Origin of the sequence: Gordonia sp. CPCC 205515 (assembly GCF_048537925.1) — a bacterium.
Classification (GTDB): Bacteria; Actinomycetota; Actinomycetes; order Mycobacteriales; family Mycobacteriaceae; genus Gordonia.
Genome location: NZ_JBCLVJ010000003.1, coordinates 1 through 57,671 on the forward strand (window position 1 = coordinate 1; position 57,671 = coordinate 57,671).

The window sequence follows — 57,671 nt, forward strand, 5'->3', positions numbered from 1 at the left end:
CACCAGGGATGACGCTGTAGCCGTCGCGCACCCGCACGAACGTGTCCAGGGCGGTCGACGGGCGGTAGGGGTTCGACGGCTGGGTCGCCGGCAGCGTGTAGCTGCCGTCCGGGTTCATCGGCGTCCCTCTGGGAACGATCGGTCGGATCACCGCATCCGACCGGGCGACCAGATCCCGCACCTGCTCATCGGAGATCACACCCTGCCCGGCGATGAACCCCGCATTCTGTGCGGTGCCCTTCACGGTGCCTTCATCGGCCACCACATGAATGACCACCGTGCTGGCCGGGGCGGTACCCGGTTCGGGGATGACGGCGTCGCAGTCCTCCCGACCGCACAGGCACTCGAAGACGTTGCCGGTCAACAGGGTGAAGGTGGCATCCGAGCGTCGTTGATCCAGGGTCCGCGGATCCTGCTCACACGTCGCGGTGGCCAGCGCGTTGACCGCGGCTTTGGCAATGAGCGCGTTCTCGGTGGTCATCGTCGCCGATACTTGGGCCATCCCGTCGCCGGTGGGTCGCGTCCAGAACCGGCGCGCGTCCTTCGCCCGACGCCGCGCTTCACGCACCGCGTCCGGGTCGTGGCGGAACACGATCCGATCGCACATCGCCTGCAGGCGGTGCATCGACCACGCCCCATCATGCAGATCCAACTCCGCCACAATGTCGCGATCGACATCCGGGGCACAGGGTTGGCCGTCGACCAGATCGGTCCGCGCGACGATCTTCCGCACCGCCTCGTCGGTGATGCGGCCGATCTTCAACCGTTCGGCGACCTGCGGGAGGCGGTCGCGCAGGGCGAGGGCGCGGTGCAGCAGTTTCTCGGCCTCCCCCTGACCCACGCACAACGACAGGGAGATGCGGGCGGCGCAGTCAGCGAACCCGTCCTTCAACAAGAGGTCGTCGGGGCGCTCAGAGTCGCCGACCAAACGGGCGTGCAGTTCCGCGGCGATCTGATAGTCATGCCACGCCAGATACGACTGGCCACGCACGCTGGAGATCAGTCCGCCGACCAGATCGTTGATCTCGGCGTCGGTGGGATCACCGACACGATCGGCGCGTACGCCTCCGGTGTAGAAGCCGGGCAGGTCCGGCCAGGGTGAGGGCACTCTCCACCACGCCGACAACGGATCCACGACCAACGACCTTCCAAACACACGAACAGGACAGGGAGGATCGATCTGCCCACATCATGTTGTCTGAAAGACCAAGGCCCACAAGGCCTTAGCTCGCGTCGTTCATTCTTGTTCGATCCGGTGACACCACTCTAGAACACTCCACCGACAAGAACCGCCAACACTCGTGCCGGTCCTCCCGTGCCGCCCGCGAACTTCGGCGCGCCCACCATTACCGTCGCGCCGGCGGCCGGGACGGCTGCCAGATTGGCCAGGGCCTCCACGGCATAGCGACCGGCGCCGAGGATGGCGGTGTGCGCGCCGACGTCGCCGTACCGGTCGATGCTGAGAGTGTCGGTGCCGATGCCGACCACGCCGCGTTCGGCCACCAGCATCGTGACCGCCGAGGGCGCGAAAGCGGGCGCCTGGACACCACCGGTCCGCGGCTGCCACCCGGTGTGCAGGGCGACCAAGGCGCGCTGAGGAATTCGGCCGTGCCGCTGCTCGTAGGCCGCGATGTCCCGTTCGGTGAGCAAGTCTCGGGGACTGCGCGCCCGCCCCGCGATGCTGATGACCGCCAATGGCGCGACGAGGTCCCCGGGTGGGATTCGGTCGACGGTGATGCCGGAGCCGATCTTGTGGGCGGGCGCGTCGACATGCGTCCCGGAGTGTTCCGAGAACGACATCCAGCGCGTCGCGAACCCACTGTCACCCGGCCCGATCTGCGACGTCGGCACCGCGACGACCGGCGCACTGCCCCGCCACAGGGGGAAGTCCGGCGTCAGTGTGTGCGTGAGATCGACGACTCGCCGAGGCAAGCCCGGTGCCGCACCCGCCCGCGACGTACCAGCAAAGACGGCACCCGCCACAGCTGCGCCGCCGGTCACCGCGAGCGCTGTGCGACGCGAGAACCTGCGTGCCTCGTCATGCGCGTGCTGTACGACCTCGTCGTCGCACATGGTCAGCGCGTCGGGCGGACGCGGAGAATGCGGTCCTGTCCCGACCCGTTACTGGTGGTCACCAGCAGGGAGCCGTCGCGGTCGACGGCCAGGCCGCGTAGTCGTCCGTAGCGGTCCGGCAGTGCGGTGGAGGTTCGCAGCACCCGATCACCAGAACCATTGAGCGCCACGAACACCAGCCGCTTGCCCTTCAGTGCGGAGATCACCAGACCGTTGCTGTATTCGCCCCAACCGGCGGGCAGGGTGGCGATGCCGGTGGTCGCGATCGTGGGGTATCCCGATGTCCACAGTGCGCCGACGGCACCCGGCACCCGCTGCGGATCGGTCATCGGCACGGATTCGTCGTAGATGAACGGCGCGCGGTCGGGCCGGTACCCGTAATTCGCGCCGGCACGAAGGAGATTCAATTCGTCGTCGCGGTCGGTGCCCTGCTCGGACACGTAGACGCGTCCACCGCGCAGGGCCACGCCCTGCACGTTGCGGTGCCCGAGGGTGTAGATCGGGCTCCCGGCGATCGGGTTGCCTGCGGCCGGTGTTCCGTTGGCATTGATGTGGAGGACCTTGCCGCCCAGCGAGTTCCGATCCTGCGGATTGCCGGGAATCGCGTTGTCGCCGGTGCCCACCCACAGGGTGCCGTTGGGCGCCGCGGTCAGCGCGCACCCGGCGTGCCGACCGGACGAGTTGACCGGGATACCGGTGAGCACGGTGCCCTCACGATTCATCCGCGACCAGTCGCCGGCGACCCGCCACGCGACGACGTTGATCACCTGGCCGGTATTCGGCCACGGCAGCGGCAGATTCGCCACGTCGGGCGGAATGGCCGGCGCGGGACCGCCAGTGGTCTCCGCCTGACACGTGTACACCCGTCGGGTCTGCGCGAATCTCGGATCGAGGGCCAGACCCATCAGTCCGGCTTCCTTGGTCGCGAAGATGCGTGACTGGTCGGCGCGCACCGTCGTCGCGGCGCCTGAGGGCCGCACGGCAACGAACCGCCCGGTGCGTTCGCCGGTCAGGATCGTGCCGTCGGGAGCCACGGCCAGGTCCCACGGGATACTCAGCCCGGTGGCGACGGTACTCACCGACAGCGGTGGTGCCGCGCCGGCCGACCCCGTCCCCACGATGGTGCTGAACCCGGCCGCCACACAGGCGATCAGCGCAGCAAGACGGACGGACGATGCGAGCGATCGGTTCGCGGCCACGCGCTCACCGTAACGCCGGAATCACCCGATCTCAACGCTTCCGGCGAGACTTACCGCCCCGGCAGGTATTTCAACGCCCGCACGGCGTACGGCGTGACGGCTCGATAGACGCCCTGCGGGATGCCCGGCGCCTTGTCGATGCCGATGAAGCGCTGCTCGGCAACGGTTTGCGGCTCGGTGTACTTGAGCAGGCCCTCGTCGCCGTGCCGACGCCCGACACCGGAAATGCCCATGCCGCCCATCGGCGCGGCCGTCGATGCCCACGCCGCGGCATAGCCCTCGTTGATATTCACCGTGCCGGCCCGCAACTGGTCGGCGATGGTGTTGGCCTCGGTGCTGCTGCCGGCGAAGACGCTGGCGTTGAGGCCGTAGCGGGTCGCGTTGGCGAGCTTGATGGCCTCGTCGGTGGAGTCGACGGGGTAGATCGACACGACGGGCCCGAAGGTTTCGTCGGCGTAGCAATTCATTTGCTCGGTGACGTCGGTCAGGACGGTCGGTTCGTAGAAGTACGGCCCGAGGTCGGCGCGTCGTCGTCCACCGGCAACAACCTTGGCGCCCTTGGCAACTGCGTCGTCGACGTGGGCCTCGGTGTTGTCGATCTGCGCGGCTGATGCGAGCGATCCCATGTCGGCGGAGAAGTCGTAGGCCGCGTTCAGCGTCATCGACGAGACGAAAGCGCCGAACTTGCTGATGAACTCGTCGGCGATGGCCTTGTCGACGTAGAGCCGCTCGATGGAGATGCAGAGCTGCCCGGAGTTCGAGAAGCAGGCGCGCGCAGCACCTTCCACCGCTCGATCGACATTAGCCTTGGCGGTCACGATCATCGGGTTCTTGCCGCCGAGTTCGGCGGAGAAGCCGATCAGCCGACGACCGGCCTGCTCGGCCAGCGACGCCCCGGTCTCCGACGAACCGGTGAACATCACGTAGTCGGTGGTGGCGATGATCGCCTGCCCGACAACACTTCCCGGCCCGGGCACCACGGCAAACAACTCGACGGGCAGCCCGGCCTCGTACAGCAGTTCGGCCAACGCCAGTGCACAGTATGGGGTTTGGCTGTCCGGCTTGATCACCACGGCGTTGCCTGCCAGCAACGCGGCGACCGCGTCGGACACCGCGAGCGTCAGCGGATAGTTCCACGGACTGATCACGCCGACAACACCTTTGGGCTGGTAACGCACTCGGACGCTGGTGGCGCCGGGCAGCATGCCCTTGACCTTGCGCTCGGCGAGCACCTTCGGTCCGTTGGCCGCGTAGTACCGGGCGGTCAGCGCGACGTCGAGCACTTCCTCCTGCGCATAGATCCGGGCCTTGCCGGTCTCGGCCTGTGCGATGTCCATCAGTTCCGCGGCGTGCCCGTGCACCAGTTCGGCGAACCGGTCGAGCACCTCGGCGCGCTGCGCGGGGGTGCGTTGCCCCCACCCCTCCTGCGCGGTGCGTGCACGCGCGACCGCGGCTTCGAGATCCTCGGCGGTGCCGACCGGAATCGTGGCCATCTCGACGCCGCTGAACGCCTCGAGCACCGAACGGGTGGGACGAGCGGCCGCGTCGTCGATGGCGACCAGGCCGCCGAGCCGGCGGAAATACTCTGCGGTGGGGGTGGGCACGGTGCTTACCTCAGCTTTCGTCGGTGTCGGATTCCGGGGCGAGCAGGACGATGCCGTCGTCGTCGGAGTAGACGATGTCGCCCGGGGTGAAGGTCTCGCCGCCGATGGTCACCGGGATGTCGCGGTCACCGACCCCGCTCTTGCTGGACTTGCGTGGATTGGTGCCGAGCGCCTTGACGCCGATCTCCATGCCGCCGATGGTCTTGGCGTCGCGGATGGCGCCGTTGACGATGATCCCGACCCAGCCGTTGGCACGGCCGAGTTCGGCGATCAGGTCGCCCACCAGGGCGGTGTGGACCGACGCCGCGCCGTCGATCACCAGCACGCCACCCGGGTTGGACTCCGAGAGAATCGACTTGAGCAGCGCATTGTCCTGGAAGCAGGACACGGTGCTCACGCGCCCGACGAACTCGCGATTGCCGCCGTACTGGGTGAACTGGGTGTCGCAGCTACGGACACCGTCGCCGATCTCATCGACGAGATCGGCGGTCGGGGTGAAGGTCGGCTCGGTCATGCAGACCAGCATAAGCGGTGACGGCGCCTAAGGTTACTCACGGGTAAGAAGCGCTTCAGTTCTCCTGGGGCTTGGCGAGCGGGAACGCGAGGGACTCCCGAATCGACTGCCCGGTGATCAGCATGACGACGCGGTCCACGCCGACGCCGAGCCCGCCGGTCGGCGGCATCGCGTACTCGAGTGCCTGCAGGAAGTCCTCGTCGAGTTCCATCGCCTCCGGGTCGCCGCCGGCGGCGAGCACCGACTGCGCGGTCAGCCGGGCGCGTTGTTCGACCGGATCGGTGAGCTCGGTGTAGGCGGTCCCCAACTCCACGCCCCACGCCACCAGATCCCATCGCTCGGCCACGCCGGGGATCGAGCGGTGCGCGCGGGTCAGGGGCGACGTCGACGTCGGGAAATTGGTGTAGAACGTCGGGAAGGTGGTCTTGTCCTCGCCGAGGTGCTCGTAGAGTTCGAGCACCACCTGTCCCGCGTCCCAGTCGGGCCGGTGCGCGATGTCGAGTCGATCGCAGATCGCGCGCAAGGTCTCGACCGGCGTATCCGGGGTGACCTCTTCACCAGCCCCCTCCGACACCACCTCGTGCACCGTCTTGACCGGCCACTCCCCCGAAATATCCACGCGCTCTTCGTTACCCGCGTCGTCGGTGCGAATGATGACCGGCTCCCCGTACGCGGCGGTCGCGGCGAACTGGATCATCTCCCGGGTGAGATCGAGCATCTTGAGGTAATCACTGTGTGCCTCATAGGCTTCCAGGCTGGTGAACTCCGGGTTGTGGCTGAAGTCGACGCCCTCGTTGCGGAAGTTTCGGCCGATCTCGAACACCTTCTCGACGCCACCTACACACAATCGCTTCAGATACAGCTCCGGCGCGATCCGCAGGTAGAGGTCGAGATCGTAGGCGTTGATGTGGGTCTGGAATGGCGTGGCGTTGGCGCCACCGTGGATCTGCTGCAGGATCGGGGTCTCGACCTCCAGGAAGCCACGTGCGGACAGGAAGTCGCGCAACGACTTGACGACGACGGAGCGTGTCGCGAGCAGTTCCCGGCTACGTGGGTTGATCGCGAGGTCGACGTAGCGTTGCCGCACCCGCGCCTCGGGATCGGTGAGCCCACTCCACTTGTCCGGCAACGGCCGTAAGCATTTGCCGTTGAATCGCCAGGCGTCGACCAGGATCGACAACTCACCAGAGCGGCTACGGCCGACAGTCCCGCGTGCCTCGACCAGGTCGCCGAGATCCACGTCGGCCCCGAAATCCGGTGTGCCCGGAATCAACCGGGACTCCTCGACGAGCATCTGTACCTGCCCCGACCAGTCATGCAGGTCGGCGAAGCTCACCTTGCCGAAGTCGCGCAGCCGGGTGACCCGCCCGGCGATGGTCACCACGCTGCCTTCGGGTTCCGCGATCGCCTCGGCGACGGTGTGGGTGGGGGCATCGGCCGGCGGATACGGGTCGAAGCCACGCTCGGTCAGCCGCGCCATCTTGTCCAGGCGCACCCGAACCTGTTCCGGTCGATGGACTTCGACGACGGACCGGTCGGTCTCGGCCTCGAGTTCGGCGACCAGCGCATCGACGTCGACGCCGGCCGGGATCGCGGATTCCCCTTGCGTGTAGTGCTCGGCCCGCCCGAATCGCGGCAACCGGACGAAGCCTTCGGTGACGATCGAGGCCAGCCCGACCCGCGGCAGCACCCGGTGATCCTCGAAGCACAGGTAGCGGGGCTGCCAGTCCGGCCGATACTTGGCGTTGGACTTGTACAGCGATTCCATCTGAAAGAACTTGGAGCCGAACATGAGGACGGAGTAGGTGGCCCGCATGACCGGGCCTGCGCCGATCTCCGCGCCGTGCTCGAAGAACGCGCGAAAGGTGGCGAAGTTCAACGAGATCTCGGTGATGCCGTAGTACTCGGAGTTCTTCGCGAGTTCGGTCACCATGGTCTCAACGATGCCGTTGATCGCCGCCCGGTCGCGGCGCATGACGTCGAGCGACACCCCGGTCCGACCCCACGGCACGAACGACAGCATCCCGACGACCTTCTCCTCCGGCGTACCCTCGCCTTCGAGTGCCTCGACGAGCAGACAGTTGCCGTCGTTGGGATCCCCGAGTCGGCCGAGCGCCATGGCGAATCCGCGTTCCTCGTCGGTGTCGCGCCACGCGTCGGCCAGCGCGACCATCTCCGCGAGTTCGGTGTCCGACAGTTCGGAATGCCGCCGGATCCGCACCGTGATGCCGGCGCGTCGGGTCCGGGTGACCGCCTGGCGCACGCCCTTCATCGCCGCTCCGGACAGGCTGTAGTCGCGGGTGTAGAGGATGGCCTCGTCACCGATGTTCAGCGAGCCGAATCCGGCGGCGTCGAAGGCCGCCGCACCCCGCGCGCTCGACCCGCTGGCCGCGGCGTGCCAGCCGTATCGTTCGCACAGCGTGAGGAATTCGGCGATCGCGTCATCCCACGAGTCCGGATCGCCGATCGGGTCGCCGCCCACCAAACCGACCCCGACCTCGACGCGGTAGGTGAGCGCCGCCCGACCGTCGCGGGAGAACACCACTGCCTTGTCGCGGCGGGTGGAGAAGTACGCGAGTGAATCGTCGTCGTTGAATCGCGCGATCAGCGCGCGGATGAGGCGCTCATCCTCGGCGGTCATCAGCGACCGCAGCCGGACCGACCGGAACAGCACGACGGCCGCGGCGATCAAGGCGAGTGCCCCGAACAGCCCGAGCAAGCCGTTGACCGGGGCGTAGGCGTGCCGGCCGTCGAACGCGGCGTCGGAGTCGATGGAGCCGAACGCGACGACCCGGTTGAACGCGTACGGCAACCGTTCGCCGCGAATCAGGGTGTGCGGGAACAACCAGACCAGTCCCCATCCGAGCAGCGTCGCGATGAGCAGACCGAGCAGCAGCACGCCGAACGCCTTACGAATCGCGCCCCGACGTACCCGGGTGTAGAACTGCCGCCGGGTGACCAGCAGGAAGATGAGGGCACCGAGGTCGACGACGATGCCGATCGCCAGGTTGATGCGGTCGGTGTCGGTGACGTCGAGTTCGTCGGCGAGCGCCGGGATCAGGTAGAGCGCGTTGCCGAGCAGGTACAGCACCAGGTAGATGACGCAGATCCACCAGGCGATCCGTTTCCGCGAGGACAACGACAGCGCCAATAGGGCCAGGACGAACGCCCACGCAAAGCTGGTGTCGGGCAACGTGATGATGAAGGTGTCGACGTAGTCGCGCGGCACGTGGATCAGGTGCCGGAACCACGGGAACACACTCGACAGCAACGCGATCGCCGCCAACACACCAACGACCGTGCCCGCGATACGGGGCGCGTTGCCGCGGAAGCCGCGGGGTGCGCGGATGTGCTCGAGAAGATCCCGGGAGCGCCGCTCGGCGTCGGTGGATGGAACCGACGGCGGTCGCTGGGTTTCCAACGTCATGGGGCAAACAGTATCGACGTTGGGCAAGATGGGGTACGTGGACGCGATACCAATCCGGGACGGCTCGATTCGTCTGGGTCAGTTCCTCAAGCTCGCCAATCTCATCGAGTCGGGCGCGGAGGCCAAAGGCGTGCTCGCCGACGGCCTGGTGGCCGTGAACGGTGAGGTGGAGGTGCGACGTGGGCGCCAGCTGGTCGCCGGCGACGTCGTGGAGATCGGCGGTCAGACCGTCCGCGTCACGGATGAAGGCGTCTGAGTTCGGCCGGAGTGGCCAGGCGCTCGGCCTCCGCGGGGAACATACGTGCGGAGCGTGTCCGGCCCAGTCGACCTCCGGTGATCGAACCTAACAACGAGGTACGACGTGGGCTCGAGAATGTATTGGACAACCTCATGGCCAATCACTTCCCTGTTTGCTGCTGCGGACTCGACGTTCAACTTACTGCAGTTCGGCACGGGGTGCAGCTGTATTGACCGGCGTGTGCGACCAAACACACATTTCTCCCGGTACATCGATGGTCGCACGGTCGGTGTTACGGATCCTGGAATGACGCGGGGTCAGGCGAGTCCGGCGAGGAAGCGGTGCGCCCACTCGACGGCGGTCACGCCCGGCTGCACCTGGAACGACGCGTAGTTGCCGTGCGCGCCGGACTGCAGGAACCGATTGAACTGGACGATCTGGTCACGTACCCGCGCGTTGCTCAGCTCCTCGACGATCTTGCCCGGCCCACCGCGGGTCAGTAGTTCGGACAGGATCGCACCCGCCTCGGCCTGGTACTGCCCGACCTGGCTGGGCGTGGGGTCGCTGGTCTCCGCCAGATACCCGACGATGCGGGTCACGTAGTAGTCGCGCGGCACATTGCAGTAGAGATCGGCCGGCTCGCAGATGGTGAACGCCCGGGGCAGCACCCAGCCCATACCGTCGATGCGTGGTCCGCCGCTGCCCTCTCCGGACAGCGGGGGCCCGATCAGGTTGTCCCGCTTGGACCGACGCGGGTCGGAGAGCAGCACGACGCCGGCTACCTGACCGGGTCGGATGGCCGCGCGGCCGGTACCGATCTCGGAGGCGACATCACCGGCCGCGTCGGCGCCCTGGCTGTAGCCGGTGAGCGCGATGCGGGTGCCGGGGCAGCGTCGGAGCATGGTCAGTGCGAGGCCCTTGGTGTTGGCGACCGCCTGCGCCTTGGACTTGCCGTAGATCGCCTTCTCCCACGGAAACGCGGTGGCGTCGTAGCCGACGAACCGCACCGCGGTCTCCGGCCCGAGCCCGGCGGTGACCTGCGCCATGATGCCCGGACTGGCCCCGTTGGCCCAGGTTCCGGGTACCGCGAGGACGTAGATCTTGGGGCAGCCCGGCGGCGCCGCAGCGGCCCGCGGGGCGAGACCGACCAGGGTCCCCACCGCCGTCAACCCGGCAAGCATGGCAATCAGCAACGCTCGCAACCGAATCCGCATCCTGGCCCACTCCCTCGTCGCATCCGACCCCGCGGTTCTGGTCCGAGTGTAGCCATCTACACGGCAATCGGCTCCGAAGAACATGCATGGTCGAAGTCTCCAGAACATTCACCGTCGCCCGCCCACTCGACGATGTCGTCGCCTACCTGCGCGACTTCGCCAACGCGCGGGAGTGGGATCCCGGCACGCAACGCTGCGAGCAGATCGGTGTCGATCCGATCGCCCTCGGCACCCAATGGCGCAACACGTCCAAGCTCTACGGCATCTCCACCGAACTGACCTACGAATTGACCCGCGACGACCCGGCGCACGTGACATTCACCGGTCGCAACAAGACCGCCACCACGGTCGACGACCTGACCTTCACCGCCGACGGCAACGACACCCGGATCACCTATCGTGCGCAGGTGGACTTCCACGGCCTGGCCCGGTTGGCCGACCCGGTGGCGCAACTGGCGTTCAACCGGCTCGCCGACACCGTGCCGAAGCAGATGACCGAGGTTCTCAACGCGCCGACGTCAGCGGGGTGAACAGAACAGCCCGGGCGAGCTGACCCGAGTAGTGCGGCAGGGTGTCGTCGCGGATCCCCGGAACCCGCACCAGACCGGTGTTCACCGCCAGGGCGAGATCCACCAGGGATTGCGCTTGATCCGGGCGTAACTCCGGGCGACAGGACATCAGCAGCCGCCGGTACTCGGCGACGTACTCGATGTAGCTGCGACCGAGCACCTGCTGCGCCTGCTCGTCGAGGAGCGTGAAGTGCGACAGGCACACCGTCGCCAGATCCCAGTGGTCGAACGCGAATCGGGCGTGCCGGACGATGAGGGCGTCGAGTGCCTCCGCCGGGTCAGTGGTCTGCCGCAGCGCTTGGCCGACGTCGAGCCACAGCACCTCGAAGGCACGGGTGAGCCCGGTGACGAGGATCTCCCGTTTGCTGCCGAAGTGGTTGTAGACGCTGGGTCCGGCGATACCGACGACCTCACCGATGTCGTCGAGACTGACGTTCGGGTAGCCCCGCGTCGCGAACAGCGTGATGGCCGTGTTGAGCAGGGCCTCGCGGCGCGACGCCGGCAGCAGGCCGGCGTCGGGCTCCAGTGGCGTGGGAGCGGTGGCGGAGCCCGACGGCGGTGGCGGCTGGTCGGGCGCGCATCCTTGGCGGACGATCGAGTCGGCCACCGCGGACAGCAGCGGCACCTGCTCCCCGGTGATGACCTCGAGCTCGCGGTGGCTCGGCCATTCCATCACCGACATCACCGCCCAGGCGATGGTGTCCGACGGCATGCCGCCGTCCGCGCACTTCATCGAGATGAGTTCCGATACTCGAGCCGCGAGGACGCGAACCCGCTGCACCAGGGCGTTGTACTCGGCGCACGACAGATGTCCCCGGTCGCGGGTCCAGATCAGGTCGAAGGCCCGCGACTCCAGCGTCGCCCCGGCGAGGCGTTCCCCCACCTCTGCGGGGTCGGCGACGTCGGCCAACGCCCGCGCATAGCTGTCGAGGGCATCGTCGAGGACCGCGGCGAGCAGATCCTGCTTGCTGCGGTAGTGGCGGTACAACGCGCTCGGCACGATGCCGACGGTGGCCGCGATGTCGCTCATGCCGACCTCGGCGTACCCGTGGGTCCGAAACATGTCCGCAGCGGTGGCCAGAATCTGCCACTTGCGGTCCTTCGGACGGGTACGCCGCGGCGTGGCATCGATCTCGGCCGTCACCATGGCATCCTGTCGAATCGGTCGCTGAAGAGTCCTCCGAACGGAGGACACTACCTCCACTGTGCCCTATTCCGCGGCCAGAACGCCCACTCTTCTCGGCAAAACCGGCGAACGTCGCAATTTGAGACTGCGCACGTCAGCGCTGTGCGACCTGCGTCGGGTAGATCGGTGCCGGCAGATCGGAGTCGCCCGCGAGGTAGCGGTCGGCGGCGGCTGCCGCCGAGCGTCCTTCGGCGATCGCCCACACGATCAGCGACTGGCCACGTCCGGCGTCGCCGGCGACAAACACGCCCGGCTGCCCGACGGCGCCGAAGTTGTCGTCGCGGGCGATGTTGCCGCGCTGGTCATACTCGACGCCGAGCTTGTCCAGGAAGTCGCCACGTTCGGGACCGACGAAGCCCATGGCCAGCAGCACCAGGTCGCATTCGAGGACGTAGTCGGAACCCTCGACCTTCTCGAACCGGCCCTCGCGCATCACGACCTCGTGCGCGTGCAGCGCGGTGACCTTGCCGTCCTCGCCGGTGAACTTCTCGGTGTTGACCGAGAACACCCGCTCGCCGCCCTCTTCATGGGCCGACGACACGCGGTACATGAGCGGGTAGGTCGGCCACGGGGTCGACTCGGCACGCTGATGCGGTGGCTTGGGCATGATCTCGAACTGATGCACGATCTCCGCACCCTGGCGCAGCGAGGTGCCCAGGCAGTCGGCGCCGGTGTCGCCACCACCGATGATGACGACCTTCTTGCCCTTGGCGGTGATCTGTCCGTCGACGGTGTCGCCGAGCTGGATGCGGTTGGCCTGCGGCAGGAACTCCATCGCCTGATGGATGCCGTCGAGTTCGCGGCCCTCGATCGGCAGGTCGCGCCCGATGGTGGAGCCGTTGGCCAGCACGACGGCGTCGAAGTCGCCCCGTAGCTGCTCGACGGTCACATCCACGCCGACGTTGACCCCGGTCTTGAAGACGGTGCCCTCGGCCTCCATCTGCGAGAGACGGCGGTCGATGTGACGCTTCTCCATCTTGAACTCGGGGATGCCGTAGCGCAGCAGACCACCGATGCGGTCGGCCCGCTCGAACAGCGTGACGTCGTGTCCGGCACGGGTCAGCTGCTGCGCCGCCGCGAGGCCGGCCGGTCCGGAGCCGACGACGGCGACCTTCTTGCCGGTCTTCTCCGTCGGCAGCACCGGGGTGACCCAGCCCTTGTCGAAGGCGTTGTCGATGAGCTCGACCTCGACCTGCTTGATGGTCACCGCGGGCTGGTTGATGCCGAGCACGCACGACGCCTCACACGGCGCCGGGCACAGCCGCCCGGTGAACTCCGGGAAGTTGTTGGTCGCGTGCAGGCGTTCGATCCCGTCGCGCCACTGGTCCCGGTAGACCAGGTCGTTCCACTCGGGAATCAGGTTGCCTAGTGGACAACCGTTGTGGCAGAACGGAATACCGCAGTCCATGCAGCGACTGGCCTGGGTCTTGAGCTCGGACTTGTCGAAGTCGGTGTAGACCTCTTTCCAGTCCATCAGGCGCAGATCGACCGGACGACGGTCCGGCAGTTCACGTTCGGTGTGCTTGAGGAATCCTCTGGGGTCAGCCACGTGCGGCCTCCATGATCGCTTCGTTCACGTCTCGTCCACTGCGCTCGGCATTCTCGATTGCGGCCAGCACGCGCTTGAAATCACGTGGCATGACCTTGGCGAAGTGCTCGCGCGTGGTGTCCCAGTCGGCCATGATGGCCGCTGCGACAGGGGAATCGGTCTCAGCCCGGTGCTCGTTGATGATCGCGGCGAGGAAGTCGATGTCGTCGGCTTCGAGTTCCTCGATCTCCACGAGTTCGGTGTTGAGGTTGTCGGCGAGTTTGCCGTCCGGGTCGTACACATAGGAGATGCCACCGGACATACCAGCCGCGAAGTTGCGTCCGGTGTCACCGAGCACCACCACCCGACCACCGGTCATGTACTCGCAGCCGTGGTCGCCCACGCCCTCGACCACCGCGGTCGCGCCCGAGTTGCGAACGCAGAACCGCTCGCCAACGACACCGCGCAGGAAGATCTTGCCCGCGGTGGCACCGAAGCCGATGACGTTGCCGGCGATGATGTTGTCCTCGGCGACAAAGCCTTCCGGCGCATTGCGCGCCGGGCGGACCACGATGCGACCACCCGAGAGACCCTTGCCGACGAAGTCGTTGGCGTCACCCTCGAGTCGCAACGTGATGCCCTTGGGCACGAACGCCCCGAAGCTGTTGCCGGCCGAACCGGTGAAGTCGATCATGATCGTGCCGTCCGGAAGGCCGTGCGCACCATAGGTCTTGGTGACCTCGTGGCCGAGCATGGTGCCGACGGTGCGGTTCACGTTGGTGATCTTGGAACTGAAGGACACCCGCGTGCCGTGATCGATGGCCTCGCGGCTCTGCGCGATCAACTGCTGATCGAGCGCCTTGTCGAGCCCGTGATCCTGCGTACCGGAGCAGTACAGGTCCTGGTTCATGAACGGCGAGTCCGGCATGGTCAGCACCGACGACAGATCCAGGTTGCCGGCCTTCGACGAGCGCCAATGCGCGAGCGCCTTGGTGGTGTCCAATGCCTCGACGTGCCCGACCGCCTCCTGCAGGGTGCGGAAGCCCAGGCGCGCCAACAATTCTCGCACCTCTTCGGCGATGAACAGGAAGAAGTTCTCGACGAACTCCGGCTTACCCGAAAAGCGTTCGCGCAGCAGCGGATTCTGCGTCGCCACACCCACCGGGCAGGTATCGAGGTGGCAGACGCGCATCATGATGCAGCCCGACACCACCAGCGGCGCGGTGGCGAACCCGAACTCCTCGCCGCCGAGCAGCGCGGCGACCAGGACGTCGCGACCGGTCTTGAGCTGGCCGTCGACCTGTACCACGATGCGGTCGCGAAGTCCGTTGAGCAGCAACGTCTGCTGGGTCTCGGCGAGGCCGATCTCCCACGGCGCACCCGCATGCTTGAGCGAGGTGAGCGGAGCCGCACCGGTACCGCCGTCGTGACCCGAGATGAGTACGACGTCGGCGTGCGCCTTGGAGACGCCGGCCGCGACGGTGCCCACGCCGAGCTCGGAGACGAGCTTGACGTGAATCCGCGCCTGCGGGTTGGCGTTCTTCAGGTCGTGGATCAGCTGGGCGAGATCCTCGATCGAGTAGATGTCGTGGTGCGGCGGGGGCGAGATGAGTCCCACACCCGGCGTCGAGCCACGCACCTCGGCCACCCACGGATACACCTTGTGCGCCGGAAGCTGGCCACCCTCACCGGGTTTCGCACCCTGGGCCATCTTGATCTGGATGTCGGTGCAGTTGGTCAGATAGTGCGAGGTGACACCGAAGCGGCCGGACGCGACCTGCTTGATCGCACTGCGCCGCCAGTCACCGTTCTCGTCGTGATGGAAACGACGCGGATCCTCGCCGCCCTCACCGGAATTCGACCGGCCGCCGAGACGGTTCATGGCGATCGCCAGGGTCTCGTGGGCCTCGGCCGAGATGGAGCCGAAGCTCATCGCGCCGGTGGAGAACCGCTTGACGATGTCGCGAGCCGACTCGACCTTGTCGATCGGGATGGGGTCGCGGTCACCGAAGTTGAAGTCGAACAGGCCGCGCAGCGTACCGAGCCGGCGGGTCTGATCATCGACGAGTTTCGTGTACTCCTTGAACACCTTGTACTGCCCGGTGCGCGTGGAGTGTTGCAGCTTGAACACCGTGTCCGGGTTGAACAGGTGGTATTCACCCTCACGGCGCCACTGGTACTCGCCGCCCACCTCGAGCTCGCGGTGCGCGCGTTCGGTCGGCCGCTCGCTGAACGCCATTTCGTGCCGGGTGGCGACGTCGGCGGCGATCTCGTCGAGGCCGATGCCGTCGAGCTGGCTGCGCAGGCCGGTGAAGAACTCGTCGACGGTCTCCTGACCGATGCCGATGACCTGGAACAGCTGCGCACCGGTGTAGGAGGCGAGCGTGGAGATGCCCATCTTGGACATCACCTTGAGGACACCCTTGCCGGCAGCCTTGATGTAGTTCTTGCGGGCGGTCGGGAAGTCGATGTCGCCGAGCAGTCCGCGCTCGACCATGTCCTCGATCGACTCGAACGCCATGTACGGATTGACCGCTGCCGCACCGAATCCGACCAGCGCGGCCACATGGTGCACCTCGCGGCAGTCGCCGGATTCGACGATCAGGCCGACCCGGGTGCGCTTGCGTTCCCGCACCAGGTGATGGTGCACGGCGGCGGTGAGCAGCAGCGACGGGATGGGCGCCAGCGTCTCGTCGGACTCCCGGTCCGACAACACGATCAGATTGACGCCCTCGTCGATCGCCGCGGACACCGTCGCGCGGATGTCGTCGAGCGCCTTGCGCAGTCCGGCACCACCGTCGGCCACCGGGTAGAGGCCGTGGATGTGGCGGCTGCGGAAGTCCGGCAGCTGCTCGTCGTCGCTGATGTTGACCAGCTTGGCCAGCGTGTCGTTGTCGAGCACCGGTTCCGGCAGCACGATCTGACGGCACGATTCCTGACCCGGATGCAGCAGGTCCGCCTCGCCGCCGATGGTGCCACCAAGGCTGGTGACGACCTCCTCGCGGATGGCGTCCAGCGGCGGGTTGGTCACCTGGGCGAAGAGTTGTTGGAAGTAGTCGAACAGCATCCGCGGGCGAGCCGAGAGCACCGCGATCGGGGTGTCGGTACCCATCGATCCGATGGCCTCGGCACCGGTCTTCGCCATCGGCGAGACCAGCAGGTTGAGCTCTTCGGTGGTGTATCCGAACACCTGCTGGCGCAACGCAACCCGATGGTGGGCCATGTGCTCGTGCGGCCGTCCGGCGACGTGGTCGATGTGCACGAGACCCGCATCGAGCCACTCCTGGTAGGGATGCTCGGCGGCGAGTTCGTCCTTGATCTCCTCGTCGTCGACGATGCGGCCGGCGGCGGTGTCCACCAGGAACATCCGGCCCGGCTGCAGACGCATCTTCTGCACCACGTCGGCGTGGTCGATGTCGAGGACACCCACCTCCGACGCCATCACCACGAGGCCGTCCTTGGTGACCCAGATACGGCTGGGACGCAAGCCGTTTCGGTCGAGAACCGCGCCGACGACGGTGCCGTCGGTGAAGCAGACCGAGGCCGGTCCGTCCCACGGCTCCATGAGCGCCGAGTGGTACTGGTAGAACGCGCGGTGCTCGGGCTTCATCGCCTCGTGGCGTTCCCACGCCTCGGGGATCATCATCAGCACCGCGTGCGGCAGGCTGCGCCCACCGAGATGCAGCAGCTCGAGGACCTCGTCGAACCGTGCCGTGTCCGAAGCGCCCGGCGTGCAGGTCGGGAAGATCTTCGCCGCCGAGTCCGCACCGAACGCGGCTGTGTCGATGAGGGATTCGCGAGCGCGCATCCAGTTCTCGTTGCCGGTGACGGTGTTGATCTCACCGTTGTGCGCGATCCGCCGGAACGGATGCGCGAGCGGCCACGACGGGAAGGTGTTGGTGGAGAAGCGCGAGTGCACCAGGCCCAGTGCGCTCTCCATCCGCGAATCCTGCAGATCGAGGTAGAACTCCCGCAGCTGCGGGGTGGTCAGCATGCCCTTGTAGACGAAGGTCGCACCGGACAGGCTCGGGAAGTACACGGTCTCGCGGCCCGGGCCGTCGGCACCGGCACCCTTGGTACCGAGTTCGGCCTGCACCCGCTTACGCACCACGAACGCCTTGCGCTCGAGATCCATCCCCTCACTGCCGGAGATGAACACCTGCCGGAACGTGGGCATCGCGTCGCGCGCCAACGCGCCCAGCGAGCTCTCGTTGGTGGGCACCTCGCGCCAGCCGAGCAGTGTCAGTCCCTCGGCCTCGACGATCTTCTGGACACCTTCGCAGGCCAGCCGTGCGTCTTCGGAGCCCTGGGGCAGGAACGCGATGCCGGTGGCGTAGGCACCCTCGGCGGGCAGCTCGAAGTCAACGACCTCACGCAGAAAGCGGTCCGGAACCTGAATCATGATGCCCGCGCCGTCACCGGTGTTCGGTTCGGCACCTGCGGCACCACGGTGCTCCAGATTCACCAGCGCGGTGATGGCCTTGTCCACGATGTCGCGACTGCGGCGACCATGCATGTCGACGACGAAGGCGACACCGCAGGCGTCGTGTTCGTTGACCGGGTCATAGAGCCCAATGGGGCCCGGAGCATGCTTCATAAGTTGCCTCACTTTGTGCGCGACGCTGCGCACGGATATCCGTTACCAGTCCTGGGGACACATCGGAGCGAGTGTCCTCATCGACACCGCCACTCAAGCGTCGCGAACTACCCGAATCCATGGGCTGACCTGGGCAGTTACGTCGGCCGCTCGGCGGTGTCCATGCCAGCGTCGTTGCTGACGGCGCGCCCGGGCTCCACTGTTGCGCCCGGCACCACCCTGCTTACGGAAGCATTGTCGGTCATTTTCTCACGACGGGTACCCGGTATCGAAATCCGGCTACCACACTCTGCCCCTGTCGGCATCGGATTGATATCAGAGTTCGACGATCGGCTCCGGGTGGTCTCCCCCGTCATCTAGCGTCGAGCCCGTGTCCACTCCGGTGCAGCAGTGGCGACCTGCGGGCCGTGGTTCGGTGCGCTCGCGCACCATCAACGGCTACTTCGCGCGCGTGTCGCATCCGTTCATGGCCGCGGCAAGTCTGCGGGGTACCCCGTCGGCGCAGTTCCTGGCCGCGATGCGGCCGGGGCTCAACCGATCGTTGACCGCGTTGTCGCCGGTACCGGCCGAAACCCGCGTCGAACCAATCCGGGAATGGCTCGACGGTGTGCGGGTGCGGGGTGAATGGGTCAGCGCCCACCCCGGACCGCCGCGACCCGAGTCGCCGACGCGCATCATCTACTACCTGCATGGCAGCGGTTACGTGATCTGCTCACCGCGGACCCACCGCGGACTGGTCGGCCGATTGTCCAAGCGCACCGGGTGGTCGGCGTTCAGCCTCGACTACCGACTCGGCCCGGAGTATCCGTTCCCGACCGCGGGCGACGACGCCATCCGCGGCTATCACTGGCTGCTGGACCAGGGTTTCCGGCCGGACCAGATCGTCGTCGCCGGTGATTCGGCCGGCGGGCACCTGGCCCTGGATCTGATCGCCGACAATCATCGCCGGGGCATCGGCCAGCCGGCCGGTCTGGTGCTGTTCTCCCCGCTCTACGACCCGACCTTCGAGTTGGCCGTCGCCAGTCAGCGTCGTGGGGTGCGCGATCCATTGATCGACGCGGTCGCCGGCCAACGGTTCCTGCGCCTCTACACCGGCGGTACCGCCGCCGACCATCCGCGCATGCGGGTGGCGCTGCATCCCGAGATGTCCCTGCCCCCGACGCTCATCCAGGTGGGCGCACTGGAGGTGATGGGCGACGACGCGCGGGCCATGCACCGCGCGTTGACTGCCGCCGGCGCCGACGCCGCGCTGCAGGAGTGGCCCGGTCAGGGCCATGTGTTCCAGATGTTTCCGTTGTTCTCTCCGGAATCCCGGCAAGCGTTGCATGAGGCCGCCGGCTTCATGTCGACGCTCGCCACCAATTGAGAAAGAAAGCAGGTATCCCCCATGCCCGGACTCGACGACCTGATGGGTTCACTGCCGCTCGGCGACATCGCCGGGAAACTCGGCGTGAACGAGGCTCAGGCAGCGGCCGCGGCCAAGGTGGCCACCCCCGCCTTGCTCGGCGGCATGCAGGAACAGGCCAAGGACCCGACCGAGGCCAAGAACCTGGCGTCCTCGCTCGGCCAGGGCAAACCCGACGGCGGCAACTTCGTCAGCAACATGTTCGGCGGCCAGTCCGACCAACTGGCCGGCACCCTGTCCAAGCAGGCCAACGTGCCCGGCGTCAACGCCGGGATGATCTCCAAGATGTTGCCGATGCTGGCGCCGATCGTGATGGGCTTCGTCGCGAAGAAGGCGATGGGCGGCGGCGGTGGTGGCGCGGGTGGGCTCACGAGCGCCCTCGGCGGTAACCCGGGCGGCGGACTGGGCAACGTGCTCGGCGGGTTGCTCGGCGGCAAGTAACCCGGGCTCAGTCGCCGGCCCGGTGGTGCGGACCGCGCACGTCGGTGTTGATGCTGAGCCGACGACCCAGCGCCCGCCCCTCCTCGGACCCCAACCCCTGGACATCCGAGCCGCGGGCGAGGCGTTGGTCGAGGTCGGTGGTCCACACGGTGGGCACCGCCTCGTCGAGCGCCTGCAACCGGGCGACCAGCGGAGGGTCCTGTTCGTCCGGACACTGCTCGATCAGATTCTCGAACAGCGCCCGTAACCGGCGTCCCACCTGCACCGAACCCGAGCCGTAGTGGCGGATCTGGTCGGTGCCGATGGCGACATAATCGGCCCAACTGCGTCGATAGCCGCGGATCATCGACAGTGACTCCGACCGCTCGTCGGCGAGCAGTCGCGGGGAGAGCATCAAGAGCAGGTCCTCGATGTGATTGAGGGCCTGCACTGCACGGCTCGGGTCGTTGATGGCCGGCGACAGCGCCTTGAGCGCGACGTCGCTGATCGCCTGCAATGCCGCCGCCGGGCTGACCTCGGGGCGGTGGGTGTCGCCGAACAGCACGCAGGCCAACAGTTGGCGGGGATGAATCCGGTCGGCATCACCGATCACCTCGAACATGCCGACGTTGTGCGGGACGAAGTCGCCGGTCCCGACCAGCAGGTCGATGCGCACGCCCCACTTGACCGCCAGCCGCTGCACCCGGGCCAGGTCGATCGCGAGGATCACCCGCCCGTCGGGCGGCACATCGCGGAATTGCACGATGGTCCGCTCGGCGTCGGGGTCGGCCGGGACGTCGGCGGCGATGTGATCGCTCAGACCCGTCGGGATCTCGTCGGGATACAGGCGGTTGATCGCGCCCCGTCCTTCGGCCTCGATCCAACGCAGCAGCTGCGACGAGTTCAGGATGCTGCCGACCTTGGCGGTCAGCCGGATGAACAGGTAGACGCTCAGCAACGTCAGGACGAGTGCGATTCCGGTCGAGATGCCGGGCACACTGCCGGACTTCGACGTCGTCGCCAGGTCCAGCGCGATGATCAGCGTGAACGCGAAGGTGGCCAAGAAGATCCCCGTCGACCAGCGCATCACCGGATCCTGCTGGAACATCGGGATCACCCGCACCGAGATCTGGGCGGCACCGAACTGCATGGCCAGCGTGACAGCGGTGAACACCAGACCGGTCAAGGTGGCCATCGCCCCGGCGATCACCCCGAGCAGGGTCGCGGTCTCGCCGGCGTCTAACGAGGTGATGTCCACACTGGCGTCGGCCACCGACGCAATGAGGCCGGCGATGATCGCGACCGTCACGCACGTCATCGGCAGCCGCCACGGCGGTTTGGTGCCCAGCAGATGGCGGGTCCGTCGCCAGCGCACCCAGGACGCGAGCCGCGCCGGCGCCCGATGGGGCGCCACCACGACCTCGGGGGTCACCGGCAGGCTCGCGGGTGCTGCGGGCAGCCCGAATCGCCCGGCGACCACCTCCTGCACAACGACCTTCCAGCGGGTGAGCGGCTGGCGAAAGCGTCGTTCCCGGTCGATCGCCTTGGCCTGTTTGCGCGGGTTCTCGATGTAGCGCCACCGCGCCCACGGAGACCGTGGACGTGCGACGCGGATCGACCCGATCAGCAGCAATGGCGGGATGAAGAGGCCGACCAGCCCCGTCCACAGCTTGCCCTTGAGGACCGTGATGGCCGCGAGCAGCACATTCGCCACCAGCGCGATGATCAAACCGATGCGGGTGCCGACATCGGAGGACTCCTCGAAGCCGGTGATCGTCTCGGTCACGCCGAGTGGGCGGAACCCCAGGAGGAAGAGCACACCGATGGCGATCGCGACGAAGACGGCGTCGATCGACGCGCGCCCCTCCTCTTCCCAGTACACGTCGCGCAGGTGCAGCAGCAGTGCGAATTCGTCGAGGACGAGCGCACATCCGATGCCGAACACGGCCGCCAGAATGACGTTCGCGATCGGTGTCTCGAAACTCGAGAGCGCAACGAAGCAGAATCCCGATCCCAGCATCAGCAGCACGCCGAAGAACTCGTGGTGCATGTGGACGCCACCCGGAGTGACGTTGCCCGGCCACCAGCTGACCTCGGCGCGAATCATCCGCACGCTGAGCCGGATGAACAGAAAGGTGAGGATGAACGCGACGAGCATGATGAACAGCGGCAACCGACCCGTCTCGACGATCGATTGATCGAACCACCGGGTCATGTCCCGACTCTACTGTGGTCATCCGGGCTTTCCGCGCCGAAATATGCAGGCGCGTCCCCTATTCTGAGCCGATGGAAGCCCTCGTGACGGTCGTCGTCGTCGATGACCATCCGTTCTTTCGCGATGGGGTGGCGCGCGGCCTCACCCAGAGCGGTCGTATTCGGGTGCTCGGCGAGGCCGGCGACGGCACCGCAGGCCTCGAGCTCATCCGCCGCGAAGACCCCGATGTCGCCGTCGTCGACTACCAGATGCCCGGCCTGACCGGCGTCGACGTCGCGCATGCGGTGACGCGGGATGGCCTGCGCACCCGGGTGTTGCTGCTGTCTGCGGTCACCGACGGGCCGATCGTGTTCGCCGCGTTGGAGAAAGGCGCCGCGGGTTATCTCGCCAAGGACGCCGACCGCGACGAGATCGTGGGTGCGGTGACCCGGGTGGCCAAGGGTGAGACGGTCGTGCCGCCCGAGTTGGCGGCGGGGCTCGTCGGGGAGATCCGGACGCGGTCGCAGTCCGACGCTCCGGCGCTGAGTGAACGAGAGCGGCAGGTGCTCAACGGGTTTGCGCGTGGGTTGTCGATCCCGCAGGTGGCCGCCGAGCTGTACATCGGCGCGTCGACGGTCAAGACCCACACGCAGCGGCTCTACGAGAAGCTCGGGGTGTCCGACCGCGCGGCCGCGGTCGCCGAGGCGATGCGCCGTGGCCTCCTCGAATAACCCACCGCCGCTGGGCCTCGACGCGCTGGCCGGCGAACCGGGTATCTCACCGATCCTGCTCGATCACGCCCTGCGCGGCGTTCGCGTCCAGGTGTTGCTGCGCCTGCTCCTCGGTGTCTTCACCGTGGCCACCGTGCTGCTCGACCCGCCCGCGCACGGTGCCGTGTTCTGTACGGTCGTCGCCCTCGCGTACCTCGTGTGGTGCGTCGTCGGACTCGTGCTGGGACCACGTGGCGGACTGTGGACGATCCTCTATGCCTGGCTCGCGGTGTTCATCGATCTCCTGGTGCTGACCGTGCTGGCCATCGTGGCCAGCGAGTCCGACAACATCAGCTGGACCTCCGACGTCCTGGTCAACGGATTCGCCATCGTGCCGATGATCGCGGCCACCCAACTGCGGCCGCGGATCTGCGCGGCCGTCGTCGTCCCCACCGTGATCGTCTACTTCGTCAGCAGCGCGGTGGCGCGGGCCCCGAACGGGGAACCGTGGTCGCTGATCGCCTTGCGCACGCTGGTGATCGCGACACTCGCGCTCGGTGCGGTGCTGCTCTCGGCAGTGCAACGGTCACGGGTGGCGACCATTGGTTCGCTTGCCGCGCAACGGAGTCGGCTCCTCGACGAAGCGGCGCAGATCGAGGAGCGCGAACGCCGCGATCTCGCCGAACACCTGCACGACGGCGCGCTGCAATACGTGCTGGGTGCCCGGCAGGAACTCGCCGTGGTGCGCGACGGCAGCGACCCCGACGCCCTGGACCGCGTCGACGAGGCACTGCACGAGGCCGGACGGTTGCTGCGCTCCACTCTGGGTGAACTGCATCCCGCGGTCCTCGAACAGGCCGGGCTCCCGGTTGCCCTCACCGACCTGGCGTGGTCGGTGGAACGGCGCACCAACCTGACGATCGCGGTGGACACCGTCGGCTGGCCGGAAGGGCTACGTACACCGGTGGATCCGTTGCTCTACGCCACCGCCCGCGAACTGCTGACCAACGTCGTCAAGCATGCGCAGGCCCGGCGTGTGGAACTCACCGCCGAGGCCGACGACGATGCCGCCCGGGTCATCGTCGTCGACGACGGTGTCGGGGTCGACGAGGCAGAGCTTGATCGCAAGGTGGCCGAGGGGCATATCGGGTTGGCGTCACGGCGCGTCCGGCTCGAACAGCAGGGCGGCTCGCTGCGGATCGCCCAACGGTCCGGCGGCGGCACGGTGGCCGTGGCAGAGGTGCCGGTTACCTGAGCCGGCTCAGGAGAAGGACGGAAGCTCGACCGATCCGTTGCCTCCGCTGCCACCCTTCGCGGCGAAATTCGTGGTGCACCCGTTGAACGAGACGTTGTCGACATTCACCTTGCCGGACTTCTCGTTCGGCTGGCTCGAGATGCCGTAGTCGTCGATCACCGTCGTGTGGCCGGAACTGTTGGCAGCGGCGACGAGTTTGTCGAGCGAGGCATTGGTGCCCTGCGGAACGCCCGGGAGATCACGGGTCGCCCACCACTGGTTCGACTTGGTGGCGTCGGGCTGCTTGCCGTCCTGCGGCGCAGTCCACACCAGCGTCGTGAAACCGCTACTCTCGCCGGTATTGGCGCCGGTCACCCGGATTTGCCAATTGGCATTCCCCCCCTTTTTCTCGAACGTCAGCGGTTCCTTGGCCAGCTCGGTCAGCGGTAGTTTTCCGGCGGTGTGATACGACGCGTTCCGTGGCGTCTGAGCCGTCGTGGTGAACTCCAGCGAACCGTCCGAATCGGAAACGTTCGTCGCGGAGTACTTACCCGCCTGACCCTGTTCGTCCGGGAACGTGTTCCCCCAGCCGTTCTTGCTGGTGGGAGTGGAAATCTTTGCGCAATTGGCCTCCGAGACCGGCGCCGCCGAGGCTCCGGCGGGTACGGCAAATGCGGCTGCTCCCACTGCGGTTCCCAAAACTGCTGCACGAATCATCTTGTGGCGCATACGACTATTTCCTCCCCATCTTTTGTCGATAATGACGTTGCCGAGGCTAACAAAGTTGGTATCGGGTATCCACCCCCGCCCGCTATTCTTTCTATTTCGATAAATCGGGGCATGATTTCCGAGAATTGTTCGCAGATGTCTTGAACTGGCAATTCTTGGGCGTGATCGCCCGATCACCGGCCGCGGCGACAACCGCCACCGGATGACATGATCGACCGATGAGCACCATCGTCTTCGTTCACGCCCACCCCGACGACGAAGGCACGGGTACCGCGGGCACGATGATCCGCGCCGCCCGTGAGGGTCACCGGGTGGTGGTCGTGTACTGCACCGACGGGGACCCGGGAGACGTGCCCGACGATCTGGCGCCAGGCGAGACGGTGGCGAGTCGGCGCCGCGGCGAGGCGGAGGCATCGGCCGCCATCACCGGCACCGCCCGCGTCGCGTGGCTGGGATACGCCGACTCCGGCATGACCGGCTGGGCACAGAACCACGCCGACGGCGTGTTCGCCCGCGCGGAGGTCGGCGAGGCCGCACGCCGCTTGGCGGATCTGTTCGACGAGGAGCGCGCCGACGTCGTCGTCGGCTACGACTCGCACGGCGGCTACGGCCACCCCGATCACGTCATGCTGCACCGGGCGACGCTCGCCGCAGTGGACCTCGCCGCGACCCGACCGCGCTACCTCGAGGTCACGATGAACCGAGACCTCATGCGGCAGTTGTTCATTGCCGCCACCGAGATGGGGATGGAGGGATTCGACCCCGACCTACGCGGCGACGACGGCACGCCGATGGGGACGCCCGAGGCCGAATTGCACTGGGCCGTCGACCTCGGCGACGACGTGATGGCCAAACGCGAGGCGCTCGCATGCCACGCCAGTCAGAGCGACGTCAAAGAGATGCTGTCCATGCCAGTGGAAATCTTTCCGCTCGCCTTCGGCACCGAGCACTACATCGAACCCGGCCGGCCGGCAGGCATGGTGCGGGGCTGGTGGTTGGACCACGGGGTGGGTCAGTCCGCCTGACCACCCCCGAGCACGAAATCCCGAAATCGCCCCGCCGCATCCGGCAGCGGGCGCGGACGAAACCAGGTGAGTCCGATCTCCCGGGTCTCGCCGGCCAGCGGGACCAGCGCGACATCGGTATGCGGGTCGGCGTCCTCGACCGGCACCACGCCGACACCGAGGCCGGCGCCGGCGAGCCCGGTGATGGTGGTCAGCTCGCCGGACTCGAAGGCGATGGTCGGGGTGAGATCGGCGGCAGCACAGAGCTCGTCGAAGATGCGTCGCATACCGAAGCCCCGCTGCATGACGATGAACTCCTCGTCGGCGGCCTCGGCCAGCCCGATCGAGTCGCGGCCGGCAAAGCGGTGATCGCGGGGCACGGCGAGCGCCAGGCGCTGCTCCGCGATGGATCCCCAGGCCATGTCGGTGCGCATCGGGCGCGGTGACACGATCGCGAGATCCGCGTCGCCGGCGACCACATGTCGCACCACTGTCGCCGCCGCATCCTGGGTGAGCACGAATCGCGCGCTCGGATTGTCCTGGCGGAAGCGGCGGATGAGATCCGGTACCAAGCGCACGCCGAACGAGTGTAGGAACGCCAGGTGCACCGCACCCTGGGCGGGCATGCGGAGTTCGTCGATTTCGCGGCGACCGGCCTCGAGTTGCGCGGCGGCCCGGCGCGCGCGTTCCAAGTAGACCTGGCCGTACCGGTTCAGCACAATGGCGCGGCCCTGCCGATCGAACAGCGCGACACCGAGGTGTTGTTCGAGTCGGACGAGGAATCGGGACAGCGTCGGTTGTGACACATGTGCCCGCGCGGCCGCCACGGTGAGGTTCTCCGTCTCCGCGATCGCTATGAACCATTTCACGTCGTCGTGCACGGCACTCACGCTACCTGCGGTCATACAGAAATGAATGACTGTGACCACAATGCTTCATTTCTCAATCGAAGCGTGGGTGAGCACTCTGGACTGTGATGACCGCACACACCGTCGACCGCGCAGCACCCGTCCGGCATGCCCTGGGTTCGCCGGGCTACCGACGTACCACCGTCGCACTCTTCGCCGCCGGCATGACGACGTTCATGGCGCTGTATTACGTGCAGGCGCTGCTGCCGCAGCTGTCGGATCATTTCGGGATCTCCCCCACCACGTCGGCCCTCGCCGTGTCGCTGACCACCGGCTTCCTCGCACTCGCGATCATCCCGGCGAGCGTGCTGTCGGAGCGCTTCGGGCGCGTGCGAGTGATGGTCGGCTCGGCGGTCGCGGCGTCGGTGATCGGGGTTGTGCTGCCGTGGTCGCCGACGGTGGAGATACTGCTCGCGGGCCGCGCGCTCCAAGGCCTGCTGTGCGCGGGAGTGCCGGCGGTCGCGATGGCCTATCTCGCCGAGGAGGTCGAAGGCCGGTCACTGGGGACGGCGATGGGCCGGTATGTCGCGGGCACGACGATCGGCGGCCTGACCGGTCGACTGATCCCCGGGTTCGCCGTCGACGTGATGTCCTGGCAGTGGGCGTTGGAGATCGCCAGTCTGGTGTCGTTGGCGTTCGCGGTGGTCTTCTGGCGTTCGGTGCCGTCGTCGCGGTTCTTTGCAGCGCAACGCGTCTCCCCACGGATCACGATGCGGAATCTGGTTACGCATCTCCGGGATCCGCGATTGTGGCCACTGTTCGTCCTTGCCTTCGTGCTGATGGGTGGCTTCGTGACGGTCTACAACTTCGTGGGCTACCGGCTGTTGCGGCCCCCGTTCGGACTCAGCGAAGCTGTTGTCGCAGCGGTGTTCCTGATGTATCTGGCGGGTACGTTCTCCTCGGCGACGGCCGGTCGCCTCGCGGACCGGTTGGGACGTCGACGTGTGCTCGTCGCGGCGATCGTGGTGATGCTGGGAGGGCTGGCGTTGACCGTGCCGGATCAACTCTGGCTCATCCTCGCCGGGATGTTCTTCTTCACGGCAGGGTTTTTCGCGGCGCACTCGGTGGCGAGTGCCTGGGTGTCGGCGCAGGCCACCGAGCATCGGGCGGAGGCGTCGTCGCTCTATCTCTTCCACTACTACCTCGGCAGCTCCGTCGTGGGAGCGCTTGGCGGACTGGCCTTCTCTGCATTCGGGTGGGTGGGTGTCGCCGGCTATGTCGGCGTGCTGATCGTCGTCGGATGTGGTCTGGGGTTCCGGTTGCGCGAGTGTCCCATTCCGTGATTCAGCTGCGGTCGGCAGCGTCTCCGCCGAGCAGCGGGAAGAAGTGACCGGCCACGTCCCGAAGGAACCGCACGATCAGCTCCGGGGTGAGTTGGGCGTCCGGATCCTGCAGTTCGGCAGGGAGATTCACCCCCATCTCGCGGGCGCGGGCCAGGAGTCCGGGACCGACGGTCTTGCCGAGAGTGCTCAGCGCGCGGCCCACCACCTCGGGATTCATCGTCCATTCCGGCACGGGGAGTGCCTGCACCTCGGTCCAGGTGTCGGGATTCCGGGGCGTTTCGCGCGTGAAGAGATGGTCGAAGGTCCGGGCCGAGGCATCGCGCCCGGTGAACGCCTCGCCGAGACCCCACTGCTTCCGCAACGTCGCGATCAGCGAGGTGTGGCGGTACTCCTCGTTGTGCACCGAACCCGATTCCACCCACGGCGACACCAGGATTGCCGGCACGCGATAGCCGGATCGGTCGAAGGTGAAGCCGCACTCACCGGGTGGCGCGGACGGATCCGGGGGCGGCACCGGCCCCGGCGGGACGTGGTCATAGGTGCCGCCCGGCTCATCCCATCCGATCAGCAGCGGCGTGTTCCACACGTTGGGTCCGTCCTCCGAGATGGCCGATCGGTAGGCGGTGAACACCTGCTCGAGAAAGGCCTCACCGGCCAGCATCGACGACGGACTGTCGACGTCGACAGTGACCGCGTCGGAGAACGATCGGCCCATCGCCGGGTGGTAATCCCCATGTCCGGCAATCATATTGGGCTCGATGAGGGAGAAGTTGGGTAGCGTTCCGGCGGCCGCGTCCCGCTCGAACTCGGCGAACGGCACGAAGTGGGTGGCCAGTCGCTCCTTGAGCCGCGGAAAGTGGATCACCCCGGTGAACGACAGAGCCATCGGTTCCCGCACATAGACTTTCCAGGTCCGACCGTGGGCCTCGAGTCGCTCGAAGAGCGTCTCCGCGTCGTTGTCGGTGAACCACTTCGTCGACGGACTGTTCACCACCAGACCCGACGACGTCGCCGCCGTCCAGAAGGACCGGTTCATGAAGGTCTGCGACGGCACCTCGCAGAACCAGTGGTCGAAGACCGCGAAGTCGCGAGCAATGCCGTTGAGCACCGGTAGCTGTTGCGGCGTATAGCCGGTCATGATGTGGGCGTACTCGTCGTAGGTCGGCTGCCGCCCGATCTCGCCGGTGAACGTGGAGATGTAGTCGGTGACAAACCCGTCCATGGTCGGCGTCGCTCCGGCCGGCGGCGCGTTCCAGGGCGCGGTCACCGCGTCCCCGATGATGCACCGGTTGTGGTCGTCGAGCGTGTTGAAGAGTTGGGTGTTGGTGTGGAAGTATTCTTCGCCAGAGTCAGGATTCGGCGAATCCATATCCGTCGCAACGGTATACGGCACCGTTCCACGCTCTGCGCCGTGTTCGGCCCACTCGGGGATCGGGTTGCTCAGGTCCTTGCCGATGACACCGTCGAAGTTCTTGCCGTCGTCGGGACCGTAGAGGTGGCCGAGCACGTTGTCCAGCGAACGATTCTCGAACAACACCAGCACGATGTTGTCGAGTGCGTGGGACTTGTCGGGCTGAGACGGCGCCACCCACCGAGAATACCGCTCACGTCGAGCCAGGAACACCCCGCGTTGTCATGCACACGGCGTGTGCCGCCCGCGGCGCACACGCTGCGCGGGCGACACACTGGCATGGTGCGATTACCCGCACCCCCCGTGACATCTATGAGTGTTCGAGGACTTCACGCTCGGTCACACGGGGAGCATCGTCCCGAGCGTCACCGCGAGCGCCATGATGCCGAGAATCAGCGATGCCGCGATGTAGATGCCGCCGGAGGTTCCGGCCAGAAGCGGTTCCCGCTCCTCACGCGCGGCTTCCGTTCCGGTGATACCTACTGCGGTGGCTCGAACCTCGTTGGGCATGCTCATCGGTGCTCCCAGCACTAGGCAAATAAATCTATGTCGACGCGAATAGATTAAGAGTCCGTGTGCAGCGATATTTTGTCAATCGCGGTATCGATCGTGTAGTCAGACCGTGATGCGCGACCAGCCAAGATAACGAAAAGGTCTCGACTACGGTCGGGCGACAGTCACCGCAACTGCGCGAGCTGCTCCCTGAGCTGGGCGTTCTCGTCCTCGAGGTCGAGAATCCGCCGGACCGCCGTCAGGTTGACCCCGGCGTTGACCAGGCCGGTGATCCGCTGGATGCGGTCGATGTCGTTATCGCTGTACCGTCGGGTGCCGCCGTCGGTCCGCGCCGGTGACACCAATTCATGGCGCTCATACAGCCGCAAGGTCTGCAGTCCGACGCCGGAGAGTTCAGCCGCAACGGAAATGCCGTACACGCCGTGGTCGGCGCGAGTGCGTGCGGAGTGGGTCACGATCCTCCTCAGCAAGGGTGGAGCAGTCTGCCAAAAACCTACCTGAGCGAGTATAGATTCTCGTTCCCCCGAGTCCACCCCAACCGCTGGGCGATTTGACCTGTTTCTCGGGATCGAGCCGGTGACCCCACCGGCTCAGGACGCTGCGGCCTTCTGCATCGCCGACTCGTAGGCGTCGATCAACCAGTCGGCGGTCGCATCGGCCAGCAGGACGGCACATCGATCGCGATCGGCGAACACCTGAACCCGCCAGGGCGTTTCCGCGTCACGATCCACCAGGCCGACGGCATCTGCGGTGTTGGTGGCCAGGGCATACCGGCTGAACTCGAAGTCCACCCGCAATCCGTAGCGCCCGTCGAGATTGACCACGGCCGCCGGACGCCCAGATGCGACCGTCAGGACCCGGAGCGCGTCGCCGTATTGATCAGTGAACTCAGAACGACGAGGCACGTCGGTTTCTCATTTCTTCCGATGCACGAAACTCGGCCACCGTCTTGACCACCCCTTACGGTAGTCCACCGATCTGCGCCATCGGGGTCTGGCACGAGATCGCCCGCAGGTGCGCCGAGCCCCGCGAAACGGTGCACGTTTTCCTGGTCCAACACGCTCCCGTTATCTTCTTTCCATGACATAGATTTTGTGCAATCATTCGCCTATGAAAACAGCGAGGAGCCGCCCCGCGACGATGTACAAGCCGCTGTCGCTGGCCACGAGCATCGCGGGTGGCATTGCCGCGAGTGCTGTGTTCAAGGCCGTGTGGCAGCGAGCGGCCGGCCAGTCCGAAGTGCCCAACCCCGCCGACCTGAGGCAGAACACCCGCGACATCCTCATCGCCGCTGCGGTGCAAGGGCTGATCTTCGGGTTGGTCAAGGCCGCGATCGACCGCGCCGGCGCACACGGCTATCGCGCGATCACCCACCAAGACCCCGTGTGATGGCCTAGCCACCCCATCCGCGGTCTCCTACTCATCGAAAAGGACTCATACACAGCATGATCGGAACCATCATCAGCGCGATCATCGTCGGTTTGATCATCGGCGCCCTGGCCCGGCTCGTCATGCCGGGCAAGCAGGACATCGGGATCATCATGACGATCATCCTGGGCGCTGTCGGATCGCTTCTCGGCTCGTGGCTGACCTACCAGTTCGGCTACCACAACAGCAACGGCGGCTGGGAGATCATCCCGTTCATCGTCGGCATCGTCGTTGCCGTGTTGCTCATCGCGGGCTACCTGGCGCTTCGCGGGCGCACCGTGCGGAGCTGACCCGGACCAATCCGAAGTCCGCGCCACCCCGAATAGACCCTGAACACAAGTCAGATAACAGAAAGGAACACATCATGGGACTGGATGACAAGATCTCGAACAAGGCCGAGGACCTGCAGGGAAAGGCCAAGGAGGCCACCGGAAACGTCACCGGCGATGACGAGCTGAAGAGCGAGGGCAAAGCCGATCAGGCGTCGTCGGCCGTCAAGGACGGTGTCGAGAAGGTCAAGGACGCGGGCAGCAAGATCAAGGACGCCTTGTCCGGCAACTGATTCGACGCACTCAGACCACGGCGCCGCTCATCCTCTCCGACGGAGGGGGTGGGCGGCGCCGTGTGGCGTCCGGGTGGTTTTCGGGCGGGGTCAGACCCCGGCCGCGGCACCGGTCAGCGGCGGGTTGGCGGCCAGTACGCCGTTCTCTTCGTCGGTGAAAGCCCTTGCCCGCGAGAGGAATCGGACACCCTCCGGGGCTTCGAGGCTGAATCCCGCACCACGCCCCTGGACCACGTCGAGGATCAGCTGGGTGTGCTTCCACAATTCGAACTGGTCTCCGTTGATCCACACCCGCACGTCGGGCAGTGGTTCGGGGAGCGCGATCTCGCCGACCAGCACGTCGCGTTGGCCGATGCGGTATTCGCCGACCGGATAACACATCGGGGCCGAGCCGTCACAGCATCCACCGGACTGGTGGATCATGAGTCCGCCGTGCAGCTCCGACAGTTTCGTCAGGAGCTCCACGCCGGCGTCTGTGGCGACCACCCGGTCGGGGACGGCGCCGGAATCTTCGCTTGTCATGACTTCGCCTACCTCTCGCTGTGATCTGAAGCACAGCGTAGTACTGCCGTTGTTGCAGCGGGGTTGCAGCGACTGGCCCCCGATCAGGCGGCGTGGGATGTGGGAGTCACACTCGCCGTCGGCGCGGAGGGCTGAGCAGGCGAAACCGGGCTGAGTGGGCTCGCCGGGACGGCCGGGTTCACGATGGGCACCATGGGATGAGCCGGCGAGATGTTGCCAGCCGGGACCGACTGCACGGCCGGATTCACGATCGGTGCCATCGGGTGCGCCGGCGAGATCGGACTGGACGGAACCGCCGGTCCGGACGGGGTACCACTGTTAGTCGCCGACGTGCTGTACGACGACGTGGCCGTCGACGACGACTCGCCGTGTGCGATGGCGGTGAGCCCAACTGCCGCGGCCGCGATGAGAGCACAACCGGCGATCGTGCCGATCACCACGGTCACCCGTCGCTTGCCGGTGCCCGTCGCAGCCTCATCGTGGATGCCCTTGTCGTTGCTCGCGGTGGTGGTGGACATGGCGACTGCCTCGATTTCTCCGGTCTCCCGGGCGGTGGTGTTTCGGTGAACACCTTCGAGTTTCGTCGCCGCACACCCTCGTCGGGATCGGCTGCCCAGTGGATGTGCCGGGGGATCGTCACGTCCACCGATCGGGGGAATCCGGTAGATAAAGCCCGGTAGATAAAGCTCCGCCGCGCACCCTCATCGAGAGTGCGCGGCGGGCCGTTCATCGGGCCTGGCCTGATCGACCGATCAGAAGAAGCCCTTCGCATTCTGCGCGTAGCCGACAAGCAGGTTCTTGGTCTGCTGGTAGTGCTCGAGCATCATCAGGTGGGTCTCGCGACCGATGCCGGACTGCTTGTAGCCACCGAACGCGGCGTGTGCCGGGTAGTCGTGGTAGGTGTTCGTCCACACGCGACCGGCCTGGATCTCGCGGCCGGCACGGTAGGCGGTGGCACCGTCGCGGCTCCACACACCGGCGCCGAGGCCGTAGAGGGTGTCGTTGGCGATGTCGATGGCGTCTTCGTAGTCCTTGAAGGTGGTCACGGCCAGCACCGGGCCGAAGATCTCCTCCTGGAAGATGCGCATCCGGTTGTTGCCCGCGAAGACGGTCGGCTTGATGTAGTAGCCGCCCGCGAGGTCGCCGCCGAGGTCGGCCACTTCACCGCCGACGAGGACCTTGGCGCCCTCTTCCTTGCCGATGGCCAGGTAGGAGCTGATCTTCTCGTACTGATCGTTGGACGCCTGCGCACCCATCATCGTGTCGGTGTCGAGCGGGTTACCCTGCTTGATCTTCTTGACGCGTTCGATGGCCCGCTCGATGAAGTCGTCGTAGATGCCTTCCTGGACCAGCGCGCGGCTCGGGCAGGTGCAGACCTCACCCTGGTTGAGCGCGAACATCGAGAAGCCTTCCAGCGCACGGTCGAGGAAACCGTCGTCGGAGGACATGACGTCGTTGAAGAAGATGTTCGGGCTCTTGCCGCCGAGCTCGAGGGTGACCGGGATCAGGTTCTCCGACGCGTACTGCATGATCAGGCGACCGGTGGTGGTCTCACCGGTGAACGCGATCTTCCGGATGCGGTTGCTCGATGCGAGCGGCTTGCCCGCCTCGACGCCGAATCCGTTGACGACGTTGAGGATGCCGTCCGGCAGCAGGTCGCTGATCAGGCTGATCATGTACAGGATCGACGCCGGGGTCTGCTCGGCCGGCTTCAGCACGACCGCGTTACCGGCGGCCAGCGCGGGAGCCAGCTTCCACACGGCCATCAGGATCGGGAAGTTCCACGGGATGATCTGTCCGACGACGCCGAGAGGCTCGTGGAAGTGGTAGGCCACGGTGTCTTCGTCGACCTCGGAGATCGAACCTTCCTGGGCACGCAGCGCACCGGCGAAGTACCGGAAGTGATCGATCGCGAGCGGGATGTCGGCGGCGAGGGTCTCGCGCACGGCCTTGCCGTTGTCCCAGGTCTCGGCGACGGCGATCTTCTCGAGGTTCTCCTCGAGGCGGTCGGCGATGCGCAGCAGCAGCAGCGAGCGCTCGGCGACGGGCACCTTGCCCCAGGCCGGCGCGGCGGCGTGGGCGGCGTCGAGGGCGAGGTCGATGTCCTCGGCGGTCGAGCGGGCGACCTCGCAGAAGGTCTTGCCGTCGACGGGCGACGGATTCTCGAAGTACTGGCCCTTGACCGGGGGGACCCACTTGCCGCCGATGAAGTTCTCGTAGCGGGTCTCGAAGGTCATCACCGATCCGTCGGTTCCCGGCTTTGCGTAGACGGCCATTTGTGCTCCTCAGGTTGATTCGATTGAGGGATATCCAGGTGTCACATGCGGTGGTCGCTTGTGATCTGTTGCACAGACTGTCAGGAGTGGCGTTGCACACACGTTGCACCTACGTACCCAACGTTGCAACGTCAGAAAACCGCAGCTCAGAGCGACCTACGCGGAGTTGACGACGTCGCTGATCGCGTCGAGTGCAACGTTCAACAACTCGGGTGCGCAGCCGACGTTGAGGCGCGCGAAGCCGACACCTTGCGTGCCGAAAGCGGGACCGGAGTGCAGCGCTACGCGTCCGCGGTCCAGGACTGCCGCGGCCGGGTCGTCGCCGAGGCCGGTGCCCCGGAAATCGAGCCATGCCAGATACGACGCGTCCGGGCGGCGCCAGGTCACGCCACCGAGGTCAGGTAGCCGGCGCTCGAGCAGGTCGAGATTGCCGACGATGGTCCGCAGTGTCGCGTCGAGCCAGTCGTCACCGGATTCGAATGCCGCTTCGGCGGCCGCCCGGCCCAGGATGCTGGTGCGGAACCCGACCTCCTCGGGCTGACGGTCCAGCATCGCCCGAGTGCGTTCCGAGGCCGCCACCATCAGCGCGCATTTGGCTCCGGCGAGGTTGAAGCCCTTGCTTGCCGAGTGGGCCGCGATGCCGACGTTGCGGGCGGTCTCGCTCACCGCGAGGAACGGGGTGAACCGCGCATGCGGATGGACAAGCGGCGCATGGATCTCGTCGCTGATCACCACCGCGCCGTGGGCGGCGACGAGTTCGGCGAGGGTGGCCAGGTCCGCCGACGGGTGGACCAGGCCGAGCGGATTGTGCGGATGACACAGCAGTACCGCGCGGGCACCGGCCTGCAGTTCGCGTTCGATACCGGGCAGGTCCAGCGACCACCCGTCGTCGCCGGCCAGCAAAGGCACCTCGCAGACCCGGCCGCCGGCCTCGGGGATGAGTTCGAAGAACGGCGGATAGACCGGTGGGGTGATGATCACCGGGTCGCCGGGCTCGATCGCCACGCGCAGCGTCTCGACGATGACCACACTGACATCGGTGGTCAGGCGCACGTCGGCGGGATCGACCGGCCATCCCCAACGTCGGTCGGCGAACCCGCTGAACGTGTGGCCGACCCGACCCGGTCCGCCGCAGTACCCCACATCCGATGCGGCCACCTGCGCGATCATCGCCTCGGCCACGGCGGGTGCCAGCGGAAAGTCCATCTCCGCCACGAACAGCGGTAGGACGTCGTCGGGGTAGGTGGTCCATTTGGCGCTGGTGCGTCGACGCAGTTCGGCGAGGCCGGGGATGGGTGGGGTGCTCACGCCCCCACCCTTACCAGCCGAGGTCGCCAATTCGGACAGTGACGCCGTCCGGATCCTTCGGCAGACTAAACGCATGACCTTCACCGCACGCGATTTCCCCGTCCGCATCGGCGTCCAACTCCAGCCCCAGCAGGCACCCGAATATTCGATGATCCGAGACGCCGTCCGCCGCGCCGAGGACATGGGCGTCGACGTCGCCTTCAACTGGGATCACTTCTATCCGCTCTACGGCGAACCCGACGGCGAACACTTCGAGTGCTGGACGATGCTCGGGGCGTGGGCCGAGCAGACCACCCGCATCGAGATCGGCGCGCTGGTCACCTGCAACTCCTACCGCAACCCGGAATTGCTGGCCGACATGGCGCGCACTGTCGACCACATGTCCGACGGCCGCCTCATCCTGGGCATCGGCTCCGGCTGGTTCGAGAGGGACTACGACGAGTACGGCTACGAGTTCGGCACCGCAGGCAGTCGACTCGACGATCTGGGGGCGGCGTTGCCGCGCATCGCCGACCGCCTCGGCAAGCTCAATCCACCGCCCACCCGTCACATCCCGGTGCTGATCGGCGGCGGTGGCGAGAAGAAGACCCTGCGGCATGTCGCCGAGCACGCCGACATCTGGCACTACTTCGTCAACGTCGAGACCTACCAACGCAAGGCGGCCATCCTCGACGAGCACTGCTCGACCGTGGGACGTGATCCCTCGACCATCGAGCACTCGGCGGGTCTGGACGCGAAGACACCCGATGATGCGCTGCGCAAGGCCGACGGCCTCGTCGAGGCCGGGATCTCGCTGATCACCGTCGGCGCCGGTGGGCCGGACTACGACCTCACCAAGCTCGAAGCCCTCTGCCGCTGGCGGGACGAACAGAACGGGTAACGGCCTCCGGCTAGATTGGAGCGCATGGTTTCCAGCGCTCCGCGTGCCGCGGCCACTGTTCACCGACTCCTCTACCTGATCCTCGGCGCTGCGTTCGCCGTCCTCGCCGTGCCCGGTTTCCTGGCACCGGGGACGGCGCACGCTGAACCGCCATCGCGCCTACCCACGCAGGTCGTGGACTCGGCGAACGTGCTGACTCAGGCGCAGCGGTCCCAGTTGCAGTCGTCGATCGATCAGCTCTACACCGATCACCAGGTGCAGATGTGGGTTGTGTACGTGACGACCTTCGACGGAATTCCGGCCCAGGAGTGGGCAAGCCAGACCGAGACGCTGAGCGATCTCGGCGACAGTGATGTGTTGCTCACCGTGGCGACCGAAGACCGGTCGTACTACTTCACGGCGCCTGGAAACATCGACGGCCTGAGCCAGAGCGACCTCGACGACATCGCCCGCGGCGACATCGTGCCTGCCCTGAAGAATTCTGATTGGGCAGGTGCCGGACAAGCGGCGGTGAACGGCATCTCCGGCGCGATGACGCCCTCGCACACCGGGTTGATCGTCGGCGCCGGTGTCGCCGCGGTCGCCGTCGTCGGTGGCGGCGGTGCGCTGCTCTATTCGCGGCGCCGGAAGCGTGGCCAGATCGAGGCCGGCATCGACGCGGTCCGCGAGCAGGAACTGACCGGCGACCAGCTCGCCGCACAACCCATCGACGTCCTCGATCCGTGGTCGCGAGAAGTGTTGACCGACACCGACAATGCCGTGCGCACCAGCGAGGAGGAACTTCGCCTGGCGATCGGCGAGTTCGGCGACGCCGAGACCGCGCCGTTCTCCCGCGCGCTCGCCGACGCGCGGGCCGCGCTGGCCAACTCGTTCGCGCTGCGCCAACGACTCGACGACAACGTCCCGGAAACCCCGGACGAGCAGCGGTCAATGCTGCTGCAGATCATCACGACGTGCACCGACGCCGACCGGGCGCTCGACGCCCAGGTCGACGCGTTCGACGAGATGCGCAACCTGCTCATCAACGCCGACAGCCGATTTGCCGAGCTGACCCAGGAACTCGTCGCCCTGCGGGCCCGGCTCGATGCGTCGCAGTCGCGGCTCGACGCGCTGGTCGGCTCGCACGGCGAGACGGTGCTCGCCTCGATCGTGCACAACGTGGAATTGGCGCGTGAACAGGTCGATTTCGCCGAGCGCAGCGCCGATCAGGGTCGCGAGGCAGCGAGCGCCCCGGCCGGCAAACAGGGTCCTGCGGTCGCCGCGATCCGGTCCGCGGAGGGGGCGATCAGCCAGGCGACCAAGCTGCTCGACGCGATCGATCACGCCGACGAGAACATCGCCGCGGCCCACACTCGGATGCCCGCACTCATCGACGAGGTCGACGGCGAACTGCGCGAGGCGGCCGCTCTGAGCGGCGACGGCGGACCCGGCCTGGCGACCGCGGTGGCCACCGCGACCACCGCATTGTCCAACGCGCGCACCGGATTCGCCGCCGATCCGCTGGGCACGTTCACCGCGCTCGTCGACGCCGACGCCGAACTCGACGACGCCCTCGACGCCGCTCGCTCTGCGTCGGCCGAGCGCACGCGCCGTACCGAGCTGTTGACCGCGGCCATCACGTCGGCTCAGGGCAAGGTCACCGCGGCGAGTGACTTCATCGCCACCCGCCGCGGCGCGGTCGGATCGCAGGCGCGAACCCGGCTGTCGGAGGCGGAGCGCCTGCTGCAGCAGGCCCAGGCGGTCGCCGGGACCGAGCCGGCCAACGCGACCGAGTTGGCCCGTCGCTCCGGCACTCTCGCCGATCAGGCATTGATGGCCGCGCAGGGCGACGTGGTGCAGTGGCAGCAAACGCAACAACGCCCGACGCAATCGTCGGGCGTTGGTGGTGCGGTGCTGACCGGCATCCTCGTCGACAGCTTCCTGCGGGGGTCGATGCGCGGCGGCGGATTCGGTGGTGGCGGTTATTCGAGCGGCGGCCGGAGCCCCGGATCGTTCGGCGGCTCAGGCAGTTCCGGCCGGATCGGGACGGGTGGCCGGTTCTGAGGGGTTACTTCTTCTTGCGGCCGACCGCGAGGTAGGCGATCGGTCCGAAGTAGTTGATGAACGACGCTGCGGCCCAGGCCTTCTTGGGACCGTTCACTTGATCTACCGGTCGATTCTTCAAGTCCCGCAACGCAATGCCCTGCAAGACGATCTGAACTGTTGCGCCGACGATGATCAGGGCGCGGGATCGCGGTGGGAGCTGGTTGAAACGTTTCCGTTGAGCCATGCTCCCACCGTACCCGTGCCTCAGGACGCCGCGGCGATGCCGGCAGTGTCGTCGATCAGCTCCTGCACCAGTTCCCGGGCCCCGCCCCACGGTCCGTAGCCGGATGCCGGGTTGAGGTGGCCGACGTCGCCGAGATCGATCACCCGGCTGCCCCACACCTCGGCCATCCCGGTGATCCGCCGATACCCTCCGAGCGGATCGGTGCGGCTGGCCGCGACCACGCTGGGGAAGGGCAACCGCCGCCGCGGGATGGGGGTCCAGCCGTTGCGGTCGAGTTCCGCACTGGTCGGATATCCCTCGGGCAGTGGCAGTTCCACGTCTGCGGGAGTGACGAGCAGGGCGCCCCGGACACGGCCGGTCGGCTGCTCGGACGCCCAGTGGACGGTGGTCAGCACTCCCGCGCTGTGCGCGACGAGCACGACCGGTCCATCGACCAGCCGGATCACCCCGTCGAGTGCGGCCACCCTGGCCTCGCGGCTGAGCTTGTCGTGGGTGCGCGGCGGCACGGTGCGCACTGGTCGTCCGTCCCGTTCCAGGTCTGCGGCGAGGTGTGTCTGCCAGTGGTCGGCCACGTGATCGCGCAGACCCGGAACGATGACGACTGTCGGTTCGACGCTCATGCGCTCGCGCCGTTCAGTTGCGCCAGCTTCCGCATGCCGACCGGGTGCAGGCGACGTCCGATGACCAGCGCGGCGATCGCACCGATGTACACCAGCGGCGAGAGCTTCAGTGCCGCAAGGAGTCCGATGTGGTCGGCGAGCAGACCGACGATGAACGGGCCGAGTGCGAGGCCGAGCAGGTTGTTGGCGACGGTGAGGGTGCCCATCGCGGATGCCCGGATCGAGGAGTGCGTCAGGTTCGCGACCATGGCCGCGGTCGGGCCGGACGAGCCGGCGGCAAAGAACGCGCCGATGCCCAGGGCGATCAGTTGTACCGGACCGGTGCCGAGGCTGAACCCGACGATCAGGCTGATCAACGAAATCGAGCAGAATCCGATGGCGATCAACCACTTACGGGTGGCGTCACCGCGGCTCAGCCGGTCGGTGATGAAACCGCACACGACCATGCCGGCGCCGACGAGGAGTACGATACCCGCGGCCGCCATGGCGGCCCGGTCGGTCGGCAGACCGTAGTAGCGGAAGAAGAAGCTCGGTGTCCAGGCGAGAAGGATTGCTGCGGTGAACATCTGCAGTCCGCCACCGATGTAGGCGCACACCACTGCCGGGTTGGTGAACAGGCTCGATACGGGGGCACGGAACTTCTTCCCCGCGGACTCCGCGGCCGGTGCGGCCGACTCGTCGACGGCGTGCCGGGCGATCTTGTCTTCGGTGACGAGGGCCCGGAATGCGGCGACGAGCAGCAGTCCGAGGACGGCCATGGCTGCAAAGGACCAGCGCCAGCCCAGATTCACCGCGATGATCCCGCCGAGCGCGACGCCGAGGACCGAGCCGAAGCTGCCGCCGGCCATGAACGCGCCGCTGAGCGTGGCGTGCAGGCGAGGGGCAAAGACACTGAGCACCAGTGCTATTCCGACGCTGCCGTAGGCCGCCTCACCGACGCCGACGAGGAAGCGCGCGCCGAGCATCTGCTCGTAGTTCTGCGCGACCGCGCAGAGTAGCGTGGCCACCGACCACAGCACCGCCATGATGACGAGACTTCGGACGCGGCCCCATCGATCGGCGATCAACGAGAGCGGGAACGTCAGCAACCCGACCATCAGGGCGACGATGCTGGTCAGCGATGCCAGTTGCGAATCGGCAAGGGCCCAATCCTGTTTCAGCAGGGGGAAGACCGAGCTCAGGACCTGCCGGGACATGTAGTCCGACAGCAGCAGCCCGAAGGCCAGGGCGAATACGAGCCACGGGTAGTACCGGGAGCGGTTGCGGGACGGAGCCGGGGTGGGTGACAGGGACGGGGTGGTGCCGGCGTCGGTGACGGCGGCATTGATCTGGGTGGTCATGGGTTTCCTGATCGGGGGTGTTGTGCTGGCGGTGGTCACCCGTGCTGGGTGAATCCGACCTGGCCGGGACGACGGTTGGGGGCGTAGCCGAGCTTGTAGAGCGTCTCGTCGGCGTCGGCGTAGGTCTCGCCGATGCGGTAGATGTCACGGGCTTCCTTGCCGGAGGCGACCTCTCGGCCGAGTTCACCGGCGATGCGCACGAGCTGCTGGATCTGCTCGACGGAGGTGATCTTCTCGCCGGGCGCGCCCCAGATGGTGTCCTCGTTGCCGCAGCGGGCGTGCAGTCCCATGGCCATCGCCATGGTGTTGACCGGCAGCACCGAACGCATCAGCGTCTCCAGGGTGAGGCAGGCGCCGTCCGGCACACGCTGGATGAAGTTCATGATGTTGTAGGGGTTGGGGCCGTCGAAGCCGCCGCCGATGCCGACCCAGGTGAGGTTCAGCGGCCCGGTGTAGACGCCACGGCGGATGAGACGCTCGACGGTCTCGAGCTGGGGGATGCTGGAGAGCTGGAAGTGCGGCTGAATACCCTTGGCCTGCAGTCGACGCAGGTGCTCCTCGACCCACTCGGGGCCGGCGGGCACGGTCATCTCGCGGTAGGTATCAGCCAGTTCCGGGCGCTCCATCGAGGTGCCGGCGATGTCGCCTGCGGTCATCAACTCCATGATGTTCATCTGGCTGGTGTTGATCGCGATGGTCACCTGATCGGGTGCCGGGTCGAGCTCGGCCAGCATGTGCCGGGTGTCGTCGGAGAGCCACTTCGCCTCGGCGCCATCACCTTCCGGTGCGAAGGAGATGGAGCCGCCGACCTGCAGGATCATGTCCGGCACTGCCTCGCGCAGTCCGGCGAGCAGCTCGTTGAACTTGGAGAGTCGCTTGCTGCCCTTGCCGTCGAGTTCGCGGACGTGGATGTGCAGCACGGTGGCGCCGGCCTCGTAGCAGTCGACGGCCTTCTGGATGTGCTCGTCCATGGTGAGCGGCAGGTCTTCACGGAAGTCGTCGAGCTCCCACTCGGGGCCGTACGGTGCGACCGTGATGACCAGCTTCTCCTGGGTCTCGGGGAAGAGGGCGTCGTCGTGGAAATGCATGGTGTCTCCTTGGTGAGGTGTTGCGGTTGATGGGTTTTCGAGGGGTGGTGCGGGGGTGATCAGAAGGGGCGGTCGCCGATGATGCCGGCGCGCTCCATCTTGCGGACGGCGGGCCAATAGTCCTGTACCGCATAGTGTTGCGTGGATCGGTTGTCCCAGATGGCGATGCTGTTCTCGGTCCAGCGCCACCGGACCTGGTACTCCGGGATGGCGGCCTGACTGGTCAGGTAGTGCAGCAGGTTCGCCGCGCCCGGGGCGTAGTCGATGCCGTAGCGGACGTTGTCCTCGTTGTGGTAGTTCACCAGGTGGGTGGCGAACGAGTTGACGAAGAGGATCTTCTCGCCGGTCTCCGGGTGCGTCCGCACGACGGGGTGCTCGGCGTCCGGGAAGCGCTCGTGCAGGCCGTGGCGCTGCTCGATCGGCATCCGGCCGCCGAAGCTCGCCTCGATGCTGTGGCGGGCACGCAGATCGGCGATCTGGGTCTTGATGTGTTCGGGCAGGCGGCGATACGCCTCGACCATGTTCACCCAGATGGTGTCGCCACCGACCGGCGGGGACTCGACGCACCGCAGCACGCAGCCCATGGGCGGGTTCTCCCGCCAGGTCGCATCGGTGTGGTAGGCGTTCTCGAAATGCTCTGCGGGACTGTCGAGATCCTTGTAGATGCGGACGAGGCCCGGGTGCTCGGGGTCGCTGCCGGCGACCGGATGATCCTCCAGGTCGCCGAAACGCTCGGCCAGCGCGACGTGCTCGGCGCGGGTGATGTCCTGGTCGCGGAAGAAGAGCACCTTGTGCTGCAGCAGAAGTGCACGCATGCGGGCGAACTGGTCGTCGTCGCGGGACACTTCGGCGAGGTCGACGTCGAAGACCTCGGCGCCGATGGAGCAGGTGAGCGGCTCCACCCGGAAGGTGGTGTGCGGCCCGGTCGCCGGGGTGAGAGTGGCGGTCATGAATTGTCCTTTCAGGTGAGGGTGAAGACCGACGATCCGACGCTGCGTCCGGACTCGAGGTCTCGATGTGCCTGTACGGCATCGGCGAGTTCGTAGCGCTGGTTGATCTCGATCGTGATGCGACCGGCGGCGACGTGGCCGAACAGTTCGGTCGCGAGCTCGTCCCGTTCGGCGGGATCGGCGATGTAGTCGGCGAGCGCCGGCCGGGTGACGAACACCGAGCCGTGGATCGCCAGTTGCATGGCGTCGATCGGCGGGATCGGTCCGGACGCGGTGCCGAAGCAGACCAGCAGTCCGCGTCGGGCAACCGACGCCAGCGACGACTGGTAGGTCGTGGCACCGATGCTGTCGTACACGACCGCGGCACCGGCGCCGTCGGTCAGTTCGCGGACTCGGCTCGCGACGTCCTCGTCTCGGTAGAGGATGATCTCGTCGCAGCCGTGCGCGCGGGCCACGGCTGCCTTCTCCTCGGTGGAGACGGTGCCGATCACCCGCAGGCCCAACAGCTTTGCCCACTGGGTGAAGATCAGTCCGACGCCGCCGGCGGCCGCATGCAGCAGGACGGTGTCGCCGGCCTGCAGCGGCCAGATCCGGCGCAGCAGATAGGCGGTGGTCAGTCCGCGCATGGTCATCGCGGCCGCGGTGTCGAAGTCGACGCCGTCGGGCAGTGCGATGAGGTGTTCGGCCGGCATGATGCGCTCGGTGCTGTACGCGCCGAGCGGGCTGCCGGTGTAGGTGACACGGTCACCCACAGCCACCGAGGTCACGCCGGGGCCGATCTCATCGACCACGCCGGCCGCCTCGACGCCCATGCCGTTGGGCAGCGGTGCCGGGTACAGACCGGTGCGGAAGTAGGTATCGGCGAAGTTCAGACCGACGGCGTGGTGGGTGATGCGCACCTCGCCCGGTCCCGGTGTGCCGACGGTGACCGATTCCCATTGCAGGACCTCGGGTCCGCCGGTTTGGTTGAAGCGAATCGCTTTCGCCACGTGTACTCGTCTCCTTGGTGATGGCCCCGTCATCGGGCTGTATTTGTGATGTACCTAACGGTACGAGCATCCGACGCTGGATTCTTTTCCTGAAGGGACATATCAATGTGCATTCTGGGACATACACTGGTCGGGTGAAGCCCCTCGCCCGGTATGCCGCACTCAACAACTACGTCGAACTGGGACAGAAGCTCGGGCTCGATCCGGCTGCGCTGGCCCGCGAGGTGGGGTTGGACCCGGCCGGTTTCAGCCTGCAGGACAGGTGGATTCCGGCCGAGGCCGTCGCCGACCTGTTGGAACGCTCGGCTGCGGCCAGTAGCCGACAGGATTTCGGGCTCATGCTGGCGGGGTACCGGAGGCTGGCCAATCTCGGTCCGTTGAGTCTGGTGATCCGCGAGGAGCCCGATGTCCGCAGCGCGCTCGGCGTGCTGATGCGTCATCAGCACATGTACAACGAGGCTCTGCGCCTTCGTCTTTCAGAGCTCGGCGGGGTCGCGACCGTACGCGTCACCCTCGACGTCGGACGCCCCGGCGAGTTCCGACAGTCGGTCGAGCTCGCCATCGCTGTCGTCTACCAACTACTCCAGGGATTTATTGCGCCAGAGTGGGATCCGCTCTCGGTCTCGTTCATGCACCCACCACCTCGCAATGACGCCACGCACGTGGCGCTCTTCGGTGACGTGGTCCGGTTCGACCAGGACTTCAACGGAATCTCGCTGTACAGCAAGGAACTCGACACTCCGAACGCGATGTCGGACCCGGAACTGCGCCGCTACGCCAAACAACTCCTCGACGATCTCGACGACGCTCCCGACCCGACCGCCGAGTTCCGGGTGCGGCAGTTGATCGAGATGCTGCTACCGACCGGCCGTTGCTCGGTGGATCAGGTGGCGCGCAGTCTCGGCGTCGATCGCCGTACCGTCCATCGGCGGCTGACTGCCGAGGGTCTCACCTTCTCTGAGGTGCTCGACGCCACCCGGATGGACCTGGCCCGTCATCTCGTCAACAATCCGCGCTACCCGCTGATCGAGGTATCCGAGCTGCTCGGATTCGGTTCTCCCGGCAACTTTTCGCGCTGGTTCCGTGCACGGTTCGGGCAGTCACCGAGCCAGTGGCGGCGGGCCGGGTCGACACGCCGCGAATAATCTCGGTCCACCGCGCGTTATGGCCTACGGATTCAGCCGCGCATTCTGGAGGACGTCATGACCAACACAACCAGCACTCGCGGGGTCGTCGACCTCGGCACTCCGTGGCCCGGTGTCGGTCCCTTCCTCTTCACCGCACACCATGTCGATCACTATCCGCGGGGCAATGCCGGCCTGGGGCCGGCCTCGGACATCTCGGATCGTCCGCTCGGCAGCGACTTCGGCAATCCAGCGGGCTGGAACATGTATCACGGGTCGTCGGTGCCCGGCTTCCCCGCGCATCCGCATCGCGGCTTCGAGACCATCACCATCGTCACCAAAGGTATTGTCGACCACGCTGATTCAACCGGAGCCAGCGCCCGCTATGGCGTCGGCGACGTGCAGTGGGTGACCGCGGGACGCGGGGTCAGTCACTCCGAGATGTTCCCCCTGCTCGAGCAGGACGAGCCGAATCCGTTTGAGCTGTATCAGATCTGGCTCAACCTTCCGGCCCGCGACAAGGGCGCCGATCCCGCGTTCGCGATGTTCTGGAACGAGGACATACCCCTGGTACGGCGCGGCGGCGCCACCATCAAGGTGATCGCCGGTACGTTCGACACCGTCGCTGCGCCGACCCCGCCTGCGCATTCGTGGGCCGCAGATCTCGCCTCCGACCTGGCGATCTGGTTGATCGAACTCGAGCCGAACGCGGTGCTCGAGGTGCCGGGGACGCAGTCGGATGCCACCCAGCGGATGCTCTATGTGCACGGCGACGGGTCTCGGGTCGACATCGACGGTTCGACGCTGAGTACCGGTCAGGGGTACGCCCAGCTCGATCAAGGCACCCTGACCGTGCGTACTGCGGGCGAGTCCGCGCGAGTGCTACTGCTGCAGGGTGTTCCGCTGAACGAGCCGGTGGCACAACACGGACCGTTCGTGATGAACACCCAGCAGGAGATCGCCGAGGCGTTCGCCGACTACCGTGCCACGCAGTTCGGCGGCTGGCCGTGGCCGAGTGACGCGCCGGTACACGATCGGGAGACCGGGCGGTTTGCGCTGCATGGTGACGGGCGTATCGAGCGGCCCTCTGCTGCAGACGGTTCCAACCAGTAGCTAATCCAGCCAGTCCAGCACCGCCGCGGCAGTCCAGCTCTGCTGCATGCTGCCCAGCGGTTCGCCGGTGAACGGTTCGTAGTACTCGGCAAACGCGCCGTCGGTGGCCTGGCGTAGTCCCTCCTCGCGCAGCCTCGCCGACCGCTCGGTCCACCCGCGGCGCGCGAACGCCCAACTGAACAGCCAGGTCATCACGGGCCACACCGGGCCGCGCCAGTACTCGCGCGGTTTGAAGTCCGCCGAGATCGGTGAGGTCGACGGTGGCACCGCGTAGCGCAGGTCGGGGTGGCCGCAGAAGCGCGGGCCGTCGAACAGCCGCACCAACGCGCGTTCCCGATCCCGCGGTAGCCCGCCGCAGAGCAACGGCGCGAACTGCGCGATGGTCTCGGTGGTGATCCAGCTGTTTGCTCGCAGATCGAAATCTCTTGCTGCTCCTGTTCTTTCGCTGGTCGCTGCGATGACACCGTTGCGGAAGCGATCGGACCAGGCCCGCAGATCGCGAACATCCGACCGTGGTTTGGAGTAGTCCTCACCGATCGTCGCGAGCACGTCGCAGGCGACGGAGAAGATCGCGCTGACGAAGACGTCCTCGACCGCGAAATCCATGACCTTAGGCAGTAGTTCGTCGTCGTAGTTGGCGCGCTTCATCTGTTCGACGAGCCAGATGTAGCGGTCGTATTCGAGGTTCGTCGGCCGCATCGAGAGGTCTTCGACGTGGTCGAGGTCTGCCCGCTTGTAGGGTGGAAGGTCGTCTCCCGGTACCACATTCGAGTAGGGACGATCCCACCGAGGGGAGTTGTCCATGCCGGATTCCCAACCGTGGAACAGCGTGATCCGGCCGGTGCCGTGCGGATCACGCGCGTCGGCGAGCCAGCGATGCCACCGCATGAGCGCACCCCACCGACGATCGATGAACTCGTTGGCCACGGACCGAGTGGTACGACCGTGCCGACGCGAATGATCCAGGATCCGTTGTACCGCGATCGCATGCACGGGCGGCTGCGTGATGCCGGAGGTCTCGGGATAATCCGGCGAGCACTCTGCAAGTCGCGCACATTCCCAGCGGGCGGGACCCGGGAAGTACCCATCGCGCCCGTTGGCGAACACGATGTGCGGAATCATGCCGTTGCGCCACTGCGCGGAGAGCAATGTGTCCATCTCGATGACCGCGCGCTCCACCGACAACGGAGCCAGCCCGACCGTCACAAACGCCGCATCCCAGCTCCACATGTGCGGATACAGGCGGGGTGCGGCACTGGTCATCGTGCCCAGATCGTTGCCGCGCAGAAGATACGCAGCGCGCGCCGACAGCTGAGTCGGGGTGAATCCATACCGTGCCACTCGTCGATTCTGCCTTGCCGAGCGTCACCTCGCGCAGCGAGCAGTAACGTCAAAGTGTGCCTACCGCATTGATCACCGGAGCGAGCCGCGGCCTTGGCGCCGAGATCGCCCGGCAACTCGCACCCACCCACGATCTCCTGCTCGGCGGACGGCCGTCGGCCGAGCTCGACGCCCTCGCCACCTCACTCGACGGCGCGAGCACCTTCGCCGTCGAACTGACCGACCACGACGAGATGGAAGCCGCCACCGAGGCAATCAGCTCCCTCGATGTCCTCGTCCACAACGCCGGGATCGCCAGCAGCCTCGAGTTCATCGAGGACACCCCGGCCGAAGAGTGGCGGCAGATCCTCGAGGTGAATGTGATCGCCGCCGCCGAGCTGACGCGGCAACTGTTGCCGGCCCTGCGGCCCGTGCACGGTCACGTCGTCTTCATCAACTCCGGCGCCGGCCGGCGGGTCAACGCCCGCTGGACCCCGTACGCCGCCAGCAAGTTCGCGCTGCGCGCTCTCGCCGATGGCCTGCGGGCCGAAGAACCCGACCTGCGGGTGACGTCCATCTATCCCGGCCGCATCGACACCGAGATGCAGCGCGACATCGTCGCCATCGAGGGTGACGACTACGACCCGACCAAGTTCCTGACCGTCGAATCCGTCGCACGGGCCGTCGTGCATGCGGTCACCACACCCGCCGAAGCGCATCCCGAGGAGATCGTGTTGCGTCCGACGGGGCGCTCCGCTCCCTGAGCAGCCCGGCGACGAAGGAGCCGAGCGTGTCGAAGGGCTACAGCTGCTTCAGATCCGACTGCTCCCACACCGCACGCATCGAGGAGACCTTGCCGTCGGCGTTGAACACCATGATGTCGATCGGGGTGATCTCGAACTTCATCCCGGCGGTCCCGGTGACCAGGGTGAACTCGAAGACTGCGGTGTCGCCCGCGATCTTCTTCCACTTCAGTGTCGCCGAGCGTTCGTCCATCCCGGTGATCACCGAGTAGAACTCGACGAGCTGCTCGCGGGTGGTGCGCAGGTCGGCGCCGATCGGATCCTCGACAGTCGCGTCGGCCGCATACAGATCGGCGATCTGCTCGGCGGTACCCGAGGTCAGCAACTCGACGTAGCTGTCGACGGTCGCGTTGATCTGATCGGTGAGACTGCCCTGTTCCACGGTCATGCGGATGCGCCTTTCGTCAAAGTAGAACGTGTTCTACTTTGAGACGTTAGCACCCTCGCGGCTACTTCAGGTCCCCACTCGACTTACCGAGCACGTTCCGCGCGATGATCAACTGCTGGATCTGCTGGGTGCCCTCGAAGATGTCGAGGATCTTGGCGTCGCGCGCCCACTTCTCCAGCAGCATGGTCTCCGAGAAGCCTGCGGTGGCACCGACTTCCACGGCCTTGTTGGTGATGTCGGTGACGGTGCGCCCCGCCTTGGCCTTCGACATCGACGCCGCGGCCGAGTTCGGCTGCTTGTTGTCCGCCATCCACGCCGCTCGCACCGTGTGCAACCACGATGCCTCCCAATCGGATTCGAGTCGGATGTACTCGCACACCGATGCGTGCTGAGCGGCGGCCGGCTTGTCGTAGTCGATGGCGTGGCCGGCCTCTTCGAGCATGCGACGCAGTTCCTCGAGCGCAGCGCGACCCAGGCCGATCGCCATCGCGGCGACCACCGGACGGGTGTTGTCGAAGGTCTGCATGACCCCGCCGAATGCCTTCTTGGTGTCGATCTCCGGCGACCCGAGCAGGTTCTCCGCCGGCACCCGAGCGTTCTCGAATCGCACGACGGCGGTGTCCGAGGACTTGATGCCCAGCTTGTGCTCCAGGCGGGCGACGCTCACCCCGGTGTTGTCCATCGGCACCACGAAGCTCTTGATGGCGGCTCGGCCGGCACTCTTGTCGATGGTCGCCCAGACGACGACGTGGTCGGCCCGCGAGCCGGCAGTGACGAAGATCTTCTCGCCGTTGATGAGGTAGTCGTCGCCGTCGCGAGTGGCCGTCGTCGACACCGCCGCCGAGTCCGACCCGAAGCTCGGTTCAGTGATGGCCATCGCCGCCCAGACGCCGGAGAACTTCTCCAGCTGCTCCTCGGTGGCCACGGCCGCGATCGCGGCGTTACCCAGACCCTGCCCCGGGATGGACAACAGAAGTCCAACGTCGCCCCAGCTCATCTCCCTCGCCGAGATGAGTGAGCGCATGTTGGCGCCGTTCACCGACGGTGTGTCCGCGCGCTTCGACGACGTCGAACCGTCCGCGTCTTTCTCCTGCTTACGGGACTGTTTCGCGAGCTTTCCGAGCTCGTCGAGTTCCACCGGGTACTCGTGTTCGGCCTTGTCGTACTTCCGGGAGATGGGCCGGAAGATATGTTCGGCCGCCAGATGAGTGCGCTCGACCGTCGTATCGAACGTCGACGGGAGTTCCAGGTTGATCGCCATGCGCCTATCTTACTCACTGGTAAGATAGGCGCAAGAGTGGTTATTCCGGCCCAAAAGGGAAAGACATTCTTGTCATCCGACAAGATGACTTGGAGTGACCAGTTGAGCTTCGGATCAGGCTGCCACCGGGTCTGGAATCCACCGCGCTGTCGGCCTACCCTCGTACGCGTGACTTACGACGACGACCTCGCCTACCGGATCCGCGGCATGCTGGCGGCCGAGAGCGGTGTCGACGAGCGTTCGATGTTCGGCGGACTCGCCTTCATGATCAACGGGAACATGGCAATCGCAGCGAGTGGCCAGGGCGGTCTGATGGTGCGCGTCCCACCGGAGGAGACCGACGTCCTCCTGGAGTTCGACCACACCGCCCCCATGGTGATGTCCGGGAAGGAGACGCCCGGCTGGCTCCGCGTCTCCGACGACGGAGTCCGCACCAACCGGCAACTGCAACGGTGGGTCACCCTCGGTTCCGACTACGCGCGGAAACTGCCGCCGAAGTAGCGACCCCGTTGCTCGATCCGATCGCGGTGCGCATATCGCGCGGTTTGTGACGCACCAGAGTTGTCGGAGGGCCGCGGTAAGCTGAGGAGTTTCGAAAACTCTGACACGCGAAAAATGCTGGTACACAGTCCGTTTGCGTTGCTCAAGATCATTGACTCGAACATGTGTGCGAGTACAATTGAGGTATGCCCTCCACCACCGCTCCCACGCCCGCCGACCTCCTCGCCACCGCCCGCGAGCTGACCGTCACCGGGCTGACCCGACGTCAAGCCTTCGACACCACCCGCACGATCATCGACCTGTCCAACACCCTCGGACACCTGCTGAGTGTGTGCGCCGCCGAGATGGACCGACTCGGGGTGGCCACCCAATCCGGCGGCAAGATCAAACCACTCCTCATCGAGATGGGGTTGGCGCCATCGGTGGCCGAGCGAGTCCTGCGCATCGGCCGCGGACTGCCGGCCATGCAGTTGCTCCCCGGGTATGCCGAGGACGGGGTCTTTCCGATCGAGCACCTCGACGCCATCGTCGCCGGACTGGGCCACGTGGCGCGGCGCGCACTCGACGGTCTGTGCGACGAGGAGAAGCGAGAGGTGGAATCGGCGTTGATCGCCCAAGCGGCCTCCGGCGCCACGCCGACCGAGATCACCGACAAGGCACGGGCGCTGGGCAACGAGTACGCGGCCGAGACCGGTGGGCTGCCGGCGGCCGAGGACCACACCCTCAACGAACTCACGTTGATCAAGGTCGACGGCCGCGTGCGCATTCGGGGGGACGTCGACATCGTCACCGGGGAGAAGTTGATGGGCGCCATCAGCTCGCTGTCGAAGAAGCGACCCGAGCCCGACGGATCCGAAGACGCGCGCAGCACGGCGCGCCGCCAGAGTGACGCGCTCGATCAGATCGTGGACGCGGCGGCGGCCACCACCAGCCCGTTCCTCACCCGCCCGAACAACCATGTGAACCTGATGCTGCCTGCCGCCGACCCGACCATGTCCTACCTGCAGTCCAACGGGCCGGTCACCGCTGCCACCGCCGCCCTGCTCGCCTGCGATGCCGGGATCACCGCACTGATCGTCGACGACCAGACCGTGCCGCTGAAGATGGGCAAGGAAACCCGCTACTTCCCTGCCCACATCCGGAAGGCGATCATCATCCGCGACCAGTGCTGCATCAAGTGCGGGGCACCCGCCCGCTGGGGCCACGCGCATCATCGGCTGTTCTGGAGTGAGGGAGGTCCGACCGACCTCGACAACGGATGCCTCCTCTGCCCGTCGTGTCACGCCGACGTGCATCACCTCGGGTGGGACATCATCATGGGTGCTGATGGGCACCCCTGGTTGATCCCGCCCGCCTCAAGAGATCCACGACGACAACCCATCCCCGCCTACAACAGACGCACCATGACCCTCGAGGATCGGGTCGCGGCGTGAACAACGGTCACCGGCCCCTTCGTGACGCTCGCTCGTTCCTCGCGGGCTCCTCAGGGAGCAAGTGGGGGTCACCGATCATCGGAGATTCATCGATCCCTGAGGTGCGAGGCGCCAGCCGAGCCACGAAGGGCCACGCAGCAGCGAGAAGCCCACCGTAACAGCGGGTTTCGACACGCCCCTCGCCTAGCGGCTCGGGACGGCTCAACCAGCGAAGAGCTCAGCACATTTCCCGCGCACCCGACGACAATCGGGACCGCGCACGATCTTTGACAACTCCATAGAGCAAACGCGGCGTCGCGTGGTCGACGGTCAACCCACTGGGCTGATGCGAACCACGCGACTGCCACACGCCGAGGGTCGGCGAAGAGTCAAGACAGAGAGTAGGTCTCAGCGTAGAGTCGCCGCGAACCCGGCGATGTCCGACACCACCCACCGGTTGAGGCGACCCAACGCTGCACGGAAGATCATCTCAGCGCCATGCACGATGCCGGGGTTGGTCCGGCCACGAACCGACACGCCGGCGCGGTTGAGTGCCCGGTAATACGCGAGACCCTCGTCGCGCAGCGGATCGAGTTCGTTGACCGTGATGACATGGGGCGGAAGGCCGTCGAGGTGGGCCGGCGCGGCCCAATACGGCCACGCCAACGGATCCTCCGCGTGCTCACCCGTCGGGTCGTAGGTGGCGACCAGAAGCCCCATCATCGGGCAATCGATGAAGTACCCGTTGTTCTCGATCATTGACGGCAACTCTCGCAACTTTCGCTCGTCGTCCCACAGGTAGCCGCCGCTGACGTACGGCACGCATGCGTAGACCCCGTCGATGGCGTCGAGGAATCCATCGCGCTTGGCGCGCAAGGCGGTAGCCAATGCGAGGTTGGCGCCCCCGGATTCGCCCTGCAGCACAACCGAACTCACACCCAACTCCAAACGATGACGGTGAATCCAGTCGATCGCGCGACAACAGTCGTCGAGTCCACCCGGGAACGGTGTGTTGCCGCCGGGAGCGTAGGCGTTGCGGAAATCGACCGAAATCGCGACCGACCCGGCCGCCGCGATGTCACTGCACCAACGATCGTGTACGCGACTCCGCGTCGGCAGAATCGTCATGCCACCGCCGTGGATATAGACGACGCCAGGTTGCGCAGCCAGCGCACCGTGGCTGCGGTAGATGTGCAGGTCGATCGGCAGCTGATCACCCTGTCCGTTGATGGTGACCGTGGAGATCTCCACCTCGGTCGGGACATCGCCCGGCGCGTCCAGCGGAATCGCACCGTAAAGACCGGTAAACCCCTCATCCGCTGCCCCCACAGCCCCTCGGAGTTCGTCGACGGACATCGCCGAGGGATCCGGTGCGGGCGGACTCGGCTGGTCCAGACCGATGGTGGCCATCAACGCCAGCAGCGCGGGGTCGGTCCTAGGATCCGTGCCGAGGGTCAGACCCGGATCACCCAGTCGACCGGGAGCGGTGTAGCGCGAACTCGTCGATGAACTCATGGTGGCTCCTCATCTGCGAATGTGACGCACATTACTCTGCACGCAGAGCGCTGTGTCCACATCCGCATCCGTGGAGGACTTACGGACCATGAAAGCCCGGCTACGGGACCACGTTCACCATGCGGCCCGGCACCACGATGACCTTGCGCGGTTCGCCGTCGAGCAGGGCGGCGATCTTGTCGTCGGCCAATGCGGCCGCGCGGATGGTCGCCTCGTCGGCGTCGGCTGCCACCGTGATCCGGCTGCGTACCTTGCCCTTGACCTGGATCGGGATCTCGACGGTGTCCTCGACCAGCCACTGCTCATCGGCAACCGGGAACGATCCACGGGCCAGCAGCACCTGCTTGCCGAGCCGATGCCAGAGTTCTTCGGCGATGTGCGGTGCCAGCGGCGCGAGCATGGTGACCAGCGACTCGACCACAGACCGCGGGGCACCACCCGGGTAGGTCTTGGTCAGATGATTGGTCAACTCGGTCAGCTTGGCCACCGCGGTGTTGTTCCGCAGTGCCGAGTAGTCCTCGCGCACACCGGCAATAGTCTTGTTCAGGAGCTTCAAAGTGTCGTCGGACGGAGTCTCATCACCGACTCGCACAGCACCGGTCTCTTCGTCGACGACCAGTCGCCACACACGCTGAAGGAAGCGTTGCGCACCAACGACATCCTTGGTCGCCCAGGGACGCGACTGATCGAGCGGGCCCATGAACATCTCGTAGACGCGGAGGGTGTCGGCGCCGTAGTCACGGCAGATGTCGTCGGGTGCAACGGAATTCTTGAGCGACTTGCCCATCTTTCCGTATTCCTGATTGACCTTCTCACCGTTGTAGAAGAACTTGCCGTCCCGTTCGGTGACCTCTTCGGCCGGCACGTAGACGCCGCGGTCGTCGGTGTACGCGTACGCCTGGATCATGCCCTGGTTGAACAGCTTTCGGTACGGTTCACGGCTCGTCACGTACCCGAGATCGAAGAGCACCTTGTGCCAGAATCGCGAATACAGCAGGTGCAGCACCGCGTGCTCGACGCCGCCGATGTACAGATCGAGACCACCCGGATCGTCGACACCGTGCAGCTCCGGACGCGGACCCATCCAGTAGGCCTCGTTCTCCTTCGCACAGAACGTGTCCTCGTTGGTCGGGTCGATGTAGCGCAGCTGATACCAGGAGCTGCCCGCCCACTGCGGCATGACGTTCGCGTCGCGGGTGTAGGTCTGCAAGCCGTCGCCCAGATCGAGTTCGACGGTCATCCAGTCGGTGGCCTTGGCCAGCGGCGGCGACGGTTCGCTGTCCGCGTCCTCGGGGTCGAAGGAGACCGGCGCGTAGTCTTCCACCTCCGGAAGTTCCACCGGCAGCATCGATTCCGGCAGCGCGTGGGCGACACCGTCGGCGTCGTAGACGATCGGGAACGGCTCGCCCCAGTAGCGCTGACGCGCGAACAGCCAGTCGCGCAACTTGTATTGGATGGTCCCGGTGCCGGCGCCCTTGGCCTCGAGCCATTCGACGATGGCGGCCTTGGCGTCGTCAACCGTCAGTCCGTCGAGGAAGTCGGAGTTCACCGCGGGGCCGTCGCCGATGTAGGCCTCGGTCTCGATGCCCTGCTCGGACCCGATGACCTCACGGATCGGGAGGCCGAACACGGTCGCGAACTCGTAGTCGCGGCCGTCGTGAGCGGGCACCGCCATGATTGCGCCAGTGCCGTAGCCCATCAGTACGTAGTCCGCGATGAAGACCGGGATCTGTTCTCCGTTCACCGGATTCGTGGCGAACGAACCGGTGAAGACGCCGGTCTTCTCCTTGTTCTCCTGGCGCTCGAGATCGGACTTCGCGGCGATCGAGGCGCGGTAGGACTTGATCGCCTCGGCCGGGGACTCGGCTCCACCGGTCCATCGCCCGTCAGTGCCGGCAGGCCACTCGGCCGCGGTGAGGGTGTCGACCAACGAATGCTCGGGCGCCAGCACCATGTACGTGGCGCCGAACAGGGTGTCCGGCCGCGTGGTGAACACCTCTATGGTCTCGCCGCCCGGCGCGGCGAAGGACACCTGGGCACCGCGGGATCGGCCGATCCAGTTGCGCTGCATCGTCTTGACCTTGTCCGGCCAGTCCAGCAGATCCAGGTCGTCGAGCAGCCGGTCGGAGTAGGCGGTGATGCGCATCATCCACTGCCGCAGGTGCTTGCGGAATACCGGGAAGTTGCCGCGGTCGCTGCGCCCATCGGCGGTGACCTCTTCATTGGCCAGCACGGTGCCCAGGCCGGGACACCAGTTGACCAACGAATCACTCTGGTAGACAAGGCGATATGAATCGATGACCACGGCACGATCCGCCGCCGAGAGCGTCCGCCAGTCCCGATCGTCGTCGAGAGCGCGTGCACCGGTATCGAATTCGGCGATCAGCTCGTCGATCGGACGAGCCTTCGAGGCCTCGTCGTCGTACCAGGCGTTGTAGATCTGCAGGAAGATCCACTGGGTCCAGCGATAGAAGTCGACGTCGGTGGTCGCGACCCGGCGACGCTCGTCGTGTCCGAGGCCGAGTCGACGGATCTGGCCGAGGTAGCGCTCGATGTTCGCCTCGGTGGTCGTCCGCGGATGTGTGCCGGTCTGCACCGCGTACTGCTCGGCCGGCAGACCGAACGAGTCGAAGCCCATCGTGTGCAGCACGTTCTTGCCGGTCATCCGCTGATAGCGGGCGAACACGTCGCTGGCGATGAAGCCGAGCGGGTGCCCGACATGCAGCCCGGCGCCCGACGGGTACGGGAACATGTCCTGGATGAACAGCTTGTCCGACGCGTCGGCGGACGCGCCGCCGAATGCGCTCAGATCGCCGGCCAGCGGGCCGACCGGGTTGGGCGATTCATAGGCATGCTGGTCGGCCCAGTTCCGCTGCCATCGCGCCTCGAGCTCGCCGGCGAGCTCCGCGGTGTAGCGGTGGCCGGGCACGGGGGAATCAGCTGAAGTCACCCGACCAGCGTAAATCGTCGGCGAAGTGGTGATCCAATTCGGTCTCCTACGACGTCCGGTCGTATGGTGGTCGCGTGAGTGTTGTGCCTGTCGTCGCCGCCGTGATCGTGTTCGCGTTGGCTGCCGTGTGGGCAGTCGTCGGCGCCCTGGGCCTGAGTCGGCGTCTTCCGCAGAACCGGTGGTTCGGAGTTCGCGCCGATGAGTCGATGCGCTCGGCCGAGGCGTTTACGGTCGCGAACCGGGTCGCCGCGCCAGGGATGCTGGCCGCCGCCGGCCTTCTCGTCCTCAGTGGTGTCCTCACCTTGGGTGTCGGCGGACTGTGGTCGGTTCTGTTCGCCGTGGTCGGCATCGCCGCCGCTCTGTTCATCGTCGGGCTGACCAGCGCTTATGGTGTGCGGGCGGCAGCCGCTGTCCCTGCCGGCGACGACGCGGGCTGCGGATGCTGCTCCGGCGAAACGGCCGACAACGCGGCCCACGATCACGCTCAGTCCGAACCGGCTGCCGACTGCGGCACCAGCAGCTGCGGCGCGTGCTCTCTGCGTGGCGTGTGTTCGAGCGACTCCGCGGAATCCGCGCAGGCCTAGTCGACGGTGTTCGCACCCTTCGCCACTGCCCGCGACCTGCTCAACCGCTCCCCGATCGACGGGTTCATCCTCGCGATCCTGGGTGCGGTCGTCGTCGCATCGATCTTCCCCGCCCGCGGTGTCGCCGCCGACATCCTCGACTGGGTCGTCATCGTCGCGATCGCCTTGCTGTTCTTCCTGTACGGCACGCGCCTGCATCCGCGGGAGGCGCTCGAGGGCCTCAAGCACTGGCGACTGCACCTGATCATCCTGTCGTTCACGTTCGTCGTGTTCCCGATCGTCGGTCTGGCGATCAAACCGCTCACCGAACCGATCATCGGCGACGACCTGTACAACGGGCTGCTGTTCCTGTGCTTGGTGCCGTCGACGGTGCAGTCGTCGATCGCGTTCACGTCGATTGCCCGCGGCAACGTGCCCGGCGCCATCGTCAGTGCCTCGGTGTCGAACATCCTCGGCGTCTTCCTGACACCGCTGCTGGTCGTAACGCTGATGTCGACGACCGGCGGAC

The 57,671-nt window shown here is 66.5% G+C and carries 52 protein-coding genes (1 of these 52 running past the window's edge); 20 read left to right on the top strand and 32 right to left on the bottom strand.

What is annotated here, in order from left to right; all coding sequences use genetic code 11:
• From AAFP30_RS04540 to lysX, 6 genes are all read right to left on the bottom strand, one after another.
• A partial coding sequence (locus AAFP30_RS04540) for a DUF222 domain-containing protein (RefSeq protein WP_419228679.1) occupies window positions 1–1,108 on the bottom strand: 1,108 nt, incomplete at its 3' end.
• Between the two features lie 158 nt (window positions 1,109–1,266).
• Window positions 1,267–2,073: a cyclase family protein gene (locus tag AAFP30_RS04545; RefSeq protein WP_419228680.1), complete on the bottom strand. Its 807-nt coding sequence runs from the start codon at window positions 2,071–2,073 to the stop codon at window positions 1,267–1,269.
• Window positions 2,074–2,075: 2 nt separating this feature from the next.
• Window positions 2,076–3,272, bottom strand: coding sequence for a PQQ-dependent sugar dehydrogenase (locus tag AAFP30_RS04550; protein ID WP_419228681.1), 1,197 nt, complete (start codon window positions 3,270–3,272; stop codon window positions 2,076–2,078).
• Window positions 3,273–3,322: 50 nt separating this feature from the next.
• On the bottom strand, window positions 3,323–4,876 hold the full coding sequence (locus tag AAFP30_RS04555; RefSeq protein ID WP_419228682.1) for a succinic semialdehyde dehydrogenase: 1,554 nt from the start codon (window positions 4,874–4,876) through the stop codon (window positions 3,323–3,325).
• A 10-nt stretch (window positions 4,877–4,886) separates the two neighbouring features.
• Complete coding sequence (gene rraA, locus AAFP30_RS04560; protein ID WP_419228683.1) at window positions 4,887–5,390, bottom strand: ribonuclease E activity regulator RraA; 504 nt, start codon at window positions 5,388–5,390, stop codon at window positions 4,887–4,889.
• A gap of 55 nt (window positions 5,391–5,445) precedes the next feature.
• Complete coding sequence (gene lysX, locus AAFP30_RS04565; RefSeq protein ID WP_419228684.1) at window positions 5,446–8,817, bottom strand: bifunctional lysylphosphatidylglycerol synthetase/lysine--tRNA ligase LysX; 3,372 nt, start codon at window positions 8,815–8,817, stop codon at window positions 5,446–5,448.
• 28 nt (window positions 8,818–8,845) lie between these two features.
• Here lysX and AAFP30_RS04570 point away from each other — a divergent pair, with 28 nt between their 5' ends.
• Window positions 8,846–9,073, top strand: a complete 228-nt coding sequence (locus AAFP30_RS04570) for an RNA-binding S4 domain-containing protein (RefSeq protein ID WP_419228811.1) — start codon at window positions 8,846–8,848, stop codon at window positions 9,071–9,073.
• Between the two features lie 299 nt (window positions 9,074–9,372).
• On the opposite strand, the gene AAFP30_RS04575 is transcribed toward AAFP30_RS04570, so the two are convergent.
• Window positions 9,373–10,236: a cutinase family protein gene (locus AAFP30_RS04575; RefSeq protein WP_419228812.1), complete on the bottom strand. Its 864-nt coding sequence runs from the start codon at window positions 10,234–10,236 to the stop codon at window positions 9,373–9,375.
• A 119-nt stretch (window positions 10,237–10,355) separates the two neighbouring features.
• Between AAFP30_RS04575 and AAFP30_RS04580 the strand changes: the two genes are divergently transcribed.
• On the top strand, window positions 10,356–10,799 hold the full coding sequence (locus tag AAFP30_RS04580; protein WP_419228685.1) for an SRPBCC family protein: 444 nt from the start codon (window positions 10,356–10,358) through the stop codon (window positions 10,797–10,799).
• Here AAFP30_RS04580 and AAFP30_RS04585 read toward each other — a convergent pair.
• From AAFP30_RS04585 to gltB, 3 genes are all read right to left on the bottom strand, one after another.
• Window positions 10,774–11,985 (bottom strand): TetR/AcrR family transcriptional regulator, encoded by a 1,212-nt coding sequence (locus AAFP30_RS04585; RefSeq protein ID WP_419228686.1) that lies wholly within the window; start codon window positions 11,983–11,985, stop codon window positions 10,774–10,776. The two genes, AAFP30_RS04580 and AAFP30_RS04585, sit on opposite strands and share 26 nt — an antisense overlap.
• A gap of 133 nt (window positions 11,986–12,118) precedes the next feature.
• The gene (locus tag AAFP30_RS04590; RefSeq protein WP_419228687.1) at window positions 12,119–13,573 is read right to left on the bottom strand and encodes a glutamate synthase subunit beta; all 1,455 of its coding nucleotides are present in this window, start codon (window positions 13,571–13,573) and stop codon (window positions 12,119–12,121) included.
• The gene (gene gltB, locus AAFP30_RS04595) at window positions 13,566–18,149 is read right to left on the bottom strand and encodes a glutamate synthase large subunit (protein WP_419228688.1); all 4,584 of its coding nucleotides are present in this window, start codon (window positions 18,147–18,149) and stop codon (window positions 13,566–13,568) included. The genes AAFP30_RS04590 and gltB overlap by 8 nt, the downstream gene beginning before the upstream one ends.
• A 370-nt stretch (window positions 18,150–18,519) precedes the next feature.
• Here gltB and AAFP30_RS04600 point away from each other — a divergent pair, with 370 nt between their 5' ends.
• Together AAFP30_RS04600 and AAFP30_RS04605 are read left to right on the top strand one after the other, a co-directional pair.
• Window positions 18,520–19,515 (top strand): alpha/beta hydrolase, encoded by a 996-nt coding sequence (locus tag AAFP30_RS04600; RefSeq protein WP_419228689.1) that lies wholly within the window; start codon window positions 18,520–18,522, stop codon window positions 19,513–19,515.
• A gap of 21 nt (window positions 19,516–19,536) precedes the next feature.
• A complete protein-coding gene (locus tag AAFP30_RS04605; RefSeq protein ID WP_419228690.1) occupies window positions 19,537–19,995 on the top strand; it encodes a DUF937 domain-containing protein in 459 nt (152 codons plus the stop codon).
• A gap of 7 nt (window positions 19,996–20,002) precedes the next feature.
• Here the strand turns inward: AAFP30_RS04605 and AAFP30_RS04610 are convergent, their stop codons facing one another.
• Window positions 20,003–22,189, bottom strand: a complete 2,187-nt coding sequence (locus AAFP30_RS04610; protein WP_419228691.1) for a DUF2254 family protein — start codon at window positions 22,187–22,189, stop codon at window positions 20,003–20,005.
• Window positions 22,190–22,260: 71 nt separating this feature from the next.
• On the opposite strand from AAFP30_RS04610, the gene AAFP30_RS04615 reads away from it, so the two are divergent.
• On the top strand, window positions 22,261–22,899 hold the full coding sequence (locus tag AAFP30_RS04615; protein ID WP_419228692.1) for a response regulator: 639 nt from the start codon (window positions 22,261–22,263) through the stop codon (window positions 22,897–22,899).
• Window positions 22,883–24,133 (top strand): sensor histidine kinase, encoded by a 1,251-nt coding sequence (locus AAFP30_RS04620; protein ID WP_419228693.1) that lies wholly within the window; start codon window positions 22,883–22,885, stop codon window positions 24,131–24,133. Before AAFP30_RS04615 ends, AAFP30_RS04620 begins: the two co-directional genes overlap by 17 nt.
• Window positions 24,134–24,139: 6 nt before the next feature.
• Here the strand turns inward: AAFP30_RS04620 and AAFP30_RS04625 are convergent, their stop codons facing one another.
• The gene (locus AAFP30_RS04625) at window positions 24,140–24,841 is read right to left on the bottom strand and encodes a hypothetical protein (RefSeq protein ID WP_419228694.1); all 702 of its coding nucleotides are present in this window, start codon (window positions 24,839–24,841) and stop codon (window positions 24,140–24,142) included.
• Window positions 24,842–25,059: 218 nt separating this feature from the next.
• Here AAFP30_RS04625 and AAFP30_RS04630 point away from each other — a divergent pair, with 218 nt between their 5' ends.
• Window positions 25,060–25,866, top strand: a complete 807-nt coding sequence (locus AAFP30_RS04630) for a PIG-L deacetylase family protein (RefSeq protein ID WP_419228695.1) — start codon at window positions 25,060–25,062, stop codon at window positions 25,864–25,866.
• On the opposite strand, the gene AAFP30_RS04635 is transcribed toward AAFP30_RS04630, so the two are convergent.
• Window positions 25,854–26,750, bottom strand: coding sequence for a LysR substrate-binding domain-containing protein (locus AAFP30_RS04635; RefSeq protein ID WP_419228696.1), 897 nt, complete (start codon window positions 26,748–26,750; stop codon window positions 25,854–25,856). The two genes, AAFP30_RS04630 and AAFP30_RS04635, sit on opposite strands and share 13 nt — an antisense overlap.
• A gap of 71 nt (window positions 26,751–26,821) precedes the next feature.
• Between AAFP30_RS04635 and AAFP30_RS04640 the strand changes: the two genes are divergently transcribed.
• A complete protein-coding gene (locus tag AAFP30_RS04640) occupies window positions 26,822–28,036 on the top strand; it encodes an MFS transporter (RefSeq protein ID WP_419228697.1) in 1,215 nt (404 codons plus the stop codon).
• Window position 28,037: 1 nt separating this feature from the next.
• Here AAFP30_RS04640 and AAFP30_RS04645 read toward each other — a convergent pair whose 3' ends face one another.
• The 4 genes from AAFP30_RS04645 to AAFP30_RS04660 form a co-directional block, all read right to left on the bottom strand.
• The gene (locus AAFP30_RS04645; protein ID WP_419228698.1) at window positions 28,038–29,624 is read right to left on the bottom strand and encodes an alkaline phosphatase family protein; all 1,587 of its coding nucleotides are present in this window, start codon (window positions 29,622–29,624) and stop codon (window positions 28,038–28,040) included.
• Window positions 29,625–29,786: 162 nt separating this feature from the next.
• Entirely contained in the window at window positions 29,787–29,963 is a 177-nt protein-coding gene (locus tag AAFP30_RS04650) for a hypothetical protein (protein WP_419228699.1), read from the bottom strand.
• Window positions 29,964–30,124: 161 nt separating this feature from the next.
• On the bottom strand, window positions 30,125–30,415 hold the full coding sequence (locus tag AAFP30_RS04655; protein ID WP_419228700.1) for a MerR family transcriptional regulator: 291 nt from the start codon (window positions 30,413–30,415) through the stop codon (window positions 30,125–30,127).
• A 135-nt stretch (window positions 30,416–30,550) separates the two neighbouring features.
• Complete coding sequence (locus tag AAFP30_RS04660; protein WP_419228701.1) at window positions 30,551–30,865, bottom strand: hypothetical protein; 315 nt, start codon at window positions 30,863–30,865, stop codon at window positions 30,551–30,553.
• Window positions 30,866–31,100: 235 nt separating this feature from the next.
• Here AAFP30_RS04660 and AAFP30_RS04665 point away from each other — a divergent pair, with 235 nt between their 5' ends.
• The 3 genes from AAFP30_RS04665 (at window position 31,101) to AAFP30_RS04675 (ending at window position 31,950) form a co-directional block, all read left to right on the top strand.
• On the top strand, window positions 31,101–31,349 hold the full coding sequence (locus AAFP30_RS04665; protein ID WP_419228813.1) for a DUF4235 domain-containing protein: 249 nt from the start codon (window positions 31,101–31,103) through the stop codon (window positions 31,347–31,349).
• Window positions 31,350–31,405: 56 nt separating this feature from the next.
• Window positions 31,406–31,678, top strand: coding sequence for a GlsB/YeaQ/YmgE family stress response membrane protein (locus AAFP30_RS04670; protein ID WP_419228702.1), 273 nt, complete (start codon window positions 31,406–31,408; stop codon window positions 31,676–31,678).
• Window positions 31,679–31,752: 74 nt separating this feature from the next.
• Window positions 31,753–31,950, top strand: a complete 198-nt coding sequence (locus AAFP30_RS04675) for a CsbD family protein (RefSeq protein ID WP_419228703.1) — start codon at window positions 31,753–31,755, stop codon at window positions 31,948–31,950.
• Between the two features lie 90 nt (window positions 31,951–32,040).
• On the opposite strand, the gene AAFP30_RS04680 is transcribed toward AAFP30_RS04675, so the two are convergent.
• From AAFP30_RS04680 to AAFP30_RS04695, 4 genes are all read right to left on the bottom strand, one after another.
• Complete coding sequence (locus tag AAFP30_RS04680; RefSeq protein WP_419228704.1) at window positions 32,041–32,472, bottom strand: DUF779 domain-containing protein; 432 nt, start codon at window positions 32,470–32,472, stop codon at window positions 32,041–32,043.
• Window positions 32,473–32,555: 83 nt separating this feature from the next.
• On the bottom strand, window positions 32,556–32,990 hold the full coding sequence (locus AAFP30_RS04685) for a hypothetical protein (RefSeq protein ID WP_419228705.1): 435 nt from the start codon (window positions 32,988–32,990) through the stop codon (window positions 32,556–32,558).
• Window positions 32,991–33,224: 234 nt separating this feature from the next.
• Entirely contained in the window at window positions 33,225–34,748 is a 1,524-nt protein-coding gene (locus AAFP30_RS04690; RefSeq protein ID WP_419228706.1) for an aldehyde dehydrogenase family protein, read from the bottom strand.
• 156 nt (window positions 34,749–34,904) lie between these two features.
• A complete protein-coding gene (locus AAFP30_RS04695) occupies window positions 34,905–36,056 on the bottom strand; it encodes a MalY/PatB family protein (protein ID WP_419228707.1) in 1,152 nt (383 codons plus the stop codon).
• A 73-nt stretch (window positions 36,057–36,129) separates the two neighbouring features.
• On the opposite strand from AAFP30_RS04695, the gene AAFP30_RS04700 reads away from it, so the two are divergent.
• Window positions 36,130–36,936 carry an LLM class F420-dependent oxidoreductase gene (locus AAFP30_RS04700; RefSeq protein WP_419228708.1) on the top strand — a complete coding sequence of 269 codons (807 nt, stop codon included), beginning with the start codon at window positions 36,130–36,132 and terminating at the stop codon, window positions 36,934–36,936.
• A 24-nt stretch (window positions 36,937–36,960) separates the two neighbouring features.
• Window positions 36,961–38,979, top strand: a complete 2,019-nt coding sequence (locus tag AAFP30_RS04705; protein WP_419228709.1) for a TPM domain-containing protein — start codon at window positions 36,961–36,963, stop codon at window positions 38,977–38,979.
• A 4-nt stretch (window positions 38,980–38,983) separates the two neighbouring features.
• Here the strand turns inward: AAFP30_RS04705 and AAFP30_RS04710 are convergent, their stop codons facing one another.
• The 6 genes from AAFP30_RS04710 to AAFP30_RS04735 are packed head-to-tail and all read right to left on the bottom strand — an operon-like array spanning window position 38,984 to window position 44,192.
• The gene (locus tag AAFP30_RS04710; RefSeq protein WP_419228710.1) at window positions 38,984–39,205 is read right to left on the bottom strand and encodes a hypothetical protein; all 222 of its coding nucleotides are present in this window, start codon (window positions 39,203–39,205) and stop codon (window positions 38,984–38,986) included.
• Between the two features lie 20 nt (window positions 39,206–39,225).
• Window positions 39,226–39,825: an RBBP9/YdeN family alpha/beta hydrolase gene (locus AAFP30_RS04715; RefSeq protein ID WP_419228711.1), complete on the bottom strand. Its 600-nt coding sequence runs from the start codon at window positions 39,823–39,825 to the stop codon at window positions 39,226–39,228.
• The gene (locus AAFP30_RS04720; RefSeq protein WP_419228814.1) at window positions 39,822–41,177 is read right to left on the bottom strand and encodes an MFS transporter; all 1,356 of its coding nucleotides are present in this window, start codon (window positions 41,175–41,177) and stop codon (window positions 39,822–39,824) included. Before AAFP30_RS04720 ends, AAFP30_RS04715 begins: the two co-directional genes overlap by 4 nt.
• 23 nt (window positions 41,178–41,200) lie before the next feature.
• Window positions 41,201–42,253 (bottom strand): 3-keto-5-aminohexanoate cleavage protein, encoded by a 1,053-nt coding sequence (locus AAFP30_RS04725; protein ID WP_419228712.1) that lies wholly within the window; start codon window positions 42,251–42,253, stop codon window positions 41,201–41,203.
• Window positions 42,254–42,312: 59 nt separating this feature from the next.
• The gene (locus tag AAFP30_RS04730) at window positions 42,313–43,203 is read right to left on the bottom strand and encodes a TauD/TfdA dioxygenase family protein (protein ID WP_419228713.1); all 891 of its coding nucleotides are present in this window, start codon (window positions 43,201–43,203) and stop codon (window positions 42,313–42,315) included.
• An 11-nt stretch (window positions 43,204–43,214) separates the two neighbouring features.
• Window positions 43,215–44,192 carry a quinone oxidoreductase family protein gene (locus AAFP30_RS04735; protein ID WP_419228714.1) on the bottom strand — a complete coding sequence of 326 codons (978 nt, stop codon included), beginning with the start codon at window positions 44,190–44,192 and terminating at the stop codon, window positions 43,215–43,217.
• A 134-nt stretch (window positions 44,193–44,326) separates the two neighbouring features.
• On the opposite strand from AAFP30_RS04735, the gene AAFP30_RS04740 reads away from it, so the two are divergent.
• Window positions 44,327–45,337 carry an AraC family transcriptional regulator gene (locus AAFP30_RS04740; protein ID WP_419228715.1) on the top strand — a complete coding sequence of 337 codons (1,011 nt, stop codon included), beginning with the start codon at window positions 44,327–44,329 and terminating at the stop codon, window positions 45,335–45,337.
• 57 nt (window positions 45,338–45,394) lie between these two features.
• On the top strand, window positions 45,395–46,429 hold the full coding sequence (locus tag AAFP30_RS04745) for a pirin family protein (protein WP_419228716.1): 1,035 nt from the start codon (window positions 45,395–45,397) through the stop codon (window positions 46,427–46,429).
• On the opposite strand, the gene ggh is transcribed toward AAFP30_RS04745, so the two are convergent.
• A complete protein-coding gene (ggh, locus tag AAFP30_RS04750; protein WP_419228717.1) occupies window positions 46,430–47,770 on the bottom strand; it encodes a glucosylglycerate hydrolase in 1,341 nt (446 codons plus the stop codon).
• A 56-nt stretch (window positions 47,771–47,826) separates the two neighbouring features.
• On the opposite strand from ggh, the gene AAFP30_RS04755 reads away from it, so the two are divergent.
• The gene (locus tag AAFP30_RS04755; RefSeq protein ID WP_419228718.1) at window positions 47,827–48,513 is read left to right on the top strand and encodes an SDR family oxidoreductase; all 687 of its coding nucleotides are present in this window, start codon (window positions 47,827–47,829) and stop codon (window positions 48,511–48,513) included.
• Between the two features lie 37 nt (window positions 48,514–48,550).
• Here AAFP30_RS04755 and AAFP30_RS04760 read toward each other — a convergent pair whose 3' ends face one another.
• The gene (locus AAFP30_RS04760; RefSeq protein WP_419228719.1) at window positions 48,551–48,940 is read right to left on the bottom strand and encodes a nuclear transport factor 2 family protein; all 390 of its coding nucleotides are present in this window, start codon (window positions 48,938–48,940) and stop codon (window positions 48,551–48,553) included.
• Between the two features lie 61 nt (window positions 48,941–49,001).
• Entirely contained in the window at window positions 49,002–50,201 is a 1,200-nt protein-coding gene (locus tag AAFP30_RS04765; protein ID WP_419228720.1) for an acyl-CoA dehydrogenase family protein, read from the bottom strand.
• 168 nt (window positions 50,202–50,369) lie between these two features.
• Between AAFP30_RS04765 and AAFP30_RS04770 the strand changes: the two genes are divergently transcribed.
• Window positions 50,370–50,702 (top strand): TfoX/Sxy family protein, encoded by a 333-nt coding sequence (locus AAFP30_RS04770; protein ID WP_419228721.1) that lies wholly within the window; start codon window positions 50,370–50,372, stop codon window positions 50,700–50,702.
• A 185-nt stretch (window positions 50,703–50,887) separates the two neighbouring features.
• Window positions 50,888–52,135: an HNH endonuclease gene (locus tag AAFP30_RS04775; protein ID WP_419228722.1), complete on the top strand. Its 1,248-nt coding sequence runs from the start codon at window positions 50,888–50,890 to the stop codon at window positions 52,133–52,135.
• A gap of 387 nt (window positions 52,136–52,522) precedes the next feature.
• Here AAFP30_RS04775 and AAFP30_RS04780 read toward each other — a convergent pair whose 3' ends face one another.
• Entirely contained in the window at window positions 52,523–53,629 is a 1,107-nt protein-coding gene (locus AAFP30_RS04780; RefSeq protein WP_419228723.1) for an alpha/beta hydrolase fold domain-containing protein, read from the bottom strand.
• Between the two features lie 100 nt (window positions 53,630–53,729).
• Window positions 53,730–56,579, bottom strand: coding sequence for a leucine--tRNA ligase (gene leuS / locus AAFP30_RS04785; protein ID WP_419228724.1), 2,850 nt, complete (start codon window positions 56,577–56,579; stop codon window positions 53,730–53,732).
• Window positions 56,580–56,653: 74 nt separating this feature from the next.
• Here leuS and AAFP30_RS04790 point away from each other — a divergent pair, with 74 nt between their 5' ends.
• The gene (locus AAFP30_RS04790; RefSeq protein WP_419228725.1) at window positions 56,654–57,163 is read left to right on the top strand and encodes an SdpI family protein; all 510 of its coding nucleotides are present in this window, start codon (window positions 56,654–56,656) and stop codon (window positions 57,161–57,163) included.
• A gap of 6 nt (window positions 57,164–57,169) precedes the next feature.
• Window positions 57,170–57,671 carry the beginning of a bile acid:sodium symporter family protein gene (locus AAFP30_RS04795; RefSeq protein ID WP_419228726.1) on the top strand. It continues 503 nt past the right edge of the window, so 502 of the gene's 1,005 nt are visible here — the first part of the coding sequence; its start codon is at window positions 57,170–57,172; its stop codon lies off the right edge, out of view.

Bases quoted from the DNA above. Each gene is read 5' to 3' on its own strand.
- AAFP30_RS04605 (WP_419228690.1), top strand. From the start codon at position 19,537: ATGCCCGGACTCGACGACCTGATGGGTTCACTGCCGCTCGGCGACATC.
- AAFP30_RS04625 (WP_419228694.1), bottom strand. From the start codon at position 24,841: ATGCGCCACAAGATGATTCGTGCAGCAGTTTTGGGAACCGCAGTGGGA.
- AAFP30_RS04585 (WP_419228686.1), bottom strand. From the start codon at position 11,985: ATGGTGACGGCCGAGATCGATGCCACGCCGCGGCGTACCCGTCCGAAG.
- AAFP30_RS04665 (WP_419228813.1), top strand. From the start codon at position 31,101: ATGTACAAGCCGCTGTCGCTGGCCACGAGCATCGCGGGTGGCATTGCC.
- AAFP30_RS04700 (WP_419228708.1), top strand. From the start codon at position 36,130: ATGACCTTCACCGCACGCGATTTCCCCGTCCGCATCGGCGTCCAACTC.
- AAFP30_RS04675 (WP_419228703.1), top strand. From the start codon at position 31,753: ATGGGACTGGATGACAAGATCTCGAACAAGGCCGAGGACCTGCAGGGA.
- AAFP30_RS04575 (WP_419228812.1), bottom strand. From the start codon at position 10,236: ATGCTTGCCGGGTTGACGGCGGTGGGGACCCTGGTCGGTCTCGCCCCG.
- AAFP30_RS04745 (WP_419228716.1), top strand. From the start codon at position 45,395: ATGACCAACACAACCAGCACTCGCGGGGTCGTCGACCTCGGCACTCCG.
- AAFP30_RS04710 (WP_419228710.1), bottom strand. From the start codon at position 39,205: ATGGCTCAACGGAAACGTTTCAACCAGCTCCCACCGCGATCCCGCGCC.
- AAFP30_RS04610 (WP_419228691.1), bottom strand. From the start codon at position 22,189: ATGACCCGGTGGTTCGATCAATCGATCGTCGAGACGGGTCGGTTGCCG.
- AAFP30_RS04680 (WP_419228704.1), bottom strand. From the start codon at position 32,472: ATGACAAGCGAAGATTCCGGCGCCGTCCCCGACCGGGTGGTCGCCACA.
- AAFP30_RS04715 (WP_419228711.1), bottom strand. From the start codon at position 39,825: ATGAGCGTCGAACCGACAGTCGTCATCGTTCCGGGTCTGCGCGATCAC.
- AAFP30_RS04765 (WP_419228720.1), bottom strand. From the start codon at position 50,201: ATGGCGATCAACCTGGAACTCCCGTCGACGTTCGATACGACGGTCGAG.
- rraA (WP_419228683.1), bottom strand. From the start codon at position 5,390: ATGACCGAGCCGACCTTCACCCCGACCGCCGATCTCGTCGATGAGATC.
- AAFP30_RS04670 (WP_419228702.1), top strand. From the start codon at position 31,406: ATGATCGGAACCATCATCAGCGCGATCATCGTCGGTTTGATCATCGGC.
- AAFP30_RS04545 (WP_419228680.1), bottom strand. From the start codon at position 2,073: ATGTGCGACGACGAGGTCGTACAGCACGCGCATGACGAGGCACGCAGG.
- AAFP30_RS04570 (WP_419228811.1), top strand. From the start codon at position 8,846: ATGGGGTACGTGGACGCGATACCAATCCGGGACGGCTCGATTCGTCTG.
- AAFP30_RS04775 (WP_419228722.1), top strand. From the start codon at position 50,888: ATGCCCTCCACCACCGCTCCCACGCCCGCCGACCTCCTCGCCACCGCC.
- AAFP30_RS04690 (WP_419228706.1), bottom strand. From the start codon at position 34,748: ATGGCCGTCTACGCAAAGCCGGGAACCGACGGATCGGTGATGACCTTC.
- AAFP30_RS04705 (WP_419228709.1), top strand. From the start codon at position 36,961: ATGGTTTCCAGCGCTCCGCGTGCCGCGGCCACTGTTCACCGACTCCTC.
- AAFP30_RS04615 (WP_419228692.1), top strand. From the start codon at position 22,261: ATGGAAGCCCTCGTGACGGTCGTCGTCGTCGATGACCATCCGTTCTTT.
- AAFP30_RS04725 (WP_419228712.1), bottom strand. From the start codon at position 42,253: ATGCATTTCCACGACGACGCCCTCTTCCCCGAGACCCAGGAGAAGCTG.
- AAFP30_RS04730 (WP_419228713.1), bottom strand. From the start codon at position 43,203: ATGACCGCCACTCTCACCCCGGCGACCGGGCCGCACACCACCTTCCGG.
- AAFP30_RS04760 (WP_419228719.1), bottom strand. From the start codon at position 48,940: ATGACCGTGGAACAGGGCAGTCTCACCGATCAGATCAACGCGACCGTC.
- AAFP30_RS04780 (WP_419228723.1), bottom strand. From the start codon at position 53,629: ATGAGTTCATCGACGAGTTCGCGCTACACCGCTCCCGGTCGACTGGGT.
- lysX (WP_419228684.1), bottom strand. From the start codon at position 8,817: ATGACGTTGGAAACCCAGCGACCGCCGTCGGTTCCATCCACCGACGCC.
- AAFP30_RS04650 (WP_419228699.1), bottom strand. From the start codon at position 29,963: ATGAGCATGCCCAACGAGGTTCGAGCCACCGCAGTAGGTATCACCGGA.
- gltB (WP_419228688.1), bottom strand. From the start codon at position 18,149: ATGAAGCATGCTCCGGGCCCCATTGGGCTCTATGACCCGGTCAACGAA.
- AAFP30_RS04630 (WP_419228695.1), top strand. From the start codon at position 25,060: ATGAGCACCATCGTCTTCGTTCACGCCCACCCCGACGACGAAGGCACG.
- AAFP30_RS04640 (WP_419228697.1), top strand. From the start codon at position 26,822: ATGACCGCACACACCGTCGACCGCGCAGCACCCGTCCGGCATGCCCTG.
- AAFP30_RS04635 (WP_419228696.1), bottom strand. From the start codon at position 26,750: ATGACCGCAGGTAGCGTGAGTGCCGTGCACGACGACGTGAAATGGTTC.
- AAFP30_RS04685 (WP_419228705.1), bottom strand. From the start codon at position 32,990: ATGTCCACCACCACCGCGAGCAACGACAAGGGCATCCACGATGAGGCT.
- AAFP30_RS04580 (WP_419228685.1), top strand. From the start codon at position 10,356: ATGGTCGAAGTCTCCAGAACATTCACCGTCGCCCGCCCACTCGACGAT.